The sequence below is a fragment of the Streptomyces sp. SID13666 genome, from assembly GCF_010548325.1.
Classification (GTDB): Bacteria; Actinomycetota; Actinomycetes; order Streptomycetales; family Streptomycetaceae; genus Actinacidiphila; species Actinacidiphila fildesensis.
The window spans coordinates 1-57,671 of record NZ_JAAGLX010000048.1 but is presented as its reverse complement, the minus strand read 5'-3'; the positions used below and the strand labels follow the sequence as shown (position 1 = coordinate 57,671).

The window sequence follows — 57,671 nt, the reverse complement described above, 5'->3', positions numbered from 1 at the left end:
ACGCGTCGGACCGTTTCTACTCCTCGCCGGTCAACACGATCCTGCCGGGGCGTTCGCGGAAGATGGATGACGGGTGGGAGACGCGTCGTCGTCGGGACAAGAGCAATGACTGGGTGCAGTACCGGTTGGTGGCGCAGGGTGTGATCCGGGCGGTGGAGATCGACACCGCGTATTTGAAGGGGAACTCGGCGGGTTGGGCGGCGTTGTTCGTGCAGGACGACGGTTCGGATGAGTGGACGCAGTTGCTGCCGCGGACCAAGCTGCAGCCCGACACGGTGCACCGTTTCCTGGTGAACCCGGTCCCGGCCACCCGGGTGCGGATCGACATCTTCCCCGACGGCGGCATCTCCCGCCTGCGCCTGCACGGCTCCCTCACGGCGCGCGGTGCTGAACAACTCACCACCCGCACCGAAGAAATCAGCTGAACGCAGGCTGACTGTACGTACGTTGACCACCAGTGGGGGCAGCTGATCCGGGGTGTGAGAGGACCGTCGACCAGCCCGGGATATTCGATGGTCGCCGGTTGTCAATGGTGGTCATACTGCCGCGATGGATCCAGTGACGCTTGAGACCGACCGTCTGGTGCTGCGGGCCTTTACGCCTGCCGACGTGGATGGGGTGTACGAAGCCTGCCAGGACGAGGACATCCAGTTCTACACCCCGGTTCCGGTGCCGTACCGGCGTGCGGACGCGGAGGAGCTCGTCGGTGAGAAGCTGCCCGCTCAGTGGGCCGAGGACAGGGACTACACCCTCGGCGCGTTCCGCAAGGACACCGGCGCCCTGGTCGGCTCGTACTGCCTGACCCTCGTCAGCCGCGGCGTCTGGGAGCTCGGTTACTGGGCGGCCAGGGAACAGCGCGGACGCGGGTACTCGGTGGAGGCCGCTCGGGCCCTGTGTGGCTGGGGCTGGGCCACCCTCGACGTCCACCGCATCGAGTGGTGGGCCATGGCCGGGAACACCGGCTCGCGTGCCGTCGCCGAGAAACTCGGCTTCACCGTCGAAGGGACACTGCGCAATCGAGGCATCGCCAACGATGGCAAGCCGCACGACTGGTGGGTGGGCGGACTGCTGAGGCCCTGATGCCCGTCCGGTGCTCGGCCGCAGCGGACCGACCCCCTGGCAGGCGCGCAGCGCCGGGGCCTCCCCTCCGCCCGGCCAAGGTGCGCAGCGCCGCAGAAGGGCACTTCGCATCGCTCTGACCTCAGCTACGCACCCGCCCGGCCGGATCAGAGCTCGCCGGCGATGACCCCTGCGCGGAACGCGGCCCACTCGGCCGCGTCGAACCGGAGGGGCTCCCGGCCGGGGTTCTTGGAGTCGCGGACGGCGACGGCGCCGTTGGGGAGATCGGCGATCTCCACGCAGTTGCCCTCACCGGCGCTGGTGGATGCCTTGCGCCAGGCGGCTTTGGAGAGGTCGAAGGCGTACAACTCAGCTTTGCGTATGTCGTTCATTTACGGCTTCTCTCTTCCATGCGCGCGATCAGCGCCAGTGAATCGTCCGTCGGCAGGGCAGTGGCGACGATGCGTTCGAACGCGTCGGCGAACGTCTGCACTTCGTCGATGCCCTCAACGTAGGACGAACCAATCAGATTCTCCAGCAGGACCACGTCCGGCATGGGCCCCGGGAAGCCGACGACGCTGAACCCACCCGCGCCGCCGGGGTGCGGTGTGGCGTCCAGAGGCATGATCTGCAGCGTGACGTTCGGCATCTCCGAGACGTCGAGCAGGCGACGAAGTTGCTCGCGCATGGTCTGCGGTCGCACCGCGAAGCGTTGGTGCAGCACCGCCTCGTGGATCACTGCCCAGACTTTCAACGCTCCGGTGGGCCTGGTGAGAACGGCCTGCCGCGCCTGTCGCACTTCGGCGAGGGCCGCAACTTCCTCCGGGGTGCGCGTGGTGGCGTTCGCCGCGATGATCTCTCGGGCGTAGGCAGCAGTCTGCAACAGACCTGGGACCAGCAGGGGTGCGAACTCGCGGATGCTTCCCGCATCGGATTCCAGCGAGATGTAGTCGGCGTACGTAGGCCCGACGACGCCGCTGTACGTCTGCCACCACCCCTGCTTTCGGGCGTCCTTCGCCAGCCCCTCAAGCGCCGTCGTCACCTCGGGGTCCGTGATGCCGTAGACGTCCAGGAGGCTGACGACCTCCGCCGGGCGGATGTGGCCGTTCGCCGTCTCGATGCGGGAGAGCTTGGGGCCGATCCAGCCCTGGGTTCCGGCGGCCGCGTCGAGGGTGAGACCAGCCGCGTTGCGGTAGCGGCGCAGGGCTTCGCCCAGGCGTCGGCGGCGGACGGTCGGTACGGGGCGCACGTTTGGCATGCGCGGAGTCTTCCATCGGTACAGCGGGTAAGTCGATGGAATGAGAATTCGAATCAACGAATCGAGGTGACAAACTTGCACGTTCGAATTGCGGGGCGTCATGCTCGACGCCAAGGAGGCCTGGTGCGGCGCCCGTTGGCGCCTGATGGCCGCGCTGCTCGCTGGAGGTGCCATGGCTGAGGTATCCGAACCCCCAACCCCCGGCTTCTACCTCCGCACCAGACCGCACGGCTTCGTCGTCCACCTCGTCGCCTCCGGCGACAACCTGCGCGCCGTCCGGGAGCTCACCCGTAAGACCCTCGCCTCGGAGGGCGTTGACACCGAGACGGCCGAGAGCGCGCAGCTCGTGCTGTCCGAGCTGGTCGGGAACTCGGTTCGGGCGTGCGGGGAGTGGGTGCCGCTGGTGGTGGAGCTGTCGGTCGGGCGGACGGTGGTGGTGTTAGGGGTGCACGATCCGGATCCCGCGCGGATCCCGCGCCGGCGCGCGGTGGCGATGGATGACGCCGACGCCGAGTCCGGGCGGGGGCTGGCGCTCGTGGATCTGCTCACGTCGGGGTGGCGGGTGGCGCGGTCGCCGGTCGGGAAGCAGGTCCGCTGCCGGCTGGAGCTCGCGGCGGGGTGAGTGAGTGCCCGGCTCCGCCCTCATCCCGCTCGCGGGGTGAGGGCCTGGAAGCCGCCGTCTGCCCGCCGCCGGGTGAGGGCTTGGCAGCCGCCGTCTGCCCGCCGCGGGGTGAGTGCCCGGCAGCCGTCCTCCCCGTGCGGGACGGATGCCGGGCACAAGTGCGAGCGAACCGTCAGGCCGCGCGGCGGGCGCGGCGGTGGTGGGCGGCGATGATGTCGGCGTAGCGGCGGCCGCTGCCCTTGATGGTGCGCTTCTGCGTCGGGTAGTCGACGTGGATCAGGCCGAAGCGCTTGTCGTAGCCGTAGGCCCACTCGAAGTTGTCCAGCAGCGACCACGCGAAGTAGCCGGCCAGCGGTGCGCCGCGGCGCACCGCCCTGGCGCAGGCGGCGAGGTGCTCCTCCAGGTAGGCCTGTCGCTCCGGGTCGTCGACCTGGCCGTCGGGGCCGACGGTGTCGGGGTAGGCGGAGCCGTTCTCGGTGACGAAGATCCGCTCGGCCCCGTACTCCTCGGCGACCCGGACGAGCAGCTGCTCCAGGCCGTCGCCGTAGACCTCCCAGTCCATCGCCGTGCGCCGGACGCCCGGCAGGTAGACCTGCTTGGCGCGCGGCGGCAGGCCGGTGGGGTCGTCGGCGATGACGTTGCGGAAGTAGTAGTTGACGCCGAGCCAGTCGAGCGGGGCCGCGATGGTGTCGAGGTCGCCGCTGCGGATCGGGAGGTCGACGCCGTACAGGTCGACCATGTCCTGCGGGTAGCCGCGGCCGTGGATCGGGTCGAGCCACCAGCGGTTGGTGTGGCCGTCGGCGCGGACCGCGGCGGCCTGGTCGGCCTCGCGGTCGGTGGCGGGCTCGCAGGGGCTGAGGTTGTTGACGATGCCGATGCGGGCGTTCGGGTTGGCGGCGCGGATCGCCTGGACGGCGAGGCCGTGCCCCAGGTGCAGGTGGTACGAGGCGCGGACCGCGGCCGTGATGTCGGTGAGGCCGGGGGCCATCTTGCCCTCGAGGTGGCCGATCCAGGACGAGCAGAGCGGCTCGTTGAGCGTCGCCCAGTCGTGGATGCGGTCGCCGAGGGCTTCGGCGACCACCGACGCGTACTCGCCGAACCGCTCCGCGGTCTCCCGCTCCGGCCAGCCGCCCCGGTCCTGCTGAGCCTGTGGCAGGTCCCAGTGGTAGAGCGTCGGGAAGGGGGTGATGCCCGCTTCGAGGAGGGAGTCGGTGAGCCGGTCGTAGAAGGCGAGTCCGGCCGGGTTGACCGGCCCGCCGCCCTGCGGCATGACACGGGGCCAGGCGATGGAGAACCGGTAGGCGTCCAGGCCGAGATCGCCCATGAGGGAGATGTCCTCGGGTACCCGGTGGTAGTGGTCGCAGGCCACGTCGCCGGTGTCACCCTCCGCCACCTTGCCCGGGGTGTGGGAGAAGGTGTCCCAGATCGAGGGGGACCGGCCGTCCTCGTCCACCGCTCCTTCTATCTGGTAGGCGGCGGTGGCCGCACCCCAGATGAAGTCGGCGGGGAGAGCGCTGAGGTCGTTCACGAGCAGCCTTTCGGTGGTGGTCACTTGACGGCGCCGGCGGTGAGTCCGACGACCAAGTAGCGCTGGAGCAGCAGGAACCCGGCGACCACGGGCACACTCACGACGAGTGAGGCGGCCATGACCTGGTTCCAGTACACGTCGGTCTGGGTGGCGTATCCCTGCAGGCCGACGGCGAGGGTGCGGGTGGTGTCGTTCGTCATGACCGACGCGAAGAGCACCTCGCCCCAGGCCGTCATGAAGGCGTACACCGACACCGCGACGATGCCGGGGACCGCGGCCGGGACGACGACGCGGAACAGCGCGCCGAGCGGGCCGCAGCCGTCCACCATCGCGGCCTCGTCGAGATCGCGCGGGATGGAGTCGAAGTAGCCGACGAGCATCCAGATGGAGAAGGGGAGCGAGAACGTCAGATAGGTGAGGATGAGGCCGCCGCGGCTGCCGTAGAGGGCGATCCCCGTCGAGTTCCCGATGTTGACGAAGATCAGGAAGAGCGGGAGGAGGAAGAGGATGCCCGGGAACATCTGGGTGGACAGCACCGTCACGGTGAAGAACTTGCGGCCCTTGAAGCGGTAGCGGCTGACGGCGTAGGCGGCGAAGATCGCCACGGCCACCGAGGCCACGGTCGCGCTGACCGAGACGATCACCGAGTTCACGAAGTACTTGGCGAGCGGGACCGTGTGCCAGATGTCGATGTACGGCCGGAACGTGAAGCCGCTCGGGATCCACCGGAAGGAGCCCTGCACGTCCTGCAGCGGCTTCAGCGAGGAGCTGAGCATCACGTACACCGGGGCGAGCGTGAAGACCGTGAGCAGGGTGAGGAAGATCCTCCGGGTCCAGATGAAGGACTTCGGCTGCGCCATCGGGGACGGGGGAGGAGGGGGTTTACGCATCGGCCGCATCCCTCCTGCGTGACGTGACGAGCAGATAGATGGCCGTGACGACCAGCAGGAACAGCAGCAGGAGGACGGACATGGCCGAGCCGGAGCCGAAGTTCCAGGTGACGAACGACGACTGGTAGATGTGGATGGAGATCAGGTCGGCGGCCTCCGGCGCCGATCTGCCGAACAGCACGTAGGGCGTGTTGAAGTCGTTGAACGTCCACAGGAAGAGCACCAGTACCAGCACCTGGTTGACCGGCCGCAGCGACGGCAGGGTGATCCGGCGGATCTGCTGCCAGACGCCCGCGCCGTCCATCGACGCCGCCTCGTACAGCTCACGCGGGATGTTCTGCAGCCCTGCCATCAGGCACAGGAACGCGAACGGCCACGAGCGCCAGACGGAGACGGTGACGAGGGCGGTGAAGCTGTTGTCGCCGATCAGCCAGAACGACCGCTCGGAGGTGAGGTGCAGCTGGTCGTGGATCACATGGTTGATCAGGCCCGTATCGCGCTGGAACATGAACGACCAGGTGATGACGGCCGCGTAGACCGGCAGCGCGTACGGGACAAGGAAGATCGCCCGCAGGAATCCCCGGCCGCGGAAGGCGTCCTGCATGAGGATCGCCGCCGCGGTGCCGAGGAGCCAGGAGAGCCCCACGGCGAGGACGGTGAAGCAGAGGGTGACCCAGAACGAGTGCAGCAGCGCCTGGCCGACCGGGGCGTCGAAGTCCACCGCTACGCGGTAGTTGTCCAGGCCGGCCCAGGGCGCGGCGCCCCAGTCGCGGATGAAGAACTGGGTGAGCTGTTTGAAGCTCATCACGATGCCGACGATCATCGGGATGAGGTGGATCAGCAGTTCGAGCAGCAGCGCGGGAAGCAGGAGCAGGTAGGGCAGGCCGATCCGGCGCAGTCGCGCGATCACGAGGCCGGCATCTGCTGCTGGGCCTTGGTGAGGGCGTTCTTCACGGAATCGGTGGTGACGTCCTTGCCTGAGGCGGCCTGCGCGAAGAGCTCCTTCATCGCGGTGCCGACGAGCGTCTCGAACTGGCTCTCATTGGGGACCTGCGGCAGCGGGGCGGCGCTCTTGGCGAGCACCTCGGCGAGCGTCTTCAGGTCGGGGGTGGAGAAGGCCGGGTCGCTCTGCGCGTCCTTGACCGGCGGCAGCGAGCCGTAGGTGGCGTTGAGGGTCTTCTGCTCGGCGGTGCTGGTCATGAAGTTGACGAACTTCAGTGAGCCGTCGAGGTTCTTGGTGTTCTTGAAGACCGCGAGGTTGATGCCGGCGACCATCGAGTTGATGGCGTTCGCACCCGTGGCGCCCGCGGTCTGGAACGGAACCGGCGCCACGCCGTAGTCTTCGGGCTTCATGCCGTGGGACTTCAGCGAGGAGGCGGCGGCCTGCCACATCAGCATGCCGGCCTTGCCGGTCGCGAAGTCGGCGAGGGACTGGTTGGCGGCGTACTCGGCGTTGCCGGGAGCCGCGATCTTGTCCTTGCCGATGAAGTCGATGTACTGCTTGACGGCGGCGACGTTCTCCGGGGTGTCGAAGGTGGCCTTGCCGGAGGCGTCGAAGAAGTCCGAGCCGTGCTGCTTGGCGAGGACGAAGGCGTGGTGGATGTTCTCCGAGCCGTTGCCGCCCTCGACGGCGAGGCCGTACTTGCCGTCCTTGGTGAGCTTCTTGCCGTCGGCGACCAGTTCGTCCCAGGTCGTCGGCGGGGCGGCTATGCCCGCGTCGGCGAACATCTTCTTGTTGTAGTAGAGCCCGTAGGCCAGCGAGTACAGCGGCACGGCGGCCGGGTCCTTGCCCTGCGCGCCGGCGGCGGCGAGCGCGGCGCTGACGAAGCGGTCCTTGCCGCCGATCTTGGAGAAGGTGGCGGCGTCGAACGGGAGCAGCGCACCGGTGGCCTGGAGGGACGCCGACCAGGTGTTGCCGATGTTCAGCACGTCGGGCCCCTGGCCCGAAGTGGCCGCGGCCAGGATTCTGTTGAGCAGGTCGGACCAGGGGACGACCTCCAGCTTGACCTTGATCCCGGTCTGCTGCTCGAACTTCTTGAGCTCGGGCTCCAGCACCTGCTTGTCGTTCTCCAGGCTGGTGCCCTGGTTGCTCGCCCAGTACGTCAGGGTCTTCGGGCTGCTGTTGCCGCCGCTGTCGTTGCTGCTGGAGCCGCCGCCGCAGGCGGAAGCGGTGAGTGCCATCGCTGCGGCGATGGCGGTGGCCGCGACTGCCCGGTGGTAGGTACGCATGACGGTCCCCTCTCAGGGGTGGGATCGCTACGGAACGGGAACGGGAACGGGTCTGGACTGGTGCGGAACCTGACAGGAACGGGTCCGGAAGACGTCAGGAACAGGTCGAGAACGGGTCTGGATCAGTTCAAGAAGTGAACAGGGGCCGTGTCTTATTTCAGGGCGTGATTTAACTTGTGAGAAAAGGTGGCGTCAAGACTTCGCGCACCGATAGATTTCAGCCGGGGAGCCAGGGGAGGAGGACCGAATGGCAGATCGAGGCAAACGAACCGTGCGTGACCTGCGGCGCGGCAACCGGTCGGCGCTGTTGCGCCACCTGTATTTCGAAGGACCACTCAGTCGCCAGGAGTTGGGACGGGACTCCGGGCTGAGCGCGGGATCGATCAGCAACGTCGTCGGCGATCTGATCGCCGACGGGCTGGTCGAGGAGGCCGGTTCCGTCGACTCCGACGGCGGACGGCCGCGGATCCTGCTCAGGGTCGCCGCCGGTTACGGCTGCGTCGTGGGGGTGGATGTCGGGGAGACCCGGGTCCGGGTCGAGCTGTTCGACCTCGCCCTCACCGAACTCGCCGCGGCGGACCTGCCGCTGTCGGACAGCGGCCATGACGTCGACCACGTCGTACGGCTGATTCTCGATGGTCTCTCGGCCGTCGTCCGGGACGCGGGCATCTCCGAGAGCGATGTGCTCGGGGTGGGCGTCGGGGTCCCCGGCATCGTCGAGCAGGGTGACGGCGCCAACGGCCAGGGCGGCTCAGGCATCGACCTCGGCAGCGGCGAGGGCATCGTCGTGCACGGCCAGACCATCGGCTGGAACGCGGTCCCGTTCGGCCGCCTGCTGCGGGCCGGCACCGACCTGCCGCTCTACATCGACAACGGCGCCAAGACGCTGGGCCAGGCCGAGATGTGGTTCGGCGCCGGACGCGGCGCGAGCAGCGCCGTCATCGCGCTGCTCGGCTCGGGCGTCGGCGCCTGCGTGGTCGCCGACGGCAAGCCGTACCGGGGGGCCACCAGCAGCGCGGGGGAGTGGGGTCACACCACACTCCAGGTGGGCGGCCGGCTCTGCCGGTGCGGCGCCCGCGGCTGCCTGGAGGCCTATGTCGGCGCCGAGGCGCTGCTGGAACGCTGGGGCAGGGCCCCGGAGGGGCAGAGCGAGGAAGCGGGCCTCACGGCCCTGCTGACCGCCGCCGACGAGGACCCGTCCGCGGCCGCGCTGCTGGCGGAGACCGCCGAGTACCTGGGCGCGGGCATCGCCGACCTGATCAATCTCTTCAACCCCGAGCGCATCGTGATCGGCGGCTGGGCCGGGCTCATGATCGGCCCCCGGCTGCTGCCGGCCGTCCGCGAGGCGGCGGTGGCCTACGCGCTGCACCACCCCTGCGCCCAGACCTCCATCGAGATGGGCCGGCTCGGCCCCGACGCGGTCACGGTCGGCGCGGCCACCCTGCCGCTGGCCAGGCTGCTCGACTCCGGCGGCGCGCCCTGGAACCGGAGCCCAACCGTCCGGGAGGCCCGCCTGGAGGTACGTTGACAAAGCGGGATCAATCGGATGCTCCCGCCTTGTCGCACCTCGTCCCGCCAAGGAGCCCCGCTGTGACCCTGCAGCAGCAGATCGTCGGCACCGCCATGCAGATGACCGTATGCACCCTTCAGCCAGGTCAGACGGTGTACTGCGAGGCGGGGAAGTTCCTGTTCAAGACGTCGAACGTCACCATGGAGACCCGGCTGTCGGGACCTGGCGGCGTCCAGCCGGGCGGCGGCGCGTCCGGCGGCATGAGCGGCATGCTGCGCCAGGCGATGGGCACGGCCATGCAGGCGGGGCAGCGGGCGCTGGCGGGCGAGAGCCTCGCCTTCCAGTACTTCGCCGCGTCCGGCGGCGAGGGCACCGTCGGCTTCGCCGGGGTGCTGCCCGGTGAGATGCGGGCCCTGGAGCTGGACGGTTCGCGGGCCTGGTTCGCCGAGAAGGACGCCTTCGTGGCCGCCGAGTCGACCGTCCACTTCGGTATCGCCTTCCAGGGCGGACGGACCGGCCGCAGCGGCGGCGAGGGCTTCATCCTGGAGAAGTTCACCGGGCACGGCACGGTGATCATCGCGGGCGCGGGCAACTTCATCGACCTCAACCCGGCGGACTTCGGCGGCCGGATCGAGGTCGACACCGGTTGCATCGTCGCCTTCGAGGAGGGCATCGAGTACGGGGTGCAGCGGATCGGCGGCCTCGACCGGCAGGGGCTGATGAACGCGGTCTTCGGCGGCGAGGGGCTGTCGCTGGCCACCCTGGAGGGCAACGGCCGCGTCATCCTGCAGTCGATGACGATCGAGGGTCTGGCCAACGCGCTGAAGAAGGCCCAGGGCGGCGACAAGCAGGGGCCGACGGGCGGGCTGTTCTCCACCCACCAGGGCTGAGCGGCGTCCGTACGGGCCGGCCGGCCGGTCACCCGGGCCGATCGTGCCGGGCCCGCGCCGGTTCTCACACATCTTCCGTGGCCGGTTAACTCCTGGAAAACAGTGTGTGGTTGGCATTGACGGAGCCAGGTCTACGCGCGTCATGGTGGTGTCCATGAGAACCCCACGTCTCACTCGTATCGGCGCGCTCGCCGTCCTCGCGGGCACCCTCCTCGTCGGCGGCCCGGCGGTCGCCGCCTCTCCCGCCGCCCTCGCCCCCACCTCCGCCGCCGTCGGCTCGTCCGCCACGGTGACGGTCAACGCGGTGGGCAGCATCTGCTATTCGGCGCTGCCGTCGCAGGCCCACCACACCCTCGACCTCATCGACGCGGGCGGGCCGTTCCCGTACTCGCAGGACGGCGTCGTGTTCCGGAACCAGGAACAGCTGCTGCCCAGTCACACCAGCGGCTACTACCACGAGTACACCGTCGTCACGCCCGGGTCGCCGACCCGCGGCGCCCGCCGGATCATCACCGGCCAAGCGGTCGACGAGGACTACTACACCGCCGACCACTACGCGTCGTTCAAGCTGGTCGACTTCAGCTGCTGAGCACCCTTCCGGGTGCCTGCTGAGCATCCTTCCGGGTGCCTGGTGAGCGCCCTGCCGAGCAGCTGCCGATCCCTCTGCCCACCGCCTTCCGACCCCAGTGCGCGGGGCGGGCGCCGGACCTCCGGCGCCCGCCCCGCGCTTTCGCGTGTTACGGACCGGATACATCCCCGCGAACCGCAGGCCTCGGTGTCAGAGGCACCCGATAGCGTTCCAGGGAGACGATGATCCGCCCCCGTTCCACAGCACCGAGGAAGGACGGCGATCCGCCGTGTACCGCTGGGAGATCACCCGGGCCGCGCTGGCCCAGCGGGTTTTCGCCATCGTCCGCAGCGAGAGCTACGACCAGGCCGCCGCGGTGGCCGACACGTTGCTCTCGGCCGGGCTGACCACACTGGAGATCTCGCTCACCACACCCTTCGCGCTCGAAGCGGTGACCACCCTCGTCCGCGAGGTCGGCGATGACGCGATCATCGGCGCGGGCACCGTACTGGACGCCACCTCCGCCCGGATGGCCGTCGACGCCGGAGCCCGCTTCCTGGTGTCGCCGAGCCTGGACGAGGGCGTCCTACGGACCGGGCACCGCTACGGCGTCCCGGTCTTCCCCGGCGTGGCGACCCCCACCGAGATGGTCCGCGCCATGGAACTCGGCGCGGACGCGCTCAAGCTCTTCCCCGCGTCCGGCTACGCCCCCGGCTGGATCAAGGACGTGCGCGCCGCCCTTCCGCAGGCCGCGCTGCTGCCCGCCGGCGGCATCACGGTCGACACCGCGCCGGACTGGATCGCCGCGGGCGCCGTCGCCTGCGGGATGGGACCTGAGCTCACCGAAGGCGACCGCGACACCGTCGCCAAGCGGCTGACCGAGCTGCTGGCCCGCCTGGCGGACGCCCGCTGACCCCCTGACCCCCTGACCACCGGACCACCCGACCCCCGGTCCACCGGACCCCCGGGTCCCCTGACCTCCTGCCCGCTGTACTCCTCCGTGAGGGGGAGGCGCGCTCCGCCGACGGCCGGTTACCGTGCGGAGCAAGGCGAACCCGTCTGACCAGGGGGAGGTTATGGGCATGTCCGAGATCATCGATCTGACCGCCTACGGCGAGGAGTTCACCGCCGACCCGTACCCGATCTACGCCAAGCTGCGGGAGCAGGGCCCGGTCCACCGGGTCCGCACCGTCGACAACGGCGAGCTGTGGCTCGTCGTCGGCCATGAGGCGGTGCGCTCGGCGCTCGCCGACTCCCGGTTCAGCAAGAGCTGGCGCACCCTGGACCCGCTCGCCGAACCCGGCGCCATCAGCGCCAACATGCTGGAGGCCGACGCACCGCAGCACACCCGGCTCCGCAAGCTGGTGGCCAAGGAGTTCACCGCACGCCGTGCCGAGGCGCTGCGGCCCCGGGTCCAGGAGATCACCGACGAGCTGCTGGACGAGATGCTGCCGCTCGGCCGCGCCGACCTGGTGGACGCGCTCGCCTTCCCGCTCCCGATGACCGTCATCTGCGAACTGCTCGGCGTCCCGTCGCTGGACCGCGAAGCGTTCCGGCACTGGTCCAACGTGATCGTCGGGCAGGCCGGCGCCGAGGCGGAGAACGCCGCGGTGGAGGCCATGGGCGCCTACCTGGTGGAGCTCATCGAGGACAAACGGTGCAGTGCTCCCGCCGACGACCTGATGAGCGCCCTGATCCGCACCCGGCACGAGGACGGCGACCAGCTGTCGGCCGAGGAACTCGTCGGGATGGCCTTCCTGCTCCTGGTCGCCGGGCACGAGACGACCGTCAACCTGATCTCCAACGGGGTACTGGCACTGCTCCGGCATCCCGGCCAGCTCGCCGAGCTGCGCGCCGACCCCTCGCTGCTGGACGGCGCGATCGAGGAGATGCTGCGCTACGACGGGCCCGTCGAGACCTCCACCTGGCGGTTCACCACCCAGCCCGTCGACATCGGCGGCACCGTCATCCCGAGCGGCGAGCCGGTCCTGGTGGCGCTGGCCTCAGCGGACCGCGACCCGGAACGCTTCGAGGAGCCCGACACCTTCGACATCCACCGCTCCGCCCAGGGCCATCTGGCGTTCGGCCACGGCATCCACTACTGCCTCGGCGCCCCGCTGGCCCGTATCGAGGGCCGGACCGCGATCCGCACCCTGCTGGAACGCTGCCCGGACCTGGCGCTCGACGCGGACCCCGCCACCCTGACCTGGCGCCGCGGCATGCTGATCCGCGGTGTCCACCGGCTGCCGGTGCGCTACTAGGTGCTGCCCGGCAACGCCACCGGTTCCGTCACCTGATGTGCGCGGACCTAGAATCGGTCCCGATCAAGGCATCAGCAGCGCCGCTGACGCGCGTCCGAGTCGTATCGGGAGGCCCAGAAGTGTCCGTTGTCGCCGTGCCGGGTTCGAAGTCGGTCACCGCCAGAGCGCTGTTCCTGGCAGCCGCCGCCGAGGGCACGACCACGCTCCGCCGGCCGCTGCTCTCCGACGACACGGACGGCTTCGCCGAGGGGCTGACGAAGCTGGGCTACGCGGTCGAGCGGGAGCCGGACCGGTGGCGGATCGAGGGCCGGCCGGCCGGCCCCGCCGTCGGGCAGGCGGACGTGTACTGCCGTGACGCGGCCACCGCCGCCCGTTTCCTGCCCGCGCTCGCCGCCGCGGGACACGGCACGTACCGCTTCGACGCCTCCGCCCAGATGCGCCGCCGCCCGGTCGCCCCGCTCACCGACGCCCTGCGCCGGCTCGGCGTCGACCTGCGGCACGAGGAAGCGGAGGGCCATCTGCCGCTCACCGTCACCGCGCGCGGCATCAAGGGCGGCGACCTCGAACTCGACGCGAGCCTGTCGTCCCAGTTCCTCACCGCGATGCTGCTCGTCGCCCCGCTCACGGCCGAGGGTCTGCGGATCCGCGTCACCGGGCTCGTCTCCGCCCCGTACGTCGAGATCACCCTGGCGATGATGCGGAGCTTCGGCGTCGAGGTGCTGCGGGAGGGCGACACCCTCACCGTTCCGCCCGGCGGCTACCGCGCCACCGACTACGACATCGAGCCCGACGCCTCCACCGCGAGCTACTTCTTCGCCGCCGCCGCGCTGACCGGCGCCTCCGCGACCGTCCCCGGCCTGGGCGCGGACGCGCTCCAGGGCGATCTGCGCTTCGTCGACATCCTGCGGCGGATGGGCGCGGAGGTGGAGACCGGAGCGGACGCCACCACCGTCACCGGCACCGGGCGGCTGTCCGGGGTCACCGTCAACATGCGCGACATCTCCGACACCATGCCGACCCTCGCCGCCATCGCGCCGTTCGCCGACGGCCCGGTGCGGATCGAGGACGTCTACAACACCCGCGTCAAGGAGTGCGACCGGCTGGACGCGTGTGCGGAGAACCTCCGCCGGCAGGGCATCCGGGTCGAGACCGGACGCGACTGGATCGAGATCCACCCCGGCACGCCCGTCGCCACCGAGATCACCTGTCACGGGGACCACCGCATCGCCATGAGCTTCGCCGTCGCCGGGCTGCGCACCCCGGGTGTCACGTTCGACGACCCGGGATGCGTGAAGAAGACCTTCCCCGAGTTCCACGAGGCGTTCGCGGCGCAGCGCCGCACCTGGGGCGTCTGAGTCCTCGTCCGGGACGAGGGCTCGGTCAGGATCCGCGGCTCAACGCGCGCTGTACTCGGTGAGCGCCAGCCGCAGGGTCTCGCGCATGAGCTTCACGCCGACGGCGATGCACTCCTCGTCGACGTCGAACCGCCCGCTGTGCAGGTCGTAGGCGGTCGCCCGGCCGCGGGGCCGGACCCCGAGCCGGGCCAGGCCGCCGGGCACGGATTCCAGGTACCAGGCGAAGTCCTCGCCGCCGAGGCTCTGCGGGGTCTCGTAGCGCGCACCGGGTTCGAGGGCCGACGTGACCGCCGCGTCGAAGACCCGCATAGCGTCCGGGTCGTTGGTGACCGCGGGCGCCACCTGGTTGAAGTCGGCGTTGAACGTCACCCCGTACGGGGAGACGATCGCGGAGGCCAGCCGCTCGAACAGTTCCGGTACCGCCGCCCACGCCTCCCGGCTCAGCGACCGCACCGTCCCCAGGGATGTGACGCGCTCCGGCCGGCCGTCGGGTCCCGGCACGCTGTTCACCGTCCCGAAGACCGCCGAGGCGACCATCGCGGCGCCTGGGGGCAGCGCGTTCTGCAGGGCGGTCGGGAGGTCGGTGATGAGCTTGGCCATCACCATCACCAGGTCCGCGGGATGGGCTCCGGGCGCGGTGCCGGCCGGCGGCTGGGTGATCTGGATGTCGAAGGCGGTCAGGCTGGAGGTGATCGGCCCGGTGCGGATCCCGACCCGGCCCACCTCGCCCGCGGGATCGCAGTGCAGGGCGTAGATGACCGCCACGTCCTTGAGCACCCCGGCCGCGATGGCGTCGTGGGCGCCGCTGGGTACGGCCTCCTCCGCGGGCTGGAAGATGAACCGGGCCCGCCCCTCGATCGCTTCGGGCGCCTGGGCGAGCTCCAGTGCCACCCCGAGCATGATCGTGGTGTGCACGTCGTGCCCGCAGGCGTGACACGTCCCGGGCTGGGTGGACCGGTACGGGACCTCCTTCTCGTCCGCGACGGGCAGCGCGTCGATGTCGGCGCGCAGCGCCACGAGCGGGCCGCGGCCGTCACCGATGTCGCAGTACAGGCCGGTGCCGCCGGGAAAGATCTGCGGCGCGAGACCGGCGGCCGTGAGCTGCTCGGCGATGAAGGCGGTGGTGCCGAACTCCTTGCGCGCCGTTTCCGGGTGCGCGTGGATGTGGCGGCGGATCTGCACCAGGCGGTCGAACCTGTCGGGATTCATGACTATCCAGTTCCAGCGGTGACGGAGTCTTCCAGCGGTGACGGAGGTCGTAGCGCGGACGCCCGCTGCTCGACGGCGTCATCGTATGCGAGCCGGGCGGGCCGCCGGGCGCGGTGCGCCCACCCGACAACTCCCGTGGCGAGAAGGCCCGTTGGGGTGGCGGATACCTGCGGGGGCCGTGCGGGAGCCGGTACGCCGGGTGATTCGGGCGGCGGATATCCCGCGAAGGTGTGACCGCCCATCCGTCAGTTCGATTCTTCCGGCGCCGCCGGCTGGACCGGGAGCCGGTCGAGGACGACACCGAAGGAGTCGCGGTAGACGGCGAGCAGTTCGTCCTGCTCCAGGTCCTGTTCGTGCCGTTCGTCGCCCTCGGTGGTGATGAGGGAGGTGCCGCTGAGGGTGATCCGGCCGGTCGGCGTGAGCAGCGAGCAGACCAGCGACCGGGTGAAGTGGGACGCGGGGGAGGTGCGCTGCCACCAGCAGGTCGGTTCGAAGTCGGCGAGTTCGCGGGGGCGTTGCTCCAGCCGGTACTCCGGTACGCCGTCCTTGAGGATGTCGACGTCACCGTCCGGCGCGTCGGCGACACGGAAGACACCGCTGGGGTCCGACTGGTCCTCGCGGCTGTCCAGCCGGATCGGGTGCTGGGTGAACCGGCCGAAACCGACGTCCACCAGCCAGGAGCCGGAGGCCTCGACGCGCAGCGCCAGATGGTCGAAGGGCGGGCCGAGGACCCCGTCCTTGTCGAAGACCCGGGCGGCGAACAGGCTCACCGGGTACCCGAGCTCCGTCAGCAGCGCACCGAACAGACCGTTGAGTTCGTAGCAGAAGCCGCCCCGCCGGGCCCCGACGACCTTGGCGTGGAGCGCCTCCTGCGTCAGCACGATCTCCTCGCCGAGATGGATCGAGAGGTTCTCGAACGGCACGGTGAGCAGATGACGAAGCTGCAGGTCGCGCAGCGCGGCGGCGTCGGGTATTGCGGGGCGGTCGGCCCCGATGCGCGAGAGGTAGGCGTCGGCCTGTGATGCGTCCATGACGCAGTTATCCCTCAGGTTCCTCCGGGCGCCAAACGGAACCCGGGTGGCCGGTCACAGGTGGTGCCGCTGGCCGCGCTTCGCCCGCTCGTACTCCGCGCGGGCCCGGCGGGCGGCCGGCCGGTCGGAGACCTCGGCGACGGCCACGTCCCACCAGGCGCCGGAGGCCGGTTCCCCGCCCGTGCCCGGCCCGGTCTCGACGTACACGGCCGTCGCGCGGTCCGAGGCGCGGGCCGTGGCCAGCGCCTCGCGCAGCTCCTTGACGGTGCGGGCGGTCAGGACGTCCAGGCCGAGGCTGGCGGCGTTGGCGGCCAGGTCGACGGGGAGCGGATCGCCGGTGAACGTGCCGTCCGGGGCCCGGAACCGGTAGGCGGTGCCGTAGCGCTCGGCGCCGACCGAGTCCGACAGTCCGCCGATGGAGGCGTAGCCGTGGTTCTGCACGATCACGAGGTTGATGTTGACGCCCTCCTGGACCGCGGTGACGATCTCGGTGGGCAGCATCAGATACGTGCCGTCGCCGACGAGGGCGAACACCTCGCGGTCGGGCGCGGCGAGCTTCACCCCGATCGCGGCGGGGATCTCGTAGCCCATGCAGGAGTAGCCGTACTCGACGTGGTACTGCTTCGGGTCGCGGGACCGCCAGAACTTGTGCAGGTCGCCGGGGAGCGAGCCGGCCGCGTTGATGACCACGTCGCGGTCCTGGAGCACCTCCTCCAGGGCGCCCAGCACCTGGGTCTGCGAGGGGAGGCTGTCGCCCGCGTCGCCGCCCGGCCGGAAGACGGCGTCGGTGGCGCGCTGCCACTCCGCGACGCCCCGGTCGTGCCGGGACAGGTCCACCCGGTGGCCGGCCAGGGCGGCGGTGAGCGCCTCGATACCGGACCGGGCGTCGGCGACCAGGGCGGTGCCCGCCATCTTGTGCGCGTCGAACGCGGTGATGTTCAGGTTGACGAAGCGCACGTCCGGGTGGGCGAACAGCGAGTTCGACGCGGTGGTGAAGTCCGTCCAGCGGGTGCCGATGCCGAGGACGACATCGGCCTCGCGGGCGGCGGCGTTGGCCGGCCCGGTGCCGGTGTGGCCGATCCCGCCCAGCGCCTGCGGGTGGTCGAAGCGCAGCGAGCCCTTCCCCGCCTGGGTCTCGGCCACCGGGATTCCGGTGGCCGCGGCGAACTCGCGCAGCGCGTCGGTGGCCTCGGAGCCGATCACACCGCCGCCCGCCACGATCAGCGGGCGTTCGGCGGACCGCAGCAGCTCCGCGGCCTCGTCCAGCGCCGCCGCGTCCGGCTGCGGACGGCGTACGTGCCAGACCCGCTGCTCGAACAGCTCGGCCGGCCAGTCGTACGCCTCGGCCTGGACGTCCTGGGGCAGCGCCAGGGTGACCGCGCCGGTGTCCACCGGATCGGTCAGGACGCGCATCGCCTGCAGCAGGGAGGGCGCGAGCATCTCCGGGCGCCAGATCCGGTCGAAGTAGCGGGAGACCGGCCGCAGCGTGTCGTTGACGGACATGTCGTACGCCCACGGCACCTCCAGCTGCTGCAGCACCGGATCGGCGGGGCGGGTCGCGAACACGTCGCCGGGGAGCAGCAGTACCGGCACGCGGTTGATGGTGGCCAGGGCCGCACCGGTGACGAGGTTGGTGGCGCCGGGCCCGATGGAGGTGGTGCAGGCCATCGTGGACAGCCGGTTGTTCATCCGGGCGAAGCCGACCGAGGCGTGCACCATCGCCTGCTCGTTGCGGCCCTGGTAGTACGGCATGACATCGTGGCCGGTCTGCAGCAGGGCCTGGCCGACCCCGGCGACGTTGCCGTGGCCGAAGATGCCCCAGGTCCCGGCGATCAGCCGGCGGCATACGCCGTCCCGTTCGGTGTGCTGGACGGTGAGGAAGCGGACGAGGGCCTGGGCGACGGTGAGCCTGACGGTGGTCGTCATGGGCGCGGTTCCTCCACTGATGCGGTCTCCACAGGTGCGGTGTACAGCGGCAGTCGCGGGTCCGCGGACTGTGCGGCCCAGCTGCCGCGTACCCAGGCGTGCGCGGGGTCGTCACAAATCAGCCAGGCCCGGTCGGCGCCGGGCCCGGCCATCACGTTCAGGTAGTACATGTCGTAGCCGGGGACGGCCATGCTCGGGCCGTGCCAGCCGTCGGGGATCAGTACGGCGTCGCCGCCGCGCACTTCGGCGAGCACGTCGGTCCGTCCGGCGCCGGAGGGGTAGACCCGCTGGTAGCCCATCGCCCCCGGGCCGCCCGCCAGCTCGAAGTAGTAGATCTCCTCCAGCTCGGACTCCGTCGCGCTCGCCTCGTCGTGCTTGTGCGGCGGGAACGACGACCAGTTGCCGCCGGGGGTGAGCACCTCGACCGCGATGAGCCGGTCGCAGTCGAAGACCCCGGCCGCCGCGAAGTTGTTGACCTGACGGCTCGCGCCGCCCGCGCCGCGCAGCTCCACGGGCACACCGGAGGCGGGCCCGTAACGGGCCGCGAGCCGCCGCTCGCAACGGGCCCCGGTGAGCGCGAAGCGGCCGCCGGCCCGGCTGGTGAGCACCGTGCGCGCGTCCCGCGGCACATACGCGAAGTCGCTGACGCCGCTGAACACGTCGGGCCTGCCGCGCAGTTCGAAGACCTCGTCGTCGACGGCGACCGAACAGCCGCCCGCCAGCGGCAGCACGATCCACTCGCTGTCACCGCTGTCGAGGGTGCGCGTTTCGCCGGGCGCCAGCGTCAGCACCCGCAGCGAGCTGTAGCCCCAGCCGGCGCCCTCCGGGTCCACCCACAGGTCGTAGCCGTCGCGGGCGGCGCTCGCGGCCGGTACGTGTCCGGCCAGCCGCGTGGGCCCGCCGCCCGGCGTCATCGGGCGTTCTCCGGCGCGGACGGGCTGCGGTCGACCAGCGACACGGCGGTGTCGATGGCCTTCGCCACGTCGCCGTCGTCCGGGAAGAGCATGGTGCGGCCGAGGATCAGACCGCGCACCTGCGGTATCCGCAGCGCCTTCTGCCAGGCCGCGTACCGCTCGTCGGGACCGCCGGTGCCCTCGCCGCCGAGCAGCAGGGTGGGCAGGGTCGTCGAGGCCATCATGCGTTCCATCTCGTCGACGACCGGGACCTTCAGCCAGGTGTACGCGGAGGTGCTGCCCAGGCCCTGGGCGATGTTGTTGACGTAGATCTGCGCGTCGGGCTCCAGGATGTTGACGACCCGCCCGGCCACCCGGTGGGTACGGAACGGTTCGACGAGCGCCAGCAGCCGGCGTGCGGCGAGCGTGTGCACCGCGTGCGAGCAGCCGGCCAGCGTGTCGGCCGTGCCGGGGTCCTCCGGGTCGATCCGCAGCAGCACCTTGCCGCCGTCGAGGCCGGCCGCCGCGATACCGGGTGCGTCGTAGCCGGTGAAACGGTCGTCGAGCTCGAAGGACGCGCCGGGCAGCCCGCCGCGGTTCATCGACCCCAGGACGAGCTTGCCGTCGAGGGCGCCGAGCAGCATCAGGTCCTCGACCAGGTCGGCCGTGCCGAGGAAGCCGTCCACCCCGGGGCGCGCCAGCGCCTCGACGCACCGCGCCAGCAGCTCGTGGCGGTCGCCCATCGCCGTCGGGTCGCCGCCCGCCGCGACGGCGCCGCGCGCGGGATGGTCGGCGGCCAGCACGAACAGCGGGCGGGCGAGCCGGGACGGGTCGAAGGGCGTGCGCTGCGCGCAGGCGAGCCGGATCGCGTCCGGCGCGGATGCCCGCAGCCGGGTGATCTCGTCGACCGAGGACGCGAGCGGCGCGGGGCGCCGGTCGGCCGCGGACGCCTGGGTCTGGGCCTCGGGAACGGGCGCGAAGGGACGTACGGGGCGGGATTTCGCGGTCATACGCGGGACCTCTTCGTTTCGGCGTCGACGGCCGCGGGGACCGCTTGCCGCGCCTGTCGCGTGAGAAGAGCCTCCACCTCGGAGAGGGTCGGCATGGCGTCGGCACAGGCGTGCCGTGAGGCGACCAGCGCGCCGGCCGCGTTGGCGGTGCTGATGACACGGGACAGCGGCCGGCCGGCCAGCAGACCGGCGCACAGCGCGCCGCCGAAGGCGTCACCCGCGCCGAGGCCGTTGACCACCTCGACCGGTACCGGCGGGAAGGAGACGCTCTCGGTCGCGGTGCGGGCCAGCACCCCGTCCGGTCCCTGCTTGATGACGGCGAGGCGCACCCCGCGGTCCAGCAGCAGTTCGGCGGCCCGCTCCGGATCGCCGGTGCCCACCGCGACCTGCGCCTCCTCGCGGTTGCCGACCGCGACCGTCGCGTACCGCAGGGCCCGTGCGTACAGTTCGGGCGCCTCGGCCGGGTCGGCCCAGAAGCCGGGCCGCCAGTCGAGGTCGAAGTACACCTCGCGGCCGGCCCGTTCCTCCAGCGCGGCGAAGAGGGTGGAGCGGGTCGGCTCGACGGCGAGCGCGGAGCCGGTGATCCACAGCACCCGCGCGTCGCGGACCGCCGCGCGGTCCAGCCGTTCCGGTTCCAGGCACTGGTCCGGGGCGACGGGGCGCCGGTAGAAGTAGAGCGGGAAGTCGTCGGGCGGGAAGATCTCGCAGAACACGACCGGCGTCTGCAGTCCCGGCACCGTGGTCACCAGCGCGTCGTCCACCCCGAAGCCGCGCAGCGCGCCGCGTACGTACCCGCCGAACGGATCGTCCCCGACACCGGTGAGGACCGCGGTCCGCAGGCCGTAACGCGCCGCGGCCACCGCGACGTTGGTCGCGGTGCCGCCGAGGTACTTGGCGAACGTGCGGACGTCGGCGAGGCCGACGCCGGTCTGCTCGGGGTACAGGTCAACGCCCACCCGGCCGACGGTGATCACGTCGTACGGGGTGCCCGGTGCCCGCGCGGTCTCCGGGGCGGTCACAGCGCGGCCAGCCAGTCCAGCGAGGCCCGTACGTCGTCGACGGGGCCGCCGCCGGGCGGCGGTTCCGCGGTGAGCACGGCGTCCTGCTCCATGACGTACCAGCCCGCGTACCCCGCGTCCTCCAGTGCGCCGATGAGGGCGGCGAGGTCGATGTCGCCCTGCCCCAGCGGCTGGTAGAGATTACGGTCCACGGCTTCGGTGTAGGAGGTGCGCCCGTCGTGCACGGCCGCCGCCGCGCCCTCGTCCACGTCCTTGAGATGGACGTGGACCACCCGGCCGGCCGCCCGGCGGGCCAGTGCCACCGGGTCGGTGCCGCCGACGAGCAGATGCCCGGTGTCCAGGCACAGCCCGGTCCAGCTGCCCTCCAGGACCCGGTCGACGTCCTCCGGGCCCTCCACCATCGTGCCGACGTGCGGATGCAGGGCGGCGGTGATCCCGGCGGCCGCGGCGAGCGCCGCGACCCGGTCGAGATTGGCCAGCAGGGTCTTCCAGCCGAGCGCGTCCAGCTCGGGGCGCGCGTCGTAGCCGTCCTGCCCGGTCGCGGCGGCGAGCACCAGGGTTCCGGCGCCCGCCGCGGTGAAGGCGGCCAGCGCGGTGCGCACCTCCGGCAGTGGATCGGTCGCCGGATCGTGCAGCACGACCGGGACGAAGCCGCCGACGGCCGTCATCCCGCGCGCCGCGAGCAGCGGGCCCGGCAGGAAGCCGTCGGGTCCGAACTCGGTCGCGGTCAGCCCGAGCGCCGCCATCTCGTCCAGTACCCGCTCGGGCGTCAACTGGTGCCCCCAGCCCGGCACTTCGCACACGCCCCAGGAGATCGGCGCCGCGGCCACCCGGTCGAGCCTCATGCGCTCACCTCCGCGGTGCGGGCCGAGGTCCCGGCGATCAGTTCGGCGCGCGCCGCGATCTCGGCGACCGCGACCGGCCGCCGCTCGCGCCGCGACACCTCGCACGCCTCGGCGACGAGCAGGGCGCGCAGCGCCTCGCGTCCCGGGCAGGGGTTGGCGCTCTCGCCGCGGGCCACCCGGACGAAGGTGTCCAGCTCGGCGCGGTAGGCGGGGGCGAAGCGCTCCAGGAAGCCGGGCCACGGGGCGGGGACGCTGCTCGCGGCGCCGGGCTCGACGGAGGTGACGGGGGTGCGGGCGTCGACACCCACGGCGATCTGGTCGTCGGTGCCGGCCAGCTCCATCCGGACGTCGTAGCCGGCGCCGTTGTAGCGGGTCGCGGTGGCGGTGGCGAGCACTCCACCCTCCAGGGTGAGCAGGGTCGCCGCGGTGTCGGCGTCGCCCGCGGTGCGGAAGAAGTCCGCGCCGCCGTTGGCGCCGGTCGCGTACACCTCCAGGATCTCGCGGCCGGTGACCCAGCGCAGGATGTCGAAGTCGTGGATCAGGCAGTCGCGGTACAGGCCGCCGGAGAGCGGGATGTAGTCGGCGGGCGGCGGGGCCGGGTCGGAGGTGACGGCCCGCACGGTGTGCAGCCGGCCGAGCCGGCCGGACCGTACGGCCTCGCGCGCCGCCAGGTATCCGGCGTCGAACCGTCGCTGGAAGCCCATCTGCAGCGTCGTGCCGGCCGCTTCGACCGAGCGCAGCGCGGCGACGGTGCCGGCCAGGTCCAGGGCGATCGGCTTCTCGCAGAAGACCGGCAGGCCCGCCCGTGCGGCCCGTTCGATGAGGGTGGCGTGTGCCGCGGTGGCGGAGGCGATCACCACCGCGTCGACCCCGGAGGTGAAGACGGCGTCCACCGAGTCCGCGGCGGTGGCGCCGGTCCGTGCGGCGACCTCGGCGGCCCGGCCGGGGTCGGCGTCCGCGACGAGCAGTTCCCCGACGTCCGGGTGTGCCCGTAGCGCTACGGCGTGGAAGGCCCCGATCCGACCGGCCCCGAGAAGTCCCATTCGCATACCTGGCCCTGCCCCTTCCAGGAAGGTGATCTTCCGGAGGCCGCCGCCCGACGGACTCGGCACCTCCGGCTGATACGGCTTGCGTGCCCTGCGGGACCAACCTCCCGCGAGCCGTCACCGCCTGTCAATAGTTTGTCCGGACATACGGACTTCCCGTCATGGCAACCTGCCGATACGCTCCCATCGTGCCCAGTCCCGACCCCGCACCGCTCCGTCTCAGCGTCGACCGCTCGAGCCCGGTCCCGCTGTACTTCCAGCTTGCCCAGCAACTGGAGAGCGCCATCGAGACCGGCGGGCTCGCCCCCGGCAGCCTGCTGGGGAACGAGATCGAGCTGGCCGGCCGGCTCGGTCTGTCCCGGCCCACTGTGCGCCAGGCCATCCAGTCCCTCGTGGACAAGGGGCTGATGGTGCGCCGCCGCGGGGTCGGCACCCAGGTGGTGCACAGCCAGGTCAAGCGCCCGCTGGAGCTGAGCAGCCTCTACGACGACCTTCTCGCCGCGGGCCAGCGTCCCGCCACCCGGGTGCTGCGCAACTCCGTCGCGCCCGCCTCCGCGCAGGCCGCGGCCGCGCTCGGGGTGCCGGAGGGCAGCGAGGTCGTGGTGGTGGAGCGGCTGCGGCTGGCCCACGGCGAGCCCATGGCGCACCTGACGAACCACCTGCCGCCAGATCTGCTGCCGCTGAGCACCGTCGACCTCGAGGCCACCGGCCTGTACCGGCTGATGCGCGGCGCGGGCATCACGCTGCACAGCGCCCAGCAGACCGTCGGCGCGCGGGCGGCGACCGCGGAGGAGGGCCGGCTGCTGGCCGAGCCGGAGGGCGCACCGCTGCTGACGATGCAGCGCACCACGTACGACGCCAAGGGGCGGGCGGTGGAGTTCGGATCGCACATCTACCGGGCTTCGCGCTACGCGTTCGAGTTCCGGCTGCTGGTCCGTACCTAGCCGCGAACGTAAGAATGTCTGTACAAAGTCTTGACGCTGCACCCCGGCCCCGATTAGAAACCACCCCGTGCCGTACACCGGACCGGACCCGGGCGGCCGGAGGAAAAGGCGGACCCACGATGGCACGCAGGCGTACGGCTCTGTCCGCGGCGGCACTCGCCCTGGCGATATCGCTCGCCGCCGCCGGATGCAGCAGCTCCGGGGGCAAGAAGACCGAAGAGAAGGACGCCACGAGTACGGTGAACGGGGCGGGCACCCCGCAACTCACCATCGCCATGGTCACCCATTCGGGTGAGGGCGACACGTTCTGGGACATCGTCCAGAAGGGCGCGAAGCAGGCCGCGGCGAAGGACAACGTGAAGTTCCTCTACTCCAACAACAAGGAGGGGAACGAGCAGGCCCAGCTCGTCCAGACCGCGATCGACCAGAAGGTCGACGGGATCATCGTGACGCTGGCCAAGCCCGACGCGCTCAAGGCGGTGCTGCAGAAGGCCGTTCAGGCCGGCATCCCCGTCATCAGCATCAACTCCGGCTCCCAGTTCTCCGCCGCCTACGGCGCGCTGAGCCACATCGGCCAGGACGAGGCGGTGGCCGGCGAGGCGGTCGGCGACGAGATGACCAAGCGGGGCCTGAAGAAGGCGCTGTGCGTCATCCACGAGCAGGGAAACGTTTCTCTCGAACAGCGCTGCGACGGCGCCGCGAAGACCTTCAAGGGCTCGATGCAGAAGCTCTACGTCACCGGCACGAACATGCCCGACGTGCTGTCCTCCGTCACCTCCAAGCTCCAGGCGGACAAGTCCATCGACGCGATCCTGACCCTGGGCGCGCCCTTCGCCGCCACCTCCGTGCAGGCCGTCCAGCAGACCAAGGCCAAGGTCGAGGTCGACACCTTCGACCTCAACGCGGCCGTGGTGAAGCAGCTCAAGAGCAAGGAGGTCGGCTTCGCCGTCGACCAGCAGCCCTACCTCCAGGGCTACCTCGCGGTGGACGAGCTGTGGCTCTACAGGACCAACGGCGACGTCATCGGCGGCGGCCGGCCGGTGCTGACCGGCCCCGCCCTCGTCACCGACAAGGACGTGCCGCAGCTGGAGAAGTACACCCAGCGCGGTACCCGATGACAGCGGCCACGTTCCCCTTGACAGATACTTGGGCCGCCGGGGCTGATCATCGAGCCCCCGGCGGCACCGGGATCCGCAGGGAAGGGCAAGGCTTCGTGGCGATGGCTAAGACGGGGACGCGCGCGATCGGCGCACTGCTGGCGGCGGTGCTCGGGGCCTCACTGGCGGGGTGCAGCAGCACGGGCGGCAAGCGCGCCGAGGAACGGGCCGCGCAGTCCGCGGACGGCGGCTCGGGCGTCGACACGCCCAAGTGGACGGTGGCCATGGTCACCCACTCGGGCGCCGGCGACACCTTCTGGGACATCGTCCAGAACGGTGCCAAGCAGGCCGCCCGCAAGGACAACATCAAGTTCGTCTACTCCAGCAGCAACCAGGCGAACGAGCAGGCGCAGCTCGTCCAGGCCGCCATCGACCAGCACGTCGACGGCCTGGTGGTCACCCTCGCCAAGCCCGACGCGATGAAGGACGTCGTCGCCAAGGCGGTGAAGGCCGGCATCCCCGTCATCACCATCAACTCCGGCTCCGACCAGTCCAAGGCCTTCGGGGCACTCAGCCACATCGGCCAGGACGAGAAGATCGCCGGCCAGGCCGTCGGCGACGAGCTGGACAAGCGCGGGAAGAAGCACGCCATCTGCGTGCTGCACGAGCAGGGCAACGTCGGCCACGAGGACCGCTGCGCCGGGGCGAAGGAGACCTTCGCCGGGACGATGGACAACCTCAACGTCGACGGCACCAACATGCCCGACGTGCAGTCCACGATCCAGGCCAAGCTCCAGGCCGACAAGTCCATCGACGCGGTCGTCACCCTGGGCGCGCCGTTCGCGGCCACCGCCGTCAAGGCCAAGCAGCAGGCGTCGAGCTCCGCCGAGGTCGACACCTTCGACCTCAACGCACAGGTCGCCACGGCGCTGGCCGCCGGCACGATCGGCTTCGCCGTCGACCAGCAGCCCTATCTGCAGGGCTACGAGGCCGTGGACCTGCTCTGGCTCTACCGCTACAACGCCGACGTCCTGGGCGGCGGGAAGCCGGTGCTCACCGGCCCGCAGATCCTGACGCAGAAGGACGCCGCCGCGCTGGCGAAGTACACCGAACGGGGGACGCGATGACACCGGCCACCACACTGGAGAAGCCCGCAGACCAGGACGGTCCGGACCCCGGCGGCAAGGCCGCGGACGACCGGCTGGTGCACCGCTCGCTGGCGCGCCGGCTGATGGGCCGCCCCGAACTGGGTTCGGTCGTCGGCGCCGCGGCCGTCTTCATCTTCTTCTCGGTCGCCGCCGACTCGTTCCTGCAGTGGTCCAGCTTCGGGACCGTGCTGTACGCCGCCTCGACCATCGGCATCATGGCGGTGCCCGTCGCCCTGCTGATGATCGGCGGCGAGTTCGACCTGTCGACCGGTGTGATGGTCACCAGCTCCGCGCTGGTCTCCTCGATGTTCAGCTACCAGATGACGGCGAACGTCTGGGCGGGCGTCGCGGTGTCGCTGGTGGTCACCCTGGCCATCGGCTTCTTCAACGGGTTCCTGCTGACCCGCACCAAACTGCCCAGCTTCATCATCACGCTCGGCACCTTCCTGATGCTCACCGGGCTGAACCTGGGCTTCACCAAGCTCATCAGCGGCACGGTCAGCACCAAGTCCATCGCCGACATGGAGGGGTTCGACTCGGCGCGGGTGCTCTTCGCCTCGCACCTCACCATCGGTGACATCGACCTGAAGGTCACCATCCTGTGGTGGGCGGCCCTGGTCGCCGTCGCCACCTGGGTGCTGCTGCGCACCCGGGCCGGGAACTGGATCTTCGCCGTCGGCGGCGGCGCGGACGCCGCCCGCGCGGTCGGCGTCCCGGTGTCCCGCACCAAGATCGGCCTGTACATGGCGGTCGCGTTCTGCGCCTGGATCTCCGGCCAGCACCTGCTCTTCTCGTTCGACGTGGTGCAGTCGGGCGAGGGTGTCGGCAACGAGTTCCTCTACATCATCGCGGCCGTCATCGGCGGCTGTCTGATGACCGGCGGCTACGGGTCGGCGATCGGCTCCGCCGTCGGCGCGTTCATCTTCGGCATGACGAGCAAGGGCATCGTGTACGCCCAGTGGAATCCGGACTGGTTCAAGTTCTTCCTCGGGGCCATGCTGCTGCTGGCCACGCTGCTGAACGCATGGGTCCGCAAGCGGGCGGAGGCGACCGCATGAGCGCGCTGGTGAAGCTCACCGACGTGAGCAAGTACTACGGCAACATCAAGGCCCTGGAAGGGGTCTCCCTCGAAGTGCACGCCGGTGAGATCACCTGCGTGCTGGGCGACAACGGCGCGGGCAAGTCCACCCTCATCAAGATCATCTCGGGTCTGCACCAGCACGACGCGGGCACCTACGAGGTCGACGGCGAGCCGGTGCGCCACAGCTCGCCGCGTGAGGCCCTCGACCACGGCATCGCGACCGTCTACCAGGACCTCGCGGTGGTGCCGCTGATGCCGGTGTGGCGGAACTTCTTCCTCGGCTCCGAGCCCACCAAGGGCCGTGGACCGCTCCGCCGGCTCGACGTGCGCACGATGCGCGAGACCACCCGCAGTGAGCTGCTGCGGATGGGCATCGACCTGCGCGACGTGGACCAGCCCATCGGCACCCTGTCCGGCGGTGAACGGCAGTGTGTCGCCATCGCCCGCGCCGTCTACTTCGGGGCGAAGGTGCTGGTCCTCGACGAGCCGACGGCGGCGCTCGGCGTCAAGCAGTCCGGCGTCGTCCTCAAGTACGTCGCCGCCGCGCGCGATGCCGGGCTCGGTGTGGTCCTGATCACCCACAACCCGCACCACGCCTTCCTCGTCGGCGACCGGTTCGTCCTGCTGAAGCGCGGCGCGATGGCCGGGAGCTATCCCAAAACGGGCATTACGCTGGAAGAACTGACCCGCCAGATGGCGGGCGGCAGCGAGCTGGAGCAGCTCAGCCACGAGCTCGCCCGCGAGGGCTGACCCAGCCCGTGCTGCGCGGGGTACGTCCCCGGTGCGGCACAATCGGCACGACAGCCACCGATCCGGAGACGACCCTTGCCAGCAGCGTCACGCAGCGACCGATCAGCATTCCAGCGCAAGGGCGCCGCCCGTGCGACGGTGCTGCAGACCGTCGGCCGCCGGGAGCGCCGCTCCCATCTGACGGCGCCGAGAGTGCCGACGGTCGGCATCGACATCGGCGGCACCAAGGTGGCGGCCGGGGTCGTGGACCCGGACGGCAACATCCTGGAGCAGCTCAGGACCGAGACACCGGACCGGAGCAAGAGCCCCAAGGTCGTCGAGGACACCATCGTCGAGCTGGTGCTGGACCTGTCGGAGCGGCACGACGTGCACGCGGTCGGCATCGGCGCCGCCGGCTGGGTCGACGCCGACCGCTCCCGGGTGCTCTTCGCCCCGCACCTGTCCTGGCGCGACGAACCGCTGCGCGACCGGCTGGAGGAACGGCTGCTGGTGCCGGTCATGGTCGACAACGACGCCAACACCGCGGCCTGGGCCGAATGGCGCTTCGGCGCCGGCCGCGGCCAGGACGACCTCGTCATGATCACGCTGGGTACCGGCATCGGCGGCGCCATCCTGGAGGACGGCCACGTCAAGCGCGGCCGCTACGGCGTGGCCGGCGAGTTCGGCCATATGCAGGTCGTCCCCGGCGGCCACCGCTGCCCCTGCGGCAACCGCGGCTGCTGGGAGCAGTACAGCTCGGGCAACGCGCTGGTCCGCGAGGCCCGCGAAATGGCCGCCGCCGAGTCGCCCGTCGCGTACGGGATCATCGACCGGGTCGGCGGCAACATCGGCGACATCACCGGACCGCTGATCACGCAGCTGGCCCGGGAGGGCGACGCGATGTGCATCGAGCTGCTCCAGGACATCGGCCAGTGGCTCGGCGTCGGCATCGCCAACCTCGCCGCCGCGCTGGACCCGTCCTGCTTCGTCATCGGCGGTGGCGTCAGCGCCGCCGACGACCTGCTCATCGGCCCGGCCCGGGACGCCTTCCGCCGCAACCTCACCGGGCGCGGCTACCGCCCCGAGGCCCGCATCGTGCAGGCCGAGCTGGGCAATGAGGCCGGGCTGGTCGGCGCCGCCGACCTCGCCCGGCTGGTCGCCCGGCGGTTCCGCCGCGCCAACCGGCGCCGTGTCGAGCGCTACGAGCGCTTCGTCCGGGCGGCGGGCCGATGAGCGTCGACCGCCCGCACAGCAGGCCGCTGCGCCAGGTGCCCCGCTGGGTCCAGTGGACCGTCGTCCCGCTGCTGATCCTGGTACCCGTCGGCTATGTGATCGTCTCCGCCGAGCAGAGCCGCAACAGCGGCCAGGACAAGGAGGAGTCGGCGGCCGCCAAGCACCTGACGTGGGACTGGCCCAGCCAGGTGCAGCGCCGGATATACCAGGTGCCGGTCCCGCTGGACTGGACGCGGAAGATCGCCTACATGGAGACGAACAACTGGAACACGAGCGCGCTCTACGTCCAGTTCACGTCCACCGCGGGCGGGCTCGACACCTTCCTCGCGCAGCTGGGCACCAGCCGCTCCGCGCTGAAGCCGGGTGACGTCACCATCACCCCCGACCAGGCGAAGGTGCCCGGTTGGCTCTTCCGGCCGGGCCACGACTGGGGCGGAGTGTCGACGACCCAGCACGGGGACAAGCCGGACCACGACATCACCGTCGACCTCAGCGATCTGGACCATCCCGTCGTGTACATCGTCTCCACGATCAACTTCTGACGGAACCATCCCCCCACGCGCCCGCCCCACCGGTCGGAGGCGGGCGCACGCACGGGTCCTGGCGGGCCGCGGGGGGCGGGTGACCAGCCGCTTCCCGTCACTCGATAGCGTGAACCCGGTGAGCGACCAGAAGACCCTCCAGCACCGGCTCGACGGCCCCGAGGACGCCCCCGTACTCGTCCTGGGCCCCGCCCTCGGCACCACCTGGCACAGGTCGTAGAGACCTTCCAGGGGTGTCCACTTGGTACAGGGGAGTGGCGTAGTGCCAGGTTGGGGTCTTGTGGTCCAGGGGCGTCGGTGTTGTTGGTGAGATGTGTGTGAGAGGTGAGGGCCCCTCCGGTTGCATCCGGAGGGGCTCCGCCGTGAGGCTGCTGGCCTGCGGAGGTGGAGAGCCCGTTCGCGCGGGGACCTTCGAGGGATGTGGGTGTGGGCCGTACGACGAGGTTCCGCCCGTTCTTGAGCGGGTTCTGCGATCAGCGTCTGACGACGAGGCACTTCCTGGGGCGAGGTCCTCGGACTCCGCGCGGTGAAGGGCGCGATACCGTCGCGTAACGGCTCCGGGCTCCCACCGGACTCCGGGTGGCTGGCTCCCGATGGGCCATCGAGGATTGCCTTCAAGCGGCGAAGGGCGAATGCGGCCCGGACCAGTACGAGGTCCGCTGCCAGGTCGGCTGGTACCGCCGCATCGCCCTTGGCCATGCTCGCCCACGCCTTCCGCGCGGTGATGACCACCCAGGCCCGCGAGGAGGGGCCGAAAGAACGGTCCGAGAAACCTCGTTCCCCTCACCGCGCCAGAAGTGCGACGGCTCCTGGACCTTGTCCGTCCCCCCCCCACGACCAGCTCTGCTCTGCCCGTCTACTGGCCGCACCGGCGCTGACGCCACCAGAGCATAGTCAGGCACTTGCGCTACCAGCACCGCACGCACCTTGATCGGGTGAGTCACGAACCATGATCACCCTGACCTGGCGTCCGCCCAGTAGGACTTGAAAATACCCCTCTGGCCAGGCCGGATGAAGAACTGGAACTGGCAATCTAAGAAGCGTGGCGAGGGCCCCGACTTGTCGTCGAGGCCCTCGCCACGCCGTTGTTGCTTTCAGTGTCAGTGGTGGCCTGGCTGGGACCACATGTCAGGAAGTCGTCTCTAGATGATGACGGTCATGCCGCCCCAGCTGGCGCCGACTTTATAGGCGGCGTCGAAGGTGCTGGTTCCGGTGCCGCCGGTGCCGGGGTAGGTCCAGAGGCTGGAGTCTGAGGCGAGGCGGCTGAGGATGTCGATCTTACCGTCACTGTTGACGTCGCTGAGGCTGATGGAGTTGGTGATGTTCCAGCCGGTACCCGTCTGGTAGCGGGTGCCGAAGGTGCTGGTTCCGGCGCCGCCGGTGCCGGGGTAGACGTACTGGGTGCCCGCGGCGTCGATGCAGAAGATGTCGGTCTTGCCGTCGCCGTTGATGTCGCCGAGCCGGATGATGTTCATGCCGCCCCAGCTGTCGCCGACTAGGTAGGGGGCGCTGAAGCTGTTGATTCCGGTGCCGCCGGTGCCGGGGTAGGTGAGCAGGCTGTTGTCGGAGGCGCGCCGGGCGAGGATGTCGGTCTTGCCGTCGCCGTTGACGTCTCCGACCTCGATGATGTTCATGCCGCCCCAGCTGTCGCCGACCTTATAGGGGGCGCCGAAGGTGCTGGTGCCGGTGCCGCCGGTGCCGGGGTAGACCCACAGGCTGGCGTCGGAGGTGCGGCGGGTGAGGATGTCGGGCCGTCCGTCGCCGTTGATGTCGCTGATGTTGAGGGCGTCCATGCCGCTCCAGCCGCTGCCGGTCTGGTAGCGGCTGAGGAAGCTGGAGGTCTTGATGCCGTCGCTGCCGGGGTAGATCCACTGGTTGCCGGAGGTGTCGATGGCGAGGATGTCGGCTTCGCCGTCGCCGTTGATGTCGCCGGTGGGGTTGAGGGTTTGTGCGTGGGTCGGAGTGGCGAAGGCAGTGGTGGTGCTGCCGTAGTAGGAGACGTTGCGGACCGGGGCGATGTCGGTGGCCCACAGGTCGGGGCGGCCATCGCCGTTGGAGTCGCCTGCCGGGAAGAGCTGTGGCCGAATGGCCTTGCTCCAGCCGCTCGTGGCGACGACGGTCTTGGTGCTGGTCGAGGACCCTGCGGGGATGGCCGGGACGGCGTCGGCAGGAGGGGCGGCGGGGATGGTTGGGGTGCCGGTGTACAGGTCGAGTTCGCCGGTGGTGTCGTCCCGTGACCACAGGGCCGGGGCGTTGGAGATGGTGCCGGCGTCGGTGAGGGTCTTTCCGGTCCAGCCGGTGGACATCTGCACGGGGACGTTGTACGTGCCGAATGTGCCTGCTGCGGGGAACAGCCACAGCACGTCACCGGAGACGACGTACAGGTCCGGGAAGTTGCCGTCGCCGTCGACGTCGAGGGTGGCGACGATCTGGTCCGCTCTGGACCATTCGAAGTGGTTGCTGTCGCTCGTCGGGGCAGGCAGCACCTGACCCTGTTTGTTGGGATCGAAGGCCGATCCGCCACCGTTGCCAGGGTAGAAGTAAAGGTTGCCGTCGTTCTTGCGGGCCAGCAGGTCCTGGATCAAGTCCCCATTGAAGTCGCCGGTGCTCAAGACGGCATTCTTGAAGCTGGCGTCGCTGGTGGCGCGATAGGGCGCGCCCAGGGTCCCGGGTGGGGTGCCGGTGCTGGGGTAGAGGCGCACGTTCCCGTCGGCCCCTGGGATGGTCAGGTCGGGTTTGCCGTCGCCGGTGAAGTCGCCGGTGGTGTCCGGAACGGTCAGTGACGCGGTGAGGAAGTCGTAGTGGACGGTGTGGGAGTGGTTGCCGGCCGCGTCGATGGCGTACACGTACAGCACGTTGTTGCCAGGCGTCATAGGGATCAGCGGGACGGTTGTGGTGGCGCTGACTTTGCTGGCCTCGTGGGTGAGCGGCGGGTCAACTGTGGGGGGTGGTGTTTCCCAGTTGTAGGCGTAGCTCGCCACGTCGGTGTCGCCGGCGGCCCGGGTGAAGAAGAAGTCTCCGCCCGTGCGCGGCTGTGATGGGTTCGTCGCATTGCGGGGGAAGGCAGGTGAGCTGATGTCGGGTTCGTGCGGCGGGGAGGCGTCCACGCTGAAGGTGCAGGCGCTGGTCGTCGGCGAGGAGTAGCCGTAGTCGTTGGCGTAGACCTGCCAGCTGTAGGTGCCCGAGGGCAGCACGCCGAGGTTGAAGCTGAGGGTGCCGCTCTGGGTGACCGGACCGCGTACTGCTGCGGTCTGGGGGATGGTGATCCCGGTGTCGGTTGGGACGGTTGCCCCGTCGGTACGCTTGACCGAGAAGTAGGCCAGGACCGGCGCTCCCTGGTCGGCGTCCTTGACCGTGGCGCTGAGCGTGACGGCGGTCGTGCCGAGAGTGGTGCCGCCGGTGCATGCAGTGAGCGGGCTGGTGCTGTGGCCGGTGACGGTGGGCAGTGAGTCGTAGGTCACCGTGACCGTCGGGGTGTTCCTGAAGTGCTTCCGGTCGCCCGCAGCGGTTTCGTTGGCGGCGACCAGGCCGAGGACGACGTTGTTGGCGTGGGCCTGGGATGCCTGGGCGAAGGCGGCCAGCACGTTGAAGCCGGTTGAGGGTTGGGATGTCGCGGTGGCAGGGGGGACTGCCTTGGTGTCGAGTAGCGTCCCGGACTGCAGACGGCTGTCCCAGGTCGCATGGTCGGCGAGCACCGGAAGGACAGAGACCGCGTAGAGGGACGCTTTGACGTTGGCGGTGACGGAAGTGGACGCGGAGGACACTTCCAGGGTCTGGAGTGTGGCAGAAAGGATCTTGACGGGGGTGATGGAGGTGTTCCAGATACGGCTGTTCACGCCGAACTGGAAGTAGGACTGCTCCTTGCCGATGCAGTCCTGGTAGTCGTTGTAACCGACGGCCGGATCCCCGCTGTATCTCGTCGAGTTGTAGTTCGAGGTGGACGGGCAGCCTTCTTGGACCTCGGCGTAGGCGGGGTTGGCGCTGCCGGAGGAGTTGGGGTTGAAACCGGGATCGATGAAGACCGGATAGTGCGTGCCCGCGCCGGCCAGGACGGCGGCGTTCGGGGTGATGTTCAGGTGGGTTCCGCTGACCTGGGCCGGCATGGCGGCGACCTGCGCCCCGGTTCCGGGCCCGCCTGCGCTGGAGACGCCAGCAGGCGCCGTGTCCGCGGCACTGGCCTGCCGAGTCTTGGCCGAGACGCCCGCGGTGGTACTGGAGTCCCACATGCGCGGGGTGGGGGCGCTGAAGGCGACGCGGCCGGCGGGGTCGGTGGCGTTGAGGGTGCCGTTCGGGCCGGCGGTCAGGGTCAGGCCCTGGGTGGCGGTGGTGAACTGCAGGGCGGCCAGTTTCGGGTTGGCGGCGGCTGCGGCGTTCTTGACGACCAGGACCTCGGTGAAGCCGCCCAGCGGGGTTGCGGTCACCACGAGATCCACATCGGGCAGGACACCGGGGTAGGTGGCGCTCGCCCCCGACAGGGCGGGTTTGGGCAGTGTGTCCGGCCAGGAGATGGCCAGTTGCTTGCCGAGGCTGGTCAAGGTTGCCAGCGGCGTGTTCCCGCCGCCGGACAGGCGCAGCCCCGATGGGGTGGCGGCCGGGGCGAGGCTGCCGTCGGCCTGGGCCCGCAAGGTCGCGTCGATGGGCACCCACGATCCGCCCTGTTTGACCCGGGTGGGCAGCAGGCTGCTGGTCAGGGTGAAGGTGCCCGCAGGGTCGGCGGTCACGGTGTCGGTGGCGGTGGTCAGCGCCGCGATCGGTACCGGCAGCCCAGTCACCTTGGCCTGCGCGATGGCATCGGCCGACTGCGCTGCCGCCGATGCGGGTGCGGACGGGGCGGTGGCCGGCGCGGCGTTTGCGGCCGGGGCCAGGAGCACGCCGCTGGTGCCGGACGCGAGTAGGGCCAGGGCTGTGACCGTCGCGGCGTGGGCCAGACGGCTGCGTCTGCCGGGAGGCGCTATGGAACGTGCGGGCACAGGTGGTTCTCCTTGCCAGGGGGATCGGGATCGGACCTGGCAGGCGATGACACCGGGCACAGGCTGGAAGAGCAGATCACGAGCCGGACGGCGCTGTGTAGCAATTCACGTGGGATGTCTCAGGGCAACTCATGGCAGAACGGTGTGCATGCAGACGCGGCAAAGGTCAAAGGTTTCCCATGGGCTGGCAAGCGTTTCTCCATGCCAGTTTTGTCCTTGGCGGGATCTGTAAAGTCCCCCAGGTTCAACGATCTTTGGGGGCGGGGCGTGAGTCTGTTGTGGCGCGGTGCGATGAATGACCGCAAGGTCTGGGGCCGTCAACGGACCCGATGGGTAGCGGCGTTTGCGGGGATGACCGTCCTGGCTGCCCTGCAGGTGGCGCTGCCGGTGGTAGCCGACGCGCAGTCCGACGCGCCCCCTGTCCCGTCCGTGCCGACGGTCAAGGTCCATGCGGTGCCGTACACCAGCGCGCACCTGAAGGACGAGACCTCGGCCAGCAGTTGGCACCCGAAGGCGACTGCGTGGCCGAGCGCCGGTGTGGCTGTCGTTGACTTGACCGCGCAGTCTCCGTCCACCGGAGCGACGGCCGCATCAACGCCGCGGCGTGCACGGGCGGGCAGCTTGCCGGTCTGGGTCGCGCCCGTCGCACCCCGCGCCGACTCCAAAGCAGCGGCCCCGAAGGCGTCCGGATCCACGACGGCCGGCAGCTCGCCGTCCAAGATCCGCATCGAGGTCACCGCACGGGATGCCGCCAGCAAGGCAGGCGTGAACGGCGTGCTGTTCACCGCCTCAGCCACCGAGAACACCTCGGCGACCGGCAAGGCGTCGGTGTCGGTGGACTACAGCTCTTTCAAGGACGCATTCGGCGGCGACTGGTCCGAGCGCCTGCATCTGGTGCAGCTGCCCGCCTGCGCGCTGACCACCCCGGAAAAGCCCGCCTGCCGCACCCAGACGCCGCTGGCCACTCGGCGCGACGCCGCCACCCACCAGCTCACTGCTGATGTCGCCCTTCCTCAGGCAGCAGCCATCCCCGTCACCTCACCTGCGGCGAAGGGCACTACCGGTGGCACCGCCTCGACTGCTCCGTCGGCGCAGGCAGCCGCGCCGATGGTGCTCGCGGCGACCGCCGCCGCATCCGGAGGCACCGGCTCTTTCGGGGCCACGCCGCTGGCCGCCGCCGGATCGTGGACGGCCGGCGGCAACTCCGGGGACTTCACCTACAGCTACCCGATCGGGGTGCCGCCTGTCCCCGGTGGTCTGGCGCCCGGCGTCTCGCTGCAATATGACTCCCAGTCTTTGGACGGGCTCACCGCGTCCACGAACAACCAGGCATCGTGGGTCGGCGACGGCTGGTCGTACGCGCCGGGGTCCATCAGCCGTTCCTACAGCACGTGTTCGGACGACCCGGCGGGAACCGCGCCGAAGGTCAGTGACCTGTGCTGGGCCGGGCAGATCGTCCACATCTCCTTGGCCGGCCACTCCGGCGATCTTGTCTACGACGCGTCCGTGCCGACCCACTGGCGCTTGTCCAATGACAACGGCGAGAAGGTCGAGCAACTCACCGGCGGTACCAACGGCACCCACGACGGCGACTACTGGAAGATCACGTCCACGGACGGGACCCAGTACTTCTTCGGCCTGAACCACCTGCCGGGCTACGCGGCGGGCAAGACGGAGACGAAGTCGGCCTGGACGGTGCCCGTCTACGGCGCCCACACCGGCGACCCCTGCAACTCGGCCGCCGGATTCGCGGCCTCCCAGTGCATGCAGGCATGGCAGTGGAACCTCGACTACACCGTCGACATCCACGGCAACGCCATGTCCTACTACTACGACACTGACGTCAACTACTACGGCGCCAACAACGGCACCACCGGCGTCAAGTACGACCGCGACGGACACCTGCGCTATATCGACTACGGCTTCACCGACGGCAACGCCTATACCGATGCGCCCCGGCGGGTCGCGTTCACCACCGAAGACCGCTGCGTGGCCACCACGTGCAACCCGATCGCCACGAACCAGGCGAACTGGCCCGACGTGCCTTACGACCAGAACTGCGCGGACAAGGCGACCTGCGCCAATCACTCCCCAACGTTCTGGTCCACCCGCCGGCTGACCGCAATCAGCACACAGCTCTGGAACAGCGGCCAGGCCAAGTACCTGCCGGTAGACACCTATACGCTGAAACAACACTTTCCCGACCCCGGCGACAACGGCAAACCGTCCATGTTCCTGGACTCCATCCAGCGCACCGGCAACAACGGCGGCACGCTGGACATGCCCAAGGTCACCTTCACCGGCCAGCCGCTGGCGAACCGGTTCGACATCGGCAACGGGTATGTCAACCTGGTGCGCTGGCGCGTCTCGGGGATCACCAGCGAGGCCGGGAACCAGACATCCATCGTCTATTCTTCAGCATCCTGCGCCCGTCCGGCCGACCTGTCGGCCAACACCAGCTTGTGCTACCCGGTCTACTGGACACCAGTGGGCCAGTCGGTGCCGATCCTGGACTGGTTCAACAAATACGTCGTCAGAGCCATCAACGACCACGACTCCACCGGCGCCTCCTCTGACAGGCTCACCTCGTACGAATATCTGGGGAATCTGGGCTGGCACTTTGATGACAATGAAGTGACCAAGGCCAAGTACCGCACCTACGGCCAGTGGCGTGGTTACAGCCGGGTGCGGACCCGTACCGGCACGGTCGACGAGGGCCAGACGCTCAGCGAGTCCCGCTACTACCTCGGCATGGACGGCGACACCCTGCCCGCGGGCAAGAAGCGCACCGCCACCGTGGCTCTGGCAACTGATGTCACGGTGCCCGGTGCCGCCGCCAGCGTCCCGGACGACAACGAGCTCGCCGGCTCGGTCCGCGAAACCATCACCTACAAGGGCGATGGCGGACCGGTCGTCAGCGCGAGCGTGGACGACTACTGGGTGGGCGATGCGACCGCCACCCGAACCCGCACCGGACTGCCGGACCTCACCGCCCGCATCTCCCGCAACTCGGGCACCCGGACCACCACCGCCATCACCTCCACTGCACCGACCACCTGGCGGACCACGCGCGTCGAGGCCGGCTACGACAAAGCCACCGGCCTGGTCGTCGCTGTCGATGACCACGGAGACATCTCCGACCCCGCACAGGAAACCTGCAGCACGACGACGTACGCGCCGCCGAACACCAACAAGAACCTCGTCGGCCTGCCTGCCGAACTGGAAACGGACGCGGCAGCGTGCGGGCAGGGCGGCACGACTTCGAACGGCATGACGGCGCCGGCCTCCGTGAACCGGCCCGTCCAGGTGATCTCCGACGTGCGGACCTTCTACGACACGCCGACGCCGACCAGCTGGCCTCCGGCCACGCCGGAGTGGCCCCAGCAAGCCCCCACCAAGGGCGACATCACGCTGATGCAACAAGCAGCGGACTACGCCAACGGCGCCTTCACCTACCAGCTCAAGGCCGCTACGACCTTCGACCCCTACGGTCGGGCCATCGCCACGTACGACGCGCTCGGGCGCAAGAGCGCCACCACCTACACCCCGGCCACCAGCATCCCCACCCAGATCACGACCAGCAACGCCAAGAACCAGACCACCGTCACGACACTCGATCCGGCCCGCAGCACACCGATGACCGTGGTCGATGCCAACGGCGCCAAGAGCGAGATCACCTACGACGCCTTCGGCCGCACTACGGCCGTCTGGCAACCGTCGCGTAACAAGGCCGCTGGCCAAAGCGCCAGCGCGACGTTCGCGTACAAGGTCTCGGCCACCGCACCGTCGGCTGTCACCACCCAGACCCTCCTGGAGAGCGGGGCGTACTCCACCTCGGTCAAGCTGTATGACGGGCTGCTGCGCGAGCGGCAGACACAGAGCCAGACCCCGGTCGGCGGCCGGCTCCTCACCGACGTCACCTACGACAGCCACGGCTGGGCCACCCGCGTCAACCACCCCTACCTTGACGGCTCCTCCGCTTCCACCACCACCCTGGTCGCCACGACCGGCTCCCAGGTCGTCAACCAGGACGTGATCACCTACGACCGGCTCGGCCGGCCCACCCTGGATGTCTCCCTCGACCAGGGCGCGACGGTCTCTCAGACCCGCACCATCTACGGCGGCGACCGCACCACCGTCATCCCGCCGACCGGCGGCACACCGACCACGACGATCACCGACGCACGCGGTCGCACCATCGAAACCGACAACTACCAGTCGATGCCGGCCGTCTCCGGCGACCAGGTCACCGGCGGCAGCCCGCTGGCCACACGCTTCACCTTCGACGCAGCCGGCAGCCACAGCCAGAACACCGTCATCACCGACCCGGCAGGCTCCCAGCGCCAGCACACGTACAACCTGCTCGGCCAGGAAACCTCGCAGAGCGACCCGGACACCGGAACGACGTCGATGGCCTACGACGCAGCCGACCAGCTGACGTCCACCACCGACGCCCGGAACAAGACGATCTCCGTCACCTACGACGAACTCGGCCGCAAGACCGCGACGTTCGACGGGCCGGACAGCACATCGCCCAAGCTCACCTCCCTGACCTACGACGATCCCGCCGTCGCCAACGGCATCGGGCGCACGACGGCCTCCGCCCGCTACACCACCTCCGGCGCCTACACCACCGCGATCAGCGGCTTCACCATCGACGGGAAGCCGCTGGGCAGCACCACCACCATCCCCGACACCGTGACCGGACTCGCCGGGACCTACAGGTACACCTACACGTACACCCCCACCCTTGGCCTGCCCTATGGCACCGCCTTCCCGGCGGCCGGCACACTTCCGGCGGAGACCGTCACCTCGACGTACACCCTGCTGGGCCAGCCCCTCGCCGTCGGCGGACTGAGCGGCTACACCAGCACGACCAGCTACGACGCACTGGGCAACGTCGCACAGACCACGCTCGGCTCCCGCACCAACCGCGCCTTCCGCACCAACTATCACGACGAACACACCAACGCACTCACCGAAGTCACCACCGACCGCACGGTGGCGCCGGCCCGCATCGAAGACACCACCTACACCCGCGACAAGGCCGGCAACACCACCCGCATCGCCGACAACCGGCTTGGCACGGCCGGCGACACCCAGTGCTTCAGCTACAACCTGCTCGGCCGGATGACCGACGCCTGGTCCGCCACCGACGCCTGCACCGCCGCCCCCAGCACCACCGCGGGCAGCGCCACCGTCGGCGGCCCCGACCCGTACTGGTCCACCTGGACCTTCGACGCCAACGGCAACCGCAAGACCCAGAACCAGCACGGACTCACCCCCGGCACCGGGGACACCACCACCGCCTACACCTACGGCAAGGGCGGCGACCCCACCCAGCAGCCCGACACCCTCACCGGTACCCAGACCACCGGAGCCGACGGCACCAAAACCGGCAGCCGCTACGTCTACGACGCCCTCGGTAACACCACCACCCGCACCACCACCCCGGGCACGGACACCCTCATCTGGAACCACGAGGGCAAACTCGAGAGCCTGAAGTCCACCGGGCAGGACAACCCCACCACCTACACCTACGACGCCGGCGGCAACCAACTCCTGCGCACCGACCCGGACGGCAAGAGCACCCTCTACCTGCCCGGCCAGGAAGTCGTCTACAACCCGGCCACCAAAGCCACCACGGGCACCCGCTACATCGCGTTGCCCGGCGGCGTCACCTGCACCCGCACCGGAGCCGGCACCGCCTACAACTTCGTCGCCTCCAACGACCAGGCCACCGGCACCACCAGCCTCGACGCCACCGCCCAGACACCGACCTTCCGCCTCGTCGACCCCTACGGCAACCCCCGCGGCACCCAGCCCGCCAGCTGGCCCGGCACCCAAGGATTCGTCGGCGGCACCAAGGACACCACCACCGGCCTGACCCACCTCGGCGCCCGCGACTACGACCCCACCCTCGGCCGCTTCATCTCCGCCGACCCCCTCTTCGAAGCCACCGACCCCAACCAAATCGGTGGCTACACCTACGCCGGCAACAACCCCGTCACCTACAGCGACCCCAGCGGCCTGATGGTCTATGAGAGCGACGAAAAGGGAGGGGTCTCCACCGGCGGTGGCACCGACATCCCCGTGTGGAACCGCGAGTGCGCAGGAAAAGGCGGAAACAGTGCGGGGAACATGTGCAGCGATCGAGGCCCCCGCACCGGCTATCACTCCAGTGGTGGCGGATACAAATGGGCGGCCGAATTCGAGCGCGCCTTTGCACACCGGATAGTATCCGTCGTCGCCCCGATCAAGATGGCGGGCAATGGGATTAAGGACGGCTGGTCCTGTGTCAGCAGCGGCGACCGCTGCGGGGAACTCCTCAACGACTACAAAGAAGCACTGATCGCAACCGACCCGCTCCAAACGTTTGTCGTCGGGCCGGTCGAAAATGAGCTGGACATCATCAAAGATGTCGCTACAGGTCATTCCGCCGACGCTGCGGGAAAAATAGCTGCCGACGTGGCCCTGGCGGTCGTATTCAAAAAGGTTGGCGAGAAAGCAGGTCTTTGCCCCAATAGCTTCACGGGCGACACGCAGGTCGACATGGCCGACGGATCAAAACAGGCCATCGACCAGGTCAAAATCGGGGACCGCGTCACCGCGACAGACCCCATCACAGGAACAACCAAAACCGAGACAGTCACCGACGTCATCGTCACCCAGGACGACAAAGACTTCACCGACCTCACCGTCCAAACCCCCGACGGCGACCACACCATCACCTCCACCCAGCACCACCCCTACTGGAACGCCACCCACAACCAGTGGGAAAACGCCGCCGACCTGCACCCAGGCGACAAACTCCGCCAGCCGGACGGCACCCTGCTCGCCATAGTCTCCGTTCGGAACTACCACCGGGCCGTCGTCACCTACAACCTCACGGTCGACCGGCTCCACACGTACTATGTGGTGGCGGGCGAGACGCCAATCCTGGTTCACAACGGCGGCCCGTGTGGCCCGATCAAGGGAGCGGCGGGCGAAGCAAGAGCTATCCAGGAGCTGCAAGACCGGGGCTACACGATCATGGGTGAGCACGTGAAGCTTGAGGGTAAGCGCGGGGCTGTATCGTATATCGATATCGTGGCAACCAGAAACGGATCGGGCTTGGGTGCGCCTGAATATTTCGAAGTGAAGAATGGCCCGGGGGCTAAACTTTCGCGGCCGCAGAAGATCGTATATGGGCAGCTTGGAGATGGCGGGAATGTAATCTTGCGCACCGACAAGCTGGAAATGTGGGGTTTGAAGAACGGTGACTTGCTCCCGCAGGCTGACGTCAATGTCATTCTTTATGGCGGAGCGAAAGCGTGGTAGGGAGAGCCAAAGACGGCGGCAGTGCAATGTGGGCTTTTTTGGTGAGGCAAGAGCTGCGCACTGCCCATGAGCGAGATGAGTGAAGAATGAGCTACGACCTGGCAGTTTGGCAGGGTGATGTGCCATCAAATGCTCGTGAAGCAGCTAGAGCGCATGATCTTCTATTTGATAGATACCTCGAGGGCGATGAGTTGTTGCCGGTTACGACGGCTGTTGCCGAATTCTTGGCCGTCCTCACTGATCGCTGGCCTGATAGAGATACGGGAGACGATACGCCTTGGGCTTCAACGCCGCTTTCTGAAGGAGCGAGTGGGCCATATGTGTACCTCACGCTTGCATGGAGCAGTGCTGAAGTGGTATCCGCCTACGTGGCGAATGTTGCCAAGAACCTTGGCTTGAACTGTTTTGATCCTCAGATGAGGGCGCTTCGGTCTGGCTGACGTCGACTCGTTTTCATATTTCGAGATTTCGCAGGTGGGTCTCGGAAGTTTCCGGGGATTCCCGGCGGCGCGGATAACCAGCGAGCCCCGTGGCGGCATCGTGTTGGGGACAGCGACGGCGACCAACTCGTCCTAGGGGTCGTGATGGGCGCCTAGGTCGAGCAGGAGCAGGCCGGCGGCGTGTGCGTTGTATCCGGCGCGGTGGCGCTGGCCTGGGAGGTCGGCCAGGGGCAGGCGCAGGTGCTCGATGAGCGGGTCGAGGCCGTGCTTGCCGGCTTCGGGGTAGGTCGTGCGGGCCAGCCGCAGGGTGTTGATCACTCCGGCTGGCTCCCAGCCGGGCAAGAGACGGGTGAGGGCCCGGGACTCCACCGCGGCGCTATGGGCGACGATCGAGGCACCGGTCAGGGCTTCCTGACGTCAGGAGCCTCACTCGTCGTCGCCGAGCTGGCCGCTGAAAAGATGTGAGAGGAGGAGTGCGAGCGGGTGAGCGAAGTGCGGATTAAGACCCTGCAATATTGCCTTGACCAGCAAGAACACGGCCAGTTGTGATCTTGGGACACATCCTCGGTACTACACGTTACAGGTCGTAGGGGCCGTCCAGAGGCGTCCACCTGGTGCAGGGAAGTGGCGTAGTGCCAGGTCGGGGTCTTGTGGTCCAGGGGCGTCGGTGCTGTTGGTGAGACGTGTGTGAGAGGTGAGGGCTCCGCCGGATGCATCCGGCGGGGCTCCGCCGGCAGGCGTGGGGAACTGCAGTAGTCGTGGTTCTGGCAGGTTCTGCGTCTGGCAACAGGTCGCACTTTGGGGTGCTCGAGGCGGTTTGGTGATGCTCCGGATCGTCCATCTCGCTTCGGTTGTGCGTAGGTGGCGACACTGCGTGGCGTTCGCCGGGGGTATCTTGCGGAGATCAGGAAGGGGTTAATCGTCCCAAGCGGTGCGTTCAGTGACCACGGAATCCAAAAAGGCGCAGGGGTCCGTAATGTCCGATTCGATGGAAGTGCTCGAAATTCGAGCCTCTTGCGGCTGAGTTCGCAGGTCACGCAGCCTGCTCCCCGCCCGCGCGGGGATGGACCCGCCCTGTTCTGGCGGGGGGCGCCCGACATGCCCTGCTCCCCGCCCGTGCGGGGATGGACCCCCCGGATAACCCTGCGGCCAGCGGGGATACGGCTGCTCCCCGCTCGCGCGGGGATGGACCCCATGCGGAAATGGCCACGACGACTACGGTCACTCTGGCGTAGGGACGCGCGGACAGAGGGCTTTATGGGACGCGGTTGCGGCGAGGTGGAGGCGTGCCGGGTCGATGGCAGGCAGTCTGAGTTCTGGGACCAGTTTGGGACCACGCGTCATGCGCAGAGCGGAACAACTCCAGCGCGGGGAATCGGATCGCCGTGGGGCGGGCACTTCCTGACCTGCGGAAACCCTGGTGGTGAAGTACGACCTGTTCGTGGCGGCTCAACGTCGTGGGTACACGACCACGCTGTACGCGCCGCCGTCCCCGCCCAGGTAGACCGCCTGGTCCTTGAGGATCACGGTCGGTACTTTGGTGTCAGGGGGCAGCAGGGTGATCGTCTGGGTGGGGATGGAGAGGCTGACAGGGATCGCGGCATCGCCGGCGCCCGTATGACCGTAGGCAGTCCCGTCGCTGTCAATGGCGGTGAAGACGGCCTCCTTGTCGGTGGTACCGGATGCGCAGTGCCCCTTGCCGGTGGACAGGTCGAAGGCCAGTACTCCGTCCACGAGATAGCGCTGGTTGGGCGAGAGCACGGGATGGACGCCTTCAGGGCGGGTTCCTCCCGGGGAACTGACAGCGGTCTCACACGTAACTGACGCCTTGACCGTGCCGGTGGATGCGTCATGTACTGCCCAGACGCGCTGGCCAGTCTCTTCTCGGCCTTCATTCCTGGTCGGCCACCCCGCGATCACCAGGTCGCCTACGGCCGTCAGCTGCGCCAGGTCGCCGCCTCCGGTCACGTACGCGCCGGGAGGGACGTGCGAGCTGTCGTACCATGCGCCGGGCACCCAGAAATGGCCTCCGCCGCCCTGGACCAGCGGACCGCGCGGCGTGACGCCTACGGGTGTTCCGTTGCTGCAGCCCCGGCAAAGGTTTTGATCCGGGGCCTTGCGGATTTCGTCACTGGTGTAGGGCGTGACCTTGCCGGTTGCCACGTCTATCGCAGTGACGGCTTGGTGTTCACCGAAGGAGACGAGCAAGGAGCCGCCGTGAGCGGCTGGCAGCGGGTCGCCGGTCTCCTGCGCGGGGATGTCGATGGTTCGTGTCGGGAGCACCGTGCTGCCCGAAGCATCTGCAGGGTAGACCGCGATACGGACCGTCGGCTTGCCGTTGGTCAATGGGTCCTCGCCGGGGGTTCCACTGATCGACAGCGCGATGTATTCCTTTCCGCCGGTGGTCACGATCTCCGGTTGGGGTAACTCGTGACGGACAGAGTCGAAGGGCCACCACGGCGTCGTGGACCAGCGGACCGCGCCCGTTCCTAGATCCTGCGCTGTCAGGACGTAGCCGTCCTTGGCTTGAGTCGCCGTGATGACCAGACCGGCCAGGGGCGCGAGGGCTATGTTGCCTTTCCTCTGTGCCGGCCGAGTCCAGCCTTTGGTTCCGTCGAATACAGCGGGCACCGCGAGCCGCGGTACGGCCGATGGCACGCTCGAGCTGCTCGACGGGGAGCCAGAGCCATGCTCGCCGTCACCATTTGAGCCCCCGCCTCCACCTCCGCAGCCCCCCAGCGCACAGACCAGCATGACGGCGGCCACCATCTTCATTCCGCGATACACCAACCCGCCCTCTTCCTCCGGATCTACAGCTGCGCCGAGCTGAGAAGTGGGGGTGGACGATCGTGGGGTGTCAGTACCGGGTGAGGGTAAAGGTGTTGTGCTCACTGCCTGCCTCCGGGGCTTGGTTGTGTCGATGGGTTACGGAGAGCATCTAGCTCAGGAGTGAGAGCACCGTCGCTCCCAGGAAGTTGGCGTCGCTCAGTGATGAGAGCGCCTGGGTGCGCGCCTCGCGCCCGTGGGTGTGCCCTGCGGGACGAGGCGCCCAAGGGTGGGGTCGAGCCCGGCGCTGACCTGTACTTGGCGATCAACGGCCGTGGCAGGACCGACTGCCGAATCCTGCTCCCCAGCTGAGGTCTCGTCGGGCTTTGGCCGCCTATCAGGAGCTGCTCGGTTTCATTGGGGCGGTCCTACCTCAGAGGTGCTAGTGATCGAACCAAGCACGGCTCTCCGGTTGGTGGGGGCGGACGATCGCCAGGATGGCCGGCACGAGCCAGAGCAGTCCCAGAAGGGGCATCACTCGGAAGAATGCCAGGGTGAAGGGCAGCGCCGTCCAAACGAACGCGACGGCGGAGACGCGCAGGTTGGGGTGGCGCGTGGGGAACTTGAGGGCGGTGGTAACGCCCCATGCGGCAACGGCAAGGATGAGCACTCCGGCGAATACGACGATCCCGGAATGAGCTTCGCCTGGCGTGGTGCAGCACGGGGTCGAGGCGTCGGCCTCGCCCCAGATTGCGGTGGCGATGGCCACGCTGTTGGTCAGCAGAGCGAGTCCGAGGACGGCCTGTATGCCGCCCAGGATCATCATCAACACGCGAAGGCTCTTCACCGGCTGAGGCATCTGTGCGCCTGAGGGGATCAGCCCATGGCCGAGTCCCCCCGGTCCGGCAGGGCCTCCACGCCCGCCGACACCTGCGCCTCCGCCCGCCCGCGACCCCTGCCAAGGCCGCTGACTGCCGGATTCTTCTCCATCGTTCTTGCTCATTCTGACGGCCCTCCCCTGGGGCGGCACTCGCACGTGCGCGCCATGTTCCGGCGGCCTATGCCGCCCGTCCAGTCACAATCCAGCCCGGCTACCTTGGCCAGTTTCGTCGTTGCCATGCAGTACCCACGGACACGCTGGCGCAGCGTTGCGGCAACTCGGCGACATTCTGCGGCCGACCGGTCAACTGCTGCTCTCCCAAGCCGCCGAAATCCGCTCTTGCTCCTCACCTACGCAGCCACTCAAGCGCGTGTGCAGGTGATGCTGCGTTGTCCGCTGCCGAAGGACAGCCGGACGGTCTTTCCTTTCACGCGTATGTTGAGGTCTCCGTCTCCGTCTCCGCCGACCTCGGCCCAGGCCGGGACGAGAGGGAAGGTCTGGCTGAGGTCGGGGGAAATCTCTTCCGGTATCTCGCGGACGGTGAGAGCGCGTTGCTGCCAGTCGGCAGCTTCGCTGCCCTCCAGGCTGGGGACCGCCAGGACCCCGTCCCTGTACGCCCACCGGCCGCTGATCCCTCCCCACTGGGTCGTCGTCCACGTCCCGTCGTCCCGGACGACGAGGGTTCCTTCATGGCCCTGATTGGATGTGTACGACCAGGTCCCCTTCACGAACGCCCTGAGGGCCTGGGCCCTGGGCCCGCCACCAGAACCGTTTCCCGAGCACGCAGAAACGACGGTGCCAAGCACCCCGACTCCCAGGTAACGCAGAGCATTTCGGCGCCCGATGACGCGAACGAACTCTTCAGCGACCATGATTTTCTCCGATATAGGAACCGGGTGATGAGCGCCCGGCTGGGTTCTTGGGCAGCCCGGGATGGTCGCGCAGGCCGCGCGAGGCGGCATGCGAGGCGCCCCCGGACCGGGGGCCGGTTGGTGGGCCGTCCCGGAGGCTGCTGGGACGGCCCACCGCAGAGGTAGTCAGCCGGTGGTGTGGATGCCGTTGATGCAGGCACAGTCGACGTTGGGGAAGGTCGGGATCGCGTTCAGTCCGTTGCTTCACAAGTCGCGTGACGCCGTCTTGTCCCTCGTCAGGACCCGCGGCCCTGGCCCGTCCGGTACTGGAGGACTTCGAGGTTCGGGTAGGCAGCGCCCTTGCGGGCCACGGTGGTGAGGCCTTCCGGTCCGAGCACGACGGCCGGGTCGGTATCGCCCGCGAAGACCGGCAGTGTGCTGCTGACGCCGTGGATCTTCACGAGGAGTTCGGAACGTGAAGCCGCCGGCCGCTCCGGCGTGCACGGGGACGTGAGCGGGCCCCAACAGGGGACGGTGAGTTTTCCCTGCGGCCACTTGGACCTCGGCCTCCGCCTCCTTCGGCGACCGTTATGGCACGTGCGTGGCGTGGAGGGTCAGCTTCAGGTCGGGTTGTTTTCTTCCCATGCGTTGGTGATCTGGGCGGGGATGCGGCCGTGATCTGGTACTTGGTAGCCGTTGGCGCGAGCCCAGAGACGGACGGCTTGCGGGGCGATGATTCTGTCTGGGGCCGGTGGCCGTAGCTGGTGCCTCGGTGCTGACGCTGGGGAGAAAGAGACTCCTTCGTAGAGGAGGCCGTCAGGGAAGAGGGGGATCTTGGTGTGACCGCTGAGGACCTCGAACAGAAATCGCGTGAGGTTCCCCTCGAAGTGGTACCAGCCCGGGCCCCGTGCTTCGTTCACGGCAATGTGCCAGTCGGCGGATTCAGTTTCTGGGCCACCGACCCAGAAAAGGTATTCGCCGTTGTCGGTCACGCCCATCGCGAACAGGTCACGTGGGTCATACGGGACGGGGTAGCCGGCGCGTCCACGTTCCTGTTGTAGCTGCCCTCGAATTCTGGCAGGCATCGGACCGGTCAGATTGACCCACTCAGTGAACCCGAGCGGATGGTAGAGGTGGATGAATCCGCAGAAGGCGCCGGGGCCGTAGCTGCTAGCCAGCTCCTTGTAGTCGCCGGGCAGCCTCATACCCAGTGTGCGTTCCACCGCTGCCCAGTCCACGGGTGGCGTGTGGGCAGGAGGCGGGCAGAGCACCGTGAGGTCGTTGATGGCGGTCACGGGTGTCCTCGCAGTTGCTGTTGCTGATCGTGCGCGGGGTTGAAAAACTGGTCCTCCACGATATAGCCGTGGACGGTTTTTGCTTCAAGCTGAATCCACTGCGGTACCGAGTCTGCCAGATCGTCTGAGTACTCGAGGAAGACGCTGTAGATGACAATGTCGCCTCCCTTTACGGCGTCGAAGATGATCTGCTCGTAGGCACGCATTTTCGGAGTGTTCGTGGGGTCCTGTGTGATGGTGAACAGGTTATCCAGGGTGTTTCCGGATCCCCCTAGCATGGCGGCCAGTAGGTGACCTCGTGCCTGATTTTCGTTACCTCCCAGGAAGCCGGGCGGCCTCAACGAATTGTTAGCTTTGGTGCCCTTGTTGAGCATGTCCGATGTGATGATCGCCTTCATCTCGTGCGGGCGGTTGTACTCGTCTCGGGTGAAGACGACACGTCCTCCCCACGTGGGGTCGTCTTCACAGTCGGTCTGATCCGGGAAGTCGGAGACGTCGGTGGCGAACGCGGGCCGGGTGTAGCGGGCCGAGGTGAGTTCAGTACCGTGATGCAGGTCGCTGGTGGTGGTGTAGGCAGTGGCTGTTGCGGTGTTGGCCGGCCTGTTTACGGGGCATGGCTTCTGCTGCGGATCGTCCGGCTTATCGGGCTGGTTCCGCTGCACGGTGTCGAGGATCTTGCGGAGCCGGTCGTAGGTGTCGCGGGCCTGCTTTGCCTTCTCCAGGAATTTGGGTAGGTCTTTGGCGACTGTGGCGACTGCTTTGGTGGACTTGGCGGCCTTCCTGTAGGCGCCTATAGAAAGGACGGTGCTGCCAGCGTCGATGACTACCTCGAAGCAGCTGGCGGCGTCTTTGTGCGCGCACTTGATGATGTCGTCGACGCTGAAGAGGTCGAGGAGGATGTCGGCGCCTTTTTCCTTGAGCCAGTCGGTGACGCTGGTCTCGAGGATCTTCTTGGCTTCGCGGTACTTCTCGACGCACTCCTGGCCGCAGCGCTCAGAGAGAAGTTGTTCGTCCTGGTGTTGTTGTGCGACGTCGGCGGCTCCGCCGATCCGTGTCCATTCCTGGCCGGTGCCATTCCATCGGTAGGCGGTGGTGAGGTCGGGGGACAGGCCGTAGAGCTGGGTGTCACTGACGGCGAAGGTGGCGCCGCGGCCGCCGATCTCGGTCCACGCATCGGGGGTGTTGTTGTACTGGTGGATGTTGCCCGTGTCGCGGTTGGTGGCGAACAGGCCTGCGCCGCCGGCGTAGAGGTTCTGGGCGGGGCCGCCGATCCGGGTCCAGTCGGTTCCCTTGCCGGTCCATTCGTAGACGGCGGTGTGGTCGGGGCTGAGGCGGTAGACGTGGTCGTGGCCGACGGCGAATTGGGCTCCGGGGCCGCCGATCCGGGTCCACTTGTCGGGCTTGTCGTTGTACTGGTACAGGTCGCCGGTGTCGGGGTTGGTCGCGAAGAGTCCGGCACGCCCGGCGTAGATGTTCTTTGCCGGTCCGCCGATTTTGGTCCACTCCTCGCCGTCCCACTGACCGACGCCGTCGGGGGTGAGGTGGTAGAGGTGGTCACCGGTGACGGCAAAGCTGCCGTTCGCCTCGACGATCGGCTCCCAAGCCCGGGTCTCGTCGTTGTACTTGCTGATCTGCGTGTTTGTGCCGGGGCGGGTGATGAACACTCCCGCGCGGCCGGCATACACGGAGCCGGCAGGACCGCTGATCTGCTCCCACCGGCTGCCGCTGCGGCGCCACAGGGCACTGTTGTCGGCGGTCAGGGTGTAGAGGTCGTCCTGGGCGGTGACGGCCATGCGGACGCTCTGTTCGTCCAGGGTGTCGGGCGGCCCGGTGGCCTGGACCGGAGCCGAGGTGGGTTCTTGGGTGGCTGGGGGTTCGTCGGTGGCAGGCGGTGCGGGATCTGCCGGCGTGGCGGCAGGGTCCGGGTCCGGCGCGGGCTGGGGGGTGCGCGGGGCTCCGAGGGAGGTCCAGGTGGTGTCGGTGCCGGACCAGGCGGACACGGTGGTGTGGTCGGGGCTCAGCCCGTACAGGCGGTGGTCGCCGGCGGTGAAGGAGGATCCTGCCGAGCCGATACCGCTCCAGTCCTCCCCTGCACCGCTGTATCGGAAGATGCTGCCGGTGTCGGGGTTGGTGGCGAACAGGCCGGCGCCGCCGGCGATGAGGTCCTGGGCGGGGCCACCGACCTTCGTCCAGTCGGTGCCGGTGCCGGACCACTGGTAGACCGCCGTCCGGTCCGAACTGAGCCCGTACAAGCGGTCGCCGGTGGCCGCGAACGCGGCGCCGGCATCTCCCACCCGGGTCCAGTCCTCCCCCTCGCCGCTATAGCGGAAGATGCCCCCGTCGTCGGTGCGGTTGGTGGCGAACAGGCCCGCGCCGCCGGCGATGAGGTCCTGGGCGGGGCCACCGACCTTCGTCCAGTCGGTGCCGGTGCCGGACCACTGGTAGACCGCGGTCCGGTCCGAACTGAGCCCGTAGAGGCGGTCTCCGGCGATCACGAAGGCGGCGCCCGGCTCGCCGACCGGCGTCCAGAGCTCGGGGGTGCCGGTGTAGCGCAGGATCTTGCCGGTGTCGGGGTTGGTGGCGAACAGTCCCGCACCGCCGCCGTACAGGTGGGCGGCGGGGCCGCCGACCTTGGTCCAGTCGGTGCCGGTGCCGGACCAGGTGTAGACGGCCGTGTGGTCGGCTGCCAGGGCGAAGAGGTGGTCGTCGGCGGTGGCGGTGACGGATTCCAGGGCGATGGGCGCGCTGGCTGGAGGGTCGGCGTGGGCCGGGACGACGGCCAGCAGGCCCGCGGTCAGGGCGACGGCCAGCGTTACGCCGATCCGCCGCAGAACCGCCCTCGGCCGGGAGCGCCTCCTTGCGGGGGACGGACCTTGGCGCCACCGCCGGGTCCCGGTGCGGGTTGGGGGAGTTGGAGGATTCACAGGGTCTCCAGAGTTTGTCCGAGAAGTGCTGGAGACCCACGCTGTGGCCTGGTGTGATTGTCCTTCTACTGCTGGGCGGGAGAACGCAGGTCAGGTGCGGACAACCCCCGGATTGGCCACGGACAACCAAGGGGTCAGCAATGCCGACACGAGCTGGACGGCCCCAGGGCAGCCCGAAAGGGCAGACCCCGCAAGCCAACGAGTTAGCCGCCCTGGTGCGGGAGCTGACGGGCAGCGCCACGGTGCGAGAGCTCGCCGAGCTCTACCCCGCCAGCAAGACCAGCTGGAGCAACTACCGCTCCGGCGCGAAAATCATCACCGCCGAGCTCTTGGAACAGCTGCTGCAGGACCGGGTCCCGGACGCTCCCGGGCGGGAGCGCTGGAGGCAGCGGGCGAACGCCCTGCTCGGTGCGGCACTGGCCGCCGAGCGCGGTCAGCCGCCGCCGGCCAGTACTCCGCGCGACGCGTTGACCCACGCGGTGCGGGCGCAGCGTCAGGCCGAGGCGGACCTGCGCGAATCGGCGAAACTCGTGCACGTCCTGCGCGACATCATCACCCGCCTCCAAGCCGAGACACCGCCCGCCGGCAGCACCGTGGGAAGACCGGCCGCCGAGGCACCGCACCACAATCCGGCGGAGCCTGTACCGCCGCAGGCCGGTGCGCTGAGCCAGGCAACCGAGCAACTGGCCCGCGCGCAGGAGATCCAAACCGCCGCACAGGTGGCACACGCCCGCGCCCACCAGGAGCAGGAGCGCTACCAGCAGCAGGCACAGGACACCTCGAGCACGGGAGCCGACCAGGCACCAACGCCTGGGGAGCTCGTGCCGGCGCGCCCGGACGCCGACGGGGAGATCGCGGTGCTGCTGGTGCAGGTACGCGCCGCGCTCGAAGGGCAGCACTGGGAGCTGTCGCGGCTCAACGACCGGCTGGGCTGGAGCGGTGAGGGCTCGGCCGCCGGTCAACGCGTTGTCCGCGGCGAACTCATCGGCGCATCGGACAACCCCTTCACCAGCACGAAGGTCCCCAGCGGTCGTGCTGCGCGTGCCGTGCGGCGCTGGCGTACGCGCTGGGTTGTGCTGGCCACCGTCTGCGCGGTCCTGGCCGGTGCCGCCGGCACCACCGTGGCCCTGCACACCCGTGACACGAGCACCGTGGTCTCCGACGGCAAGCACCCCGCGACCACCGCGCCGCCTGCACTGCCGACCGCCTCCGCCAGCAGCCCACCGCCGTCACCCCAGCCCGCTACTCCTGCGGGCACTGTGCCCCCCGCCGGCAGCCAGTCGGCTCCGCCCGCGGATCAGCATTCCGAAGAAGTCCAGCGCGCCCCAGCGTTGTCCGTGACGGCCAAGGACGAGCTGTATGTGCTGCGGTCCGATCACAGTTCGGTGTGGCGGTGGTCCGGTGACGGCCAGGAGTGGGCCCAGATCGGCGGGCCCGCTTCCGCGGTCTACGCGGGCCTGGCGGGCACCTTCGCCACCCACCCCGACACGGGAAAGATCTACAAGTTCCAAGGTGCCCGCGAGTGGATTCCCATCGGGGAAGCAGGGGCGGCATTCGCCCTGAGCGGTGAGCACCTGTACCGGCTGGCACCTGACCACTCGGCGGTGTTCGTGTGGTCCGGCCAGGGGACGTCCTGGACGAGGATCGGCGGCCCTACGAGGAACATCTACGCCGGCGGTGCGGGCCTGTTCGCCACCAACCCCGACACCGGCAGCATCTTTCACTACACGGGGCAGGGCGACACCTGGACCGAGGTCGGCGGACCCGGCGCCACCTTCGCCGTCGGCGACCGCCACCTCTACGGCCTCAGTCTTGACCGATCGGCGGTGTTCATGTGGTCCAGTGAGGGGACGTCCTGGACGAGGATCGGCGGCGCCGCCAAGACCATCTACGCCGGCGGCGCGGGCCTGTTCGCCACCAATCCCGACACGGGCGACCTGTTCAGCTACCACGATGCCGCCGACACCTGGAGCAAGATCGGCGGGCACGGCGGTACCTTCGCCGTCAGCGACCACCACCTCTACAGCCTCAACCCCGACCAGGCAACCGTCTACCAGTGGGACGGCCAGGACACCCACTGGACAGCGCTGGGAGGCGGCCCGGGCGCCTGACAGAGGCTGCGGGTCAGGCGCTGCGCCTGCGGGGGTGGTCTTCTTCGCCGTCTTCTTCGCGGCCGTGGACCTCTTGCCTTCGTCGGCCTGGAGCCTGCTGCGCGGTCTGTCCCCTGTCGGAGGTGGACCGGCTGCGGATCGCGGCGAGCGATGAATCCCGCCGCTATCCGGCGCAACAGCCGGCAAGGCCCAGCAGGGTCGGGGGTCTATGGGTTGTGCATCGTGGCGGAACTGGCCGGGGCATGGAGCATGAGGCCACGCGGCTTCGGCAAACAGGTGTGGGCCGATCGGTGCCGCCGCGTGCCCAGGACGGTCGTAGTCGAGTGCAGGCCCAAGAGGTTGGCTGCCCTGTCCGTAGCAATGCGAGGGGGGATGGCCTAACAATCAGTGCATGAAGAACAGTGAAGGCGGATGGCGCCCTCCCAACAGCAAGCACCCCTGGTTACCCCTGAAGAAGGGCGAGCAGCTTCCACTTCGAAACGCCGGCCGTCTAGGGCTTGTCCGGCCGATCATGTGACCGCTTCACGTCAGGGTCGTTGCTCTGGACATGGGGCGGGGTGACTTGAGTGATGCCGAGTGGGAGCGGCTGCGGTCGTTCCTGCCGGTCAGTAACGGGCGTTGTGGTCGGTGGCGGGATCATCGGCAGGTGATCGACGGGATTCTGCACAGGGTTCGGACCGGGGTGCAGTGGCGTGATCTTCCGGAACGGTTCGGGCCGTGGAAGACGGTCTACGAACGGCACCGGCTGTGGTCGGCTGACGGGACGTGGGAGCGTCTGCTCCAGCAGGTCCAGGCCGCAGCGGACGCGGCGGGTGAGATCGACTGGGACGTCTCGGTCGACTCGACCATCGTGCGGGCGCATCAGCACGCGGCAGGCGCCCGCATCGACCCACCGCCGGCCCCCACCTCCAAGGGGGCGGAAGTTCCAGAACACCAGGACGAAACGCCGTGGCAGAGCCTTCACGCCCGCCTGGTGGAGGTGGTGCGGGAGGTGAGGGCCTGGGCCGCTCGCGCGGCGGCTTCACCACCAAACTCCACCTGAGCGCGGACGGCCGCTGCCGCCCGCTGTCCTTGATCGTCACCCCCGGCCAGCGGGCGGACTGCACGCAGTTCAAACCGGTGCTGGAGAAGATCCGAGTCCCTAGGTCCGGGCCGGGCAGGCCCCGCAAGAAGCCGGACAGCGTCGCCGCCGATAAGGCATACAGCAACGGACCGTGCCGCGAGTACCTGCGGCACCGGGGCATCCGGCACACGATCCCGGAGAAGACCGACAGCCAGGCCGCTCGCCTGCGCAAAGGCTCACGCGGCGGGAAGCCACCTGGCTTCGACGAGGAGCGGTACAAGAAACGGAACACCGTCGAACGGGCTATCAACCGGCTGAAGCAGCACCGGGCGGTAGCCACCCGCTACGACAAGCGCCATTACGTCTACCTCGGCACAGCAACTGCGGCAGCTCTAACGATCTGGCTCCGCACATGATCGACGGGAATGCTCCGTGGCACTGATCCGGCAACGTTCGTCGAGGATCTGCACCTCACAACAGCGATCGAACCCCCGCTATGCGGGGCGGAGGACGGGATCGATCTCTGCCAGGCTTTCGTACAGCCGGCGGGCTCCCCGGGCAACACGATCGTCGGTGTCGCCCGACATCTCCTCGCAGAGCCGTAGCGCCTCGTCCAGGTCGTCCGAGAAGATGCTGAAGACATCGACGATCGCGGTGTGGATGTGATCGGCGTGGTTGTCATTGGCGACTGCCAGTGCGGACGCGACTATCGTCAGTCCGACCCTGTCCTTTCGCCGAAGCAAGCCCTCCGCGGTCCGCCGGGTGACGAAAGTGTCGCCACGGTCGAGCACAAGCCCCAGCAGCGGCTCAACGGCCTCCGGTATCTCGGCGAAACCGGCCAGGCTGTGACCGGCATCCGCCCGGTCACGCCAGTCATCGCTTCGCCCGAGGTCGCCAAGCGTCACGACCACCGCGCGCCGCAGGTCACTGTCCACGGATTCGCCCGCCCCTTCCCACGATTCCGGTCAAAATATCACCGAGGCGCCTTACCGGATGATCGCCAGGACAGGTCCTAGTCAGTACGTGCAGGCTTCTCCTGGTTCGGAGAGCGCGGCGGCCACCTCAGCGATACCAGCGCCCAACTAGCCTATTGCAAATCTTGCATGGTGGGGTTCAGTCACCGAATTTCCCGTTAACTGCAGACCTCAGGGGCTTCATTGTGGCAGGTGAAAAGTTCAACGCCCTGGTCGCTGAGTACTTGAGCTATAGGGCGGTAGTAGACCATGTCCGCCCCAGCGCCGCCGGTCGTCGAGCCGCCTCCAATAATAATCCCCACGGCGTCCGCGAACTTGCTGCCAGCCTTTCGGTAGACTGGCCCTCCACTATCTCCCCGTTGTACAATTCGCGACCCGATCTTCTGCCCCGCTATAAGACCGCAACGTTCAACCTCTTCGCCATCATTCATTTCGAATTTATAGCAGCGCGGCGTACTACTTCGTATCAGGACGTCGCACACTTCGCCGGTGAACGAGCCCCCAAGGCATACTGTTTTCCCTTGGCCCGGTTTCCAGGTGCCCCGTATCGTTCGCTGGCTTTTACTCTCCACCCCGCCTGTAATGATCGACAGATTCCAGTTGTCATCGACGCTCTTGATCAGCGCCGAATCCTGATCCAAGGAGTAGTGCACATCCTGAATCTGCCCAAAATAGTCAGGCGTGCTGTACACCGAGGGTCGACTGTTCTTATAGCAGTGACCCGCCGTCAAGGCGTACTTCTTCGAAAGTTCCCCTTTGAAGACAGAGAATGCCACTGTGCAATCCCCGTTCTTCGGAGGATCCTCTGGCCCCCCAATTCTTAAACGAATCCCTCCAGGTATTGAATAATTATTACACAGTTTCAGTCGCGTGGTGAATTCCTTGTCCCCGCACTCCTTTATCAAACTTGGACTCGAATCATCCGCCCTTGTAATCGCGTGCGCCCGGGCGACATTGAATGTCCCCGAAAAGGCGAACATCAGTGCGACAATGATTGCTGGCATAAATTTCTTTGAGACTGCCACTCAACGCCTCCGGGGAGATAGATTCGGCATGGGTGCGAGGTTAGGGAATTACAGTAGTTGCTTTCTAAGCCACCCTGAAAGGTCGGGCCCGGCCATTCTCTGGCGCAGAATCTAGCCAAGATCTCCGCATGGTGCGCTCGCACGGCGGGACGCCTCCGATGTGCCGATGTCGCTGCTGGCCGGGGTGATCGCCCCGGTGGTCATGATCGGGACGGACGCCACGCGGACCTGATCACCAGCGGGCTCGCGGTTAGCAACTGGCGCCCTCTGCGCCCCGCCCTGGGGGACGTGGGGGTGGCGTCCGCTGCGGCCTGGACCTGCTGGAGCAGACGCTCCCACGTCCCGTCAGCCGACCACAGCCGGTGCCGTTCGTAGACCGTCTTCCACGGCCCGAACCGTTCCGGAAGATCACGCCACTGCACCCCGGTCCGAACCCTGTGCAGAATCCCGTCGATCACCTGCCGATGATCCCGCCACCGACCACAACGCCCGTTACTGACCGGCAGGAACGACCGCAGCCGCTCCCACTCGGCATCACTCAAGTCACCCCGCCCCATGTCCAGAGCAACGACCCTGACGTGAAGCGGTCACATGATCGGCCGGACAAGCCCTAGATGTATTGATCACGAGCGTTGTTGACAGTGGTGGGTCTTGAACATGGCGAAGACCTCCGGTGTGGTGGAGCTGTCTAGGACTGCACCACTCGGAGGTCTTCGTGTCCCACCGTAATGCCCGGCTGACCGTTCATGGCAGACGGCTTCTCATCGAACGTGTCGTATCCGGCCGTCCGGTCGCTCATGTCGCGGCGGAGATGGGGATCTCGCGGGCCACGGCCCACAAGTGGGTCCGCCGGTGGCGCGCGGAGGGCGAGGCGGGGCTGCACGACCGCTCCAGCCGCCCGCATACGACCCCGCACCGCACGCCGGCCGCGGTCGAGGCGAGGGTGTGTGCACTGCGGCAGGCCCGCAAGCTGGGACCGGCCCGGATCGGACCGATCCTGGACCTGCCCGCCTCGACCGTCCACCGGATCCTGACCCGTCACCACCTGCACCGCCTCGCGTGGCTCGACCGGCCCACCGGCACCCTCATCCGCCGCTACGAACGCGAACGGCCCGGCGAACTCATCCAC

At 68.9% G+C, this 57,671-nt stretch carries 43 protein-coding genes and 5 pseudogenes (1 of these 48 running past the window's edge); 23 read left to right on the top strand and 25 right to left on the bottom strand.

Annotation, left to right across the window (positions count from 1 at the left end; genetic code table 11):
- Both G3I60_RS37090 and G3I60_RS37085 read left to right on the top strand, forming a co-directional pair.
- Nucleotides 1-425: pseudogene (locus G3I60_RS37090) on the top strand (allantoicase); its annotated part reaches 26 nt to the left of the window's first position; the annotation flags it as partial.
- 124 nt (nucleotides 426-549) lie between these two features.
- Nucleotides 550-1,080, top strand: a complete 531-nt coding sequence (locus tag G3I60_RS37085; RefSeq protein WP_164297565.1) for a GNAT family N-acetyltransferase — start codon at nucleotides 550-552, stop codon at nucleotides 1,078-1,080.
- 146 nt (nucleotides 1,081-1,226) lie between these two features.
- On the opposite strand, the gene G3I60_RS37080 is transcribed toward G3I60_RS37085, so the two are convergent.
- Complete coding sequence (locus tag G3I60_RS37080; protein ID WP_164297567.1) at nucleotides 1,227-1,451, bottom strand: DUF397 domain-containing protein; 225 nt, start codon at nucleotides 1,449-1,451, stop codon at nucleotides 1,227-1,229.
- Complete coding sequence (locus G3I60_RS37075) at nucleotides 1,448-2,317, bottom strand: helix-turn-helix transcriptional regulator (protein ID WP_164297624.1); 870 nt, start codon at nucleotides 2,315-2,317, stop codon at nucleotides 1,448-1,450. Before G3I60_RS37075 ends, G3I60_RS37080 begins: the two co-directional genes overlap by 4 nt.
- Nucleotides 2,318-2,489: 172 nt before the next feature.
- Here G3I60_RS37075 and G3I60_RS37070 point away from each other — a divergent pair, with 172 nt between their 5' ends.
- Nucleotides 2,490-2,939: an ATP-binding protein gene (locus G3I60_RS37070; protein ID WP_239070731.1), complete on the top strand. Its 450-nt coding sequence runs from the start codon at nucleotides 2,490-2,492 to the stop codon at nucleotides 2,937-2,939.
- A 172-nt stretch (nucleotides 2,940-3,111) separates the two neighbouring features.
- On the opposite strand, the gene G3I60_RS37065 is transcribed toward G3I60_RS37070, so the two are convergent.
- The 4 genes and pseudogenes from G3I60_RS37065 to G3I60_RS37050 all read right to left on the bottom strand — a co-directional run bounded on the left by G3I60_RS37065 (nucleotide 3,112) and on the right by G3I60_RS37050 (nucleotide 7,586).
- Nucleotides 3,112-4,467: a GH1 family beta-glucosidase gene (locus G3I60_RS37065; protein WP_164608316.1), complete on the bottom strand. Its 1,356-nt coding sequence runs from the start codon at nucleotides 4,465-4,467 to the stop codon at nucleotides 3,112-3,114.
- Nucleotides 4,468-4,487: 20 nt separating this feature from the next.
- Complete coding sequence (locus G3I60_RS37060; protein WP_164297569.1) at nucleotides 4,488-5,357, bottom strand: carbohydrate ABC transporter permease; 870 nt, start codon at nucleotides 5,355-5,357, stop codon at nucleotides 4,488-4,490.
- A pseudogene (locus G3I60_RS37055) lies at nucleotides 5,350-6,258 on the bottom strand (carbohydrate ABC transporter permease); the annotation flags it as partial. The pseudogene G3I60_RS37055 and the gene G3I60_RS37060, both read right to left, overlap by 8 nt.
- A gap of 5 nt (nucleotides 6,259-6,263) precedes the next feature.
- Nucleotides 6,264-7,586, bottom strand: a complete 1,323-nt coding sequence (locus tag G3I60_RS37050) for a sugar ABC transporter substrate-binding protein (RefSeq protein WP_164297571.1) — start codon at nucleotides 7,584-7,586, stop codon at nucleotides 6,264-6,266.
- 247 nt (nucleotides 7,587-7,833) lie between these two features.
- Here G3I60_RS37050 and G3I60_RS37045 point away from each other — a divergent pair, with 247 nt between their 5' ends.
- The 6 genes from G3I60_RS37045 to aroA all read left to right on the top strand — a co-directional run bounded on the left by G3I60_RS37045 (nucleotide 7,834) and on the right by aroA (nucleotide 14,170).
- Nucleotides 7,834-9,114 carry an ROK family transcriptional regulator gene (locus G3I60_RS37045; protein WP_164297573.1) on the top strand — a complete coding sequence of 427 codons (1,281 nt, stop codon included), beginning with the start codon at nucleotides 7,834-7,836 and terminating at the stop codon, nucleotides 9,112-9,114.
- 62 nt (nucleotides 9,115-9,176) lie between these two features.
- Nucleotides 9,177-9,986: an AIM24 family protein gene (locus G3I60_RS37040; RefSeq protein WP_138355593.1), complete on the top strand. Its 810-nt coding sequence runs from the start codon at nucleotides 9,177-9,179 to the stop codon at nucleotides 9,984-9,986.
- 154 nt (nucleotides 9,987-10,140) lie between these two features.
- A complete protein-coding gene (locus G3I60_RS37035; protein ID WP_164297575.1) occupies nucleotides 10,141-10,575 on the top strand; it encodes a ribonuclease domain-containing protein in 435 nt (144 codons plus the stop codon).
- Nucleotides 10,576-10,843: 268 nt separating this feature from the next.
- Nucleotides 10,844-11,467 (top strand): bifunctional 4-hydroxy-2-oxoglutarate aldolase/2-dehydro-3-deoxy-phosphogluconate aldolase, encoded by a 624-nt coding sequence (locus G3I60_RS37030; RefSeq protein ID WP_138355591.1) that lies wholly within the window; start codon nucleotides 10,844-10,846, stop codon nucleotides 11,465-11,467.
- Between the two features lie 163 nt (nucleotides 11,468-11,630).
- The gene (locus G3I60_RS37025; RefSeq protein WP_164608315.1) at nucleotides 11,631-12,815 is read left to right on the top strand and encodes a cytochrome P450; all 1,185 of its coding nucleotides are present in this window, start codon (nucleotides 11,631-11,633) and stop codon (nucleotides 12,813-12,815) included.
- A 119-nt stretch (nucleotides 12,816-12,934) separates the two neighbouring features.
- The gene (aroA, locus tag G3I60_RS37020; RefSeq protein WP_164608314.1) at nucleotides 12,935-14,170 is read left to right on the top strand and encodes a 3-phosphoshikimate 1-carboxyvinyltransferase; all 1,236 of its coding nucleotides are present in this window, start codon (nucleotides 12,935-12,937) and stop codon (nucleotides 14,168-14,170) included.
- A 39-nt stretch (nucleotides 14,171-14,209) separates the two neighbouring features.
- Here the strand turns inward: aroA and G3I60_RS37015 are convergent, their stop codons facing one another.
- The 8 genes from G3I60_RS37015 to G3I60_RS36980 all read right to left on the bottom strand — a co-directional run bounded on the left by G3I60_RS37015 (nucleotide 14,210) and on the right by G3I60_RS36980 (nucleotide 23,152).
- Entirely contained in the window at nucleotides 14,210-15,379 is a 1,170-nt protein-coding gene (locus G3I60_RS37015) for an amidohydrolase (RefSeq protein ID WP_164608313.1), read from the bottom strand.
- 245 nt (nucleotides 15,380-15,624) lie between these two features.
- Nucleotides 15,625-16,410, bottom strand: a complete 786-nt coding sequence (locus G3I60_RS37010; protein ID WP_164608312.1) for an arylamine N-acetyltransferase — start codon at nucleotides 16,408-16,410, stop codon at nucleotides 15,625-15,627.
- Between the two features lie 54 nt (nucleotides 16,411-16,464).
- Nucleotides 16,465-18,336 (bottom strand): 3D-(3,5/4)-trihydroxycyclohexane-1,2-dione acylhydrolase (decyclizing), encoded by a 1,872-nt coding sequence (iolD, locus tag G3I60_RS37005; protein WP_164297584.1) that lies wholly within the window; start codon nucleotides 18,334-18,336, stop codon nucleotides 16,465-16,467.
- Nucleotides 18,333-19,250 (bottom strand): 5-deoxy-glucuronate isomerase, encoded by a 918-nt coding sequence (iolB, locus tag G3I60_RS37000; RefSeq protein WP_164608311.1) that lies wholly within the window; start codon nucleotides 19,248-19,250, stop codon nucleotides 18,333-18,335. The genes iolD and iolB overlap by 4 nt, the downstream gene beginning before the upstream one ends.
- Nucleotides 19,247-20,239 carry a deoxyribose-phosphate aldolase gene (locus tag G3I60_RS36995; protein ID WP_239070730.1) on the bottom strand — a complete coding sequence of 331 codons (993 nt, stop codon included), beginning with the start codon at nucleotides 20,237-20,239 and terminating at the stop codon, nucleotides 19,247-19,249. The genes iolB and G3I60_RS36995 overlap by 4 nt, the downstream gene beginning before the upstream one ends.
- The gene (gene iolC / locus G3I60_RS36990; RefSeq protein ID WP_164608310.1) at nucleotides 20,236-21,258 is read right to left on the bottom strand and encodes a 5-dehydro-2-deoxygluconokinase; all 1,023 of its coding nucleotides are present in this window, start codon (nucleotides 21,256-21,258) and stop codon (nucleotides 20,236-20,238) included. Before iolC ends, G3I60_RS36995 begins: the two co-directional genes overlap by 4 nt.
- The gene (locus G3I60_RS36985) at nucleotides 21,255-22,103 is read right to left on the bottom strand and encodes a TIM barrel protein (RefSeq protein ID WP_164608309.1); all 849 of its coding nucleotides are present in this window, start codon (nucleotides 22,101-22,103) and stop codon (nucleotides 21,255-21,257) included. The genes iolC and G3I60_RS36985 overlap by 4 nt, the downstream gene beginning before the upstream one ends.
- Complete coding sequence (locus G3I60_RS36980) at nucleotides 22,100-23,152, bottom strand: Gfo/Idh/MocA family oxidoreductase (protein ID WP_164297592.1); 1,053 nt, start codon at nucleotides 23,150-23,152, stop codon at nucleotides 22,100-22,102. Before G3I60_RS36980 ends, G3I60_RS36985 begins: the two co-directional genes overlap by 4 nt.
- A 185-nt stretch (nucleotides 23,153-23,337) precedes the next feature.
- On the opposite strand from G3I60_RS36980, the gene G3I60_RS36975 reads away from it, so the two are divergent.
- The 9 genes and pseudogenes from G3I60_RS36975 to G3I60_RS45990 all read left to right on the top strand — a co-directional run.
- Nucleotides 23,338-24,093: a GntR family transcriptional regulator gene (locus tag G3I60_RS36975; protein WP_343242000.1), complete on the top strand. Its 756-nt coding sequence runs from the start codon at nucleotides 23,338-23,340 to the stop codon at nucleotides 24,091-24,093.
- 119 nt (nucleotides 24,094-24,212) lie between these two features.
- Nucleotides 24,213-25,211 carry a sugar ABC transporter substrate-binding protein gene (locus tag G3I60_RS36970; RefSeq protein ID WP_164608307.1) on the top strand — a complete coding sequence of 333 codons (999 nt, stop codon included), beginning with the start codon at nucleotides 24,213-24,215 and terminating at the stop codon, nucleotides 25,209-25,211.
- A gap of 101 nt (nucleotides 25,212-25,312) precedes the next feature.
- The gene (locus G3I60_RS36965; RefSeq protein ID WP_203674800.1) at nucleotides 25,313-26,317 is read left to right on the top strand and encodes a sugar ABC transporter substrate-binding protein; all 1,005 of its coding nucleotides are present in this window, start codon (nucleotides 25,313-25,315) and stop codon (nucleotides 26,315-26,317) included.
- Nucleotides 26,318-26,421: 104 nt separating this feature from the next.
- The gene (locus G3I60_RS36960) at nucleotides 26,422-27,396 is read left to right on the top strand and encodes an ABC transporter permease (RefSeq protein ID WP_232485848.1); all 975 of its coding nucleotides are present in this window, start codon (nucleotides 26,422-26,424) and stop codon (nucleotides 27,394-27,396) included.
- Complete coding sequence (locus tag G3I60_RS36955; RefSeq protein WP_164297597.1) at nucleotides 27,393-28,169, top strand: ATP-binding cassette domain-containing protein; 777 nt, start codon at nucleotides 27,393-27,395, stop codon at nucleotides 28,167-28,169. The genes G3I60_RS36960 and G3I60_RS36955 overlap by 4 nt, the downstream gene beginning before the upstream one ends.
- A gap of 75 nt (nucleotides 28,170-28,244) precedes the next feature.
- A complete protein-coding gene (locus G3I60_RS36950) occupies nucleotides 28,245-29,381 on the top strand; it encodes an ROK family glucokinase (RefSeq protein WP_138355578.1) in 1,137 nt (378 codons plus the stop codon).
- The gene (locus G3I60_RS36945) at nucleotides 29,378-29,923 is read left to right on the top strand and encodes a hypothetical protein (RefSeq protein WP_203674798.1); all 546 of its coding nucleotides are present in this window, start codon (nucleotides 29,378-29,380) and stop codon (nucleotides 29,921-29,923) included. Before G3I60_RS36950 ends, G3I60_RS36945 begins: the two co-directional genes overlap by 4 nt.
- Before the next feature lie 118 nt (nucleotides 29,924-30,041).
- Nucleotides 30,042-30,134, top strand: a pseudogene (locus tag G3I60_RS36940) (3-oxoadipate enol-lactone hydrolase); the annotation flags it as partial.
- 365 nt (nucleotides 30,135-30,499) lie between these two features.
- Nucleotides 30,500-30,854, top strand: a pseudogene (locus G3I60_RS45990) (IS701 family transposase); the annotation flags it as partial.
- 211 nt (nucleotides 30,855-31,065) lie between these two features.
- Here G3I60_RS45990 and G3I60_RS46945 read toward each other — a convergent pair.
- On the bottom strand, nucleotides 31,066-34,893 hold the full coding sequence (locus tag G3I60_RS46945) for an FG-GAP-like repeat-containing protein (protein ID WP_164297601.1): 3,828 nt from the start codon (nucleotides 34,891-34,893) through the stop codon (nucleotides 31,066-31,068).
- A gap of 291 nt (nucleotides 34,894-35,184) precedes the next feature.
- On the opposite strand from G3I60_RS46945, the gene G3I60_RS36930 reads away from it, so the two are divergent.
- Nucleotides 35,185-42,213: an RHS repeat-associated core domain-containing protein gene (locus G3I60_RS36930; RefSeq protein ID WP_164297603.1), complete on the top strand. Its 7,029-nt coding sequence runs from the start codon at nucleotides 35,185-35,187 to the stop codon at nucleotides 42,211-42,213.
- An 86-nt stretch (nucleotides 42,214-42,299) separates the two neighbouring features.
- On the top strand, nucleotides 42,300-42,653 hold the full coding sequence (locus G3I60_RS36925) for a hypothetical protein (RefSeq protein ID WP_164297605.1): 354 nt from the start codon (nucleotides 42,300-42,302) through the stop codon (nucleotides 42,651-42,653).
- A gap of 132 nt (nucleotides 42,654-42,785) precedes the next feature.
- Here the strand turns inward: G3I60_RS36925 and G3I60_RS36920 are convergent, their stop codons facing one another.
- The 7 genes from G3I60_RS36920 to G3I60_RS46940 form a co-directional block, all read right to left on the bottom strand.
- Complete coding sequence (locus G3I60_RS36920; RefSeq protein WP_164297607.1) at nucleotides 42,786-42,971, bottom strand: hypothetical protein; 186 nt, start codon at nucleotides 42,969-42,971, stop codon at nucleotides 42,786-42,788.
- A gap of 1,131 nt (nucleotides 42,972-44,102) precedes the next feature.
- On the bottom strand, nucleotides 44,103-45,311 hold the full coding sequence (locus G3I60_RS36915) for a hypothetical protein (RefSeq protein ID WP_164297609.1): 1,209 nt from the start codon (nucleotides 45,309-45,311) through the stop codon (nucleotides 44,103-44,105).
- 550 nt (nucleotides 45,312-45,861) lie between these two features.
- Entirely contained in the window at nucleotides 45,862-46,251 is a 390-nt protein-coding gene (locus G3I60_RS36910) for a hypothetical protein (RefSeq protein ID WP_164297611.1), read from the bottom strand.
- Between the two features lie 410 nt (nucleotides 46,252-46,661).
- Nucleotides 46,662-47,027, bottom strand: coding sequence for a hypothetical protein (locus G3I60_RS36905; protein WP_164608304.1), 366 nt, complete (start codon nucleotides 47,025-47,027; stop codon nucleotides 46,662-46,664).
- A 419-nt stretch (nucleotides 47,028-47,446) separates the two neighbouring features.
- On the bottom strand, nucleotides 47,447-47,611 hold the full coding sequence (locus G3I60_RS36900) for a hypothetical protein (protein ID WP_164297614.1): 165 nt from the start codon (nucleotides 47,609-47,611) through the stop codon (nucleotides 47,447-47,449).
- Nucleotides 47,612-47,770: 159 nt separating this feature from the next.
- Nucleotides 47,771-48,445 (bottom strand): Lsr2 family protein, encoded by a 675-nt coding sequence (locus G3I60_RS36895; protein WP_164297616.1) that lies wholly within the window; start codon nucleotides 48,443-48,445, stop codon nucleotides 47,771-47,773.
- Nucleotides 48,442-51,369 (bottom strand): DNA/RNA non-specific endonuclease, encoded by a 2,928-nt coding sequence (locus G3I60_RS46940; RefSeq protein WP_343241805.1) that lies wholly within the window; start codon nucleotides 51,367-51,369, stop codon nucleotides 48,442-48,444. Before G3I60_RS46940 ends, G3I60_RS36895 begins: the two co-directional genes overlap by 4 nt.
- A 140-nt stretch (nucleotides 51,370-51,509) precedes the next feature.
- On the opposite strand from G3I60_RS46940, the gene G3I60_RS36885 reads away from it, so the two are divergent.
- Both G3I60_RS36885 and G3I60_RS36880 read left to right on the top strand, forming a co-directional pair.
- Nucleotides 51,510-53,480, top strand: coding sequence for a hypothetical protein (locus G3I60_RS36885; protein ID WP_164297618.1), 1,971 nt, complete (start codon nucleotides 51,510-51,512; stop codon nucleotides 53,478-53,480).
- Nucleotides 53,481-54,027: 547 nt separating this feature from the next.
- Nucleotides 54,028-54,959 (top strand): IS5 family transposase gene (locus tag G3I60_RS36880; RefSeq protein WP_275405993.1). Its coding sequence is split into 2 segments (ribosomal slippage): nucleotides 54,028-54,363 and nucleotides 54,366-54,959, totalling 930 coding nucleotides; the frame shifts between segments, so codons are not numbered across the junction.
- A gap of 78 nt (nucleotides 54,960-55,037) precedes the next feature.
- Here the strand turns inward: G3I60_RS36880 and G3I60_RS36875 are convergent.
- From G3I60_RS36875 to G3I60_RS36865, 3 genes and pseudogenes are all read right to left on the bottom strand, one after another.
- The gene (locus G3I60_RS36875) at nucleotides 55,038-55,478 is read right to left on the bottom strand and encodes a hypothetical protein (protein WP_343241806.1); all 441 of its coding nucleotides are present in this window, start codon (nucleotides 55,476-55,478) and stop codon (nucleotides 55,038-55,040) included.
- A gap of 197 nt (nucleotides 55,479-55,675) precedes the next feature.
- Nucleotides 55,676-56,497, bottom strand: a complete 822-nt coding sequence (locus G3I60_RS36870) for a trypsin-like serine protease (protein WP_239070733.1) — start codon at nucleotides 56,495-56,497, stop codon at nucleotides 55,676-55,678.
- 344 nt (nucleotides 56,498-56,841) lie between these two features.
- Nucleotides 56,842-57,099 (bottom strand): annotated as a pseudogene (locus G3I60_RS36865) (transposase); the annotation flags it as partial.
- A gap of 158 nt (nucleotides 57,100-57,257) precedes the next feature.
- Here G3I60_RS36865 and G3I60_RS36860 point away from each other — a divergent pair.
- A partial coding sequence (locus G3I60_RS36860; RefSeq protein ID WP_164606949.1) for a leucine zipper domain-containing protein occupies nucleotides 57,258-57,671 on the top strand: 414 nt, incomplete at its 3' end.

Excerpts from the sequence above, each read along its gene's own strand:
- G3I60_RS36970 (WP_164608307.1), top strand. The coding sequence starts at position 24,213 with ATGGCACGCAGGCGTACGGCTCTGTCCGCGGCGGCACTCGCCCTGGCG.
- iolD (WP_164297584.1), bottom strand. The coding sequence starts at position 18,336 with ATGACGACCACCGTCAGGCTCACCGTCGCCCAGGCCCTCGTCCGCTTC.
- G3I60_RS36945 (WP_203674798.1), top strand. The coding sequence starts at position 29,378 with ATGAGCGTCGACCGCCCGCACAGCAGGCCGCTGCGCCAGGTGCCCCGC.
- G3I60_RS37050 (WP_164297571.1), bottom strand. The coding sequence starts at position 7,586 with ATGCGTACCTACCACCGGGCAGTCGCGGCCACCGCCATCGCCGCAGCG.
- G3I60_RS37080 (WP_164297567.1), bottom strand. The coding sequence starts at position 1,451 with ATGAACGACATACGCAAAGCTGAGTTGTACGCCTTCGACCTCTCCAAA.
- G3I60_RS36960 (WP_232485848.1), top strand. The coding sequence starts at position 26,422 with ATGGGCCGCCCCGAACTGGGTTCGGTCGTCGGCGCCGCGGCCGTCTTC.
- G3I60_RS36965 (WP_203674800.1), top strand. The coding sequence starts at position 25,313 with ATGGCTAAGACGGGGACGCGCGCGATCGGCGCACTGCTGGCGGCGGTG.
- G3I60_RS36925 (WP_164297605.1), top strand. The coding sequence starts at position 42,300 with ATGAGCTACGACCTGGCAGTTTGGCAGGGTGATGTGCCATCAAATGCT.
- G3I60_RS36995 (WP_239070730.1), bottom strand. The coding sequence starts at position 20,239 with ATGACCGCGAAATCCCGCCCCGTACGTCCCTTCGCGCCCGTTCCCGAG.
- G3I60_RS37010 (WP_164608312.1), bottom strand. The coding sequence starts at position 16,410 with ATGGACGCATCACAGGCCGACGCCTACCTCTCGCGCATCGGGGCCGAC.
- G3I60_RS37085 (WP_164297565.1), top strand. The coding sequence starts at position 550 with ATGGATCCAGTGACGCTTGAGACCGACCGTCTGGTGCTGCGGGCCTTT.
- G3I60_RS37045 (WP_164297573.1), top strand. The coding sequence starts at position 7,834 with ATGGCAGATCGAGGCAAACGAACCGTGCGTGACCTGCGGCGCGGCAAC.
- G3I60_RS37070 (WP_239070731.1), top strand. The coding sequence starts at position 2,490 with ATGGCTGAGGTATCCGAACCCCCAACCCCCGGCTTCTACCTCCGCACC.
- iolB (WP_164608311.1), bottom strand. The coding sequence starts at position 19,250 with ATGACGCCGGGCGGCGGGCCCACGCGGCTGGCCGGACACGTACCGGCC.
- G3I60_RS36885 (WP_164297618.1), top strand. The coding sequence starts at position 51,510 with ATGCCGACACGAGCTGGACGGCCCCAGGGCAGCCCGAAAGGGCAGACC.
- G3I60_RS37075 (WP_164297624.1), bottom strand. The coding sequence starts at position 2,317 with ATGCCAAACGTGCGCCCCGTACCGACCGTCCGCCGCCGACGCCTGGGC.
- G3I60_RS36955 (WP_164297597.1), top strand. The coding sequence starts at position 27,393 with ATGAGCGCGCTGGTGAAGCTCACCGACGTGAGCAAGTACTACGGCAAC.
- G3I60_RS37015 (WP_164608313.1), bottom strand. The coding sequence starts at position 15,379 with ATGAATCCCGACAGGTTCGACCGCCTGGTGCAGATCCGCCGCCACATC.
- G3I60_RS36985 (WP_164608309.1), bottom strand. The coding sequence starts at position 22,103 with ATGAGGCTCGACCGGGTGGCCGCGGCGCCGATCTCCTGGGGCGTGTGC.
- G3I60_RS36980 (WP_164297592.1), bottom strand. The coding sequence starts at position 23,152 with ATGCGAATGGGACTTCTCGGGGCCGGTCGGATCGGGGCCTTCCACGCC.
- G3I60_RS37035 (WP_164297575.1), top strand. The coding sequence starts at position 10,141 with ATGAGAACCCCACGTCTCACTCGTATCGGCGCGCTCGCCGTCCTCGCG.
- G3I60_RS37060 (WP_164297569.1), bottom strand. The coding sequence starts at position 5,357 with ATGCGTAAACCCCCTCCTCCCCCGTCCCCGATGGCGCAGCCGAAGTCC.
- G3I60_RS37025 (WP_164608315.1), top strand. The coding sequence starts at position 11,631 with ATGGGCATGTCCGAGATCATCGATCTGACCGCCTACGGCGAGGAGTTC.
- G3I60_RS36930 (WP_164297603.1), top strand. The coding sequence starts at position 35,185 with ATGAATGACCGCAAGGTCTGGGGCCGTCAACGGACCCGATGGGTAGCG.
- G3I60_RS36870 (WP_239070733.1), bottom strand. The coding sequence starts at position 56,497 with ATGTTCGCCTTTTCGGGGACATTCAATGTCGCCCGGGCGCACGCGATT.